Consider the following 57180-nt stretch of genomic DNA (forward strand, 5'->3'; position numbering starts at 1 on the left):
ATGAGGGCGCCCACGTCGCCGACGCCATGGTCGAGCGCGACGATCCCTGCTGGTTCTTCTTCACCTCCGGCACCACCGGGCGCTCCAAGGCGGCGGTGCTGACCCATGGCCAGATGGGCTTCGTGATCACCAACCATCTCGCCGACCTCGTGCCGGGCTCGACCGAGGTGGACGCCTCGCTCGTCGTCGCGCCGCTCTCGCATGGCGCCGGCGTGCATCAGCTCGTGCTCTCGGCACGCGGCGCGCCGAGCATCCTGCTGCCGACCGAGCGCTTCGATATCGACGAGGCCTTCCGGCTGATCGCGACGCACCGGGTGACCAACATCTTCACCGTGCCGACGATCCTGAAGATGCTGGTCGAGCATCCGGCCGTCGACCAGCATGATCACTCCTCGCTGCGCCATGTCATCTATGCCGGCGCGCCGATGTATCGCGAGGACCAGAAGACGGCGCTGAAGAAGCTCGGCAAGGTACTGGTGCAGTATTTCGGGCTCGGCGAGGTCACCGGCAACATCACCGTGCTGCCGCCCTATCTGCACGAGGCCGAGGACGGGCCGCAGGCCCGGATCGGCAGCTGCGGCGTCGAGCGCACCGGCATCCAGGTCCAGATCCAGAACGACGAGGGCAAGGAGCTTTCGCCTTTCGAGACCGGCGAGATCTGCGTGATCGGCCCGGCGGTCTTCGCCGGCTATTACGAGAACCCCGAGGCCAATGCGAAGTCGTTCCGCGACGGCTGGTTCCGCACCGGCGATCTCGGCCATATGGACGAAGAGGGCTTCGTCTATATCACTGGCCGGGCCTCGGACATGTATATCTCCGGCGGCTCGAACATCTATCCGCGCGAGATCGAGGAGAAGATCCTGACCCACCCCACGATCGCGGAAGCCGCCGTGCTCGGCGTGCCCGATGCGGTCTGGGGCGAGATTGGCATCGCCGTCTGCGTCGCCCGCGGCAAGGGCCCGAGCGAGGCGGAGCTCGCCGAATATCTCGGCGAGAAGATCCCGCGCTACAAGATGCCGAAGCGCTTCTTCTTCTTCGAGGAACTGCCGAAATCCGGCTATGGCAAGGTGCCGAAACGCCTCGTCCGCGACGAGCTGGAGAAGCGCGGCCTGCTCGATTTCGTGCGCGCGCCGGGCTCCGGCACATGAGGACGATCCGCCAGCCGGGACCGGCCAATCCTGAGCGCGTGCAATGGGCGCAGGCGCGCGGGCAGCGACTGACCCTTGAGCTAAAGCCCGGCCAGCTGCTGCTCGATGCGATCAGCGAGGCCTTCGCGGCGCAGGGTTTCGACAGCGGCGTACTGCGTCTGCCGGCCGGGCTGGCACTCTCACCCTTCGCCTATGTGATGCCGGCCCTGTCGCAGACATCCGAGCACGCCGCCTTCTATAGCGAGACCTTCCGGCCGGAAGGCGTGGCGCGGATCGAGACGGGAGCGCTGACCTTCGGCACGCGCGACGGCGCGCCCTTCTTCCACGGCCATGCGCTCTGGCGCGAGGCCGGCGGGCGCCGCAATGGCGGGCACATCCTGCCCGACCAGAGCTTTCTCGCCGAGCCGGTCACGGTCGAGGCGGTCGGGATCGACGGTGCGGGCTTCGTCGCCCGGCCTGACCCCGAGACCAATTTCAAGCTGTTCATGCCGGCGCCGCAGCCGGGCTTCGTCCCCTCCCCGCAGGACCGCTTCTTCGTCTTGCGCCTGTGTCCGAACCAGGATGTCTTCGCGGCGCTGGAAGGCTTCTGCTCCGATCGCGGCATCGCCCGCGCCAGAATCCATGGCGGCGTCGGCTCGACAATCGGCGCGCGCTTCATCGACGGCGGCGCGACCGAGCCCTTCGCCACCGAGATCGCGATCACCGCCGGCAGCGTCGCGCCGGGCCGCGATGGCAGGCCGGAAGCCGGGATCGCCATCGCGCTCGTCGACTATACCGGCGGCATGGCGCAAGGATCGCTCAGGCGCGGCGACAACCCGGTGCTGATGACGCTGGAGCTGGTGCTCGAAGCCGAATGAGAGGGGGCGCGGTTCGCGCCCCCTGCCCTTTCAGAACCTGACCTCGAAACGACCCTTGAGCGCATGGTCGCGGGTACGCTCGCCGATCGCCGCGGAATAGGCGAGGCCGACAGTCGTCACCTTGCTGACGCGCCAGTCGAGCCCGGCTTCGGCGACCAGCGCATTGCGGTCGATCTGGGTCGCGAACACCCGGGCCGGCGTGGTGCCGGCGACGAAGCCGGTCGTCGCCTGCGGCGTGAGCTCGCCGAAGCCATAGCGCCAGCCGAGCAGGCCGCGGGCGAAGAGCGGCATCGCGCCGAGCTGCGCCTCGGCCCGCAGGCCAAGCGTGGTGAAGCCGAGATTCTGCTCGCCCGAGAGCACCTGCAGCGCCGCTGGCCCGCCCCGCTCAAAGGACGAACTGCTCGAGACCCGCAGCAGTGCCAATTGTGCGAAGGGCTCGATGGCGAAACGCTCGAAGCGGAAGGCATAGCCGAGCTCGGCGAAGGCCTGGAGCAGATCCGTGTCGCGTTCCGAGCGCAGCGTGTCGCCGAAGCCGCGAATCCGGACCTGACGGGTCAGGCTGGTCTCGCCGAAGGAATAGCCGAGGCCGCCATCGAGCCGCCAGCCGCCGAAGCGCGCACCGGCATAGATCAGGGCATGGCCGCTTTCGAGCCGGCCGGAGGAGAGCCTGGCGTCGACATCGAAATCCGAGCGGGTGTAGCCGCCGGCGACGCCGACCCGCAGCGAGCTCGCGCCGCTGTCATAGAGCTTCATGTCGGCGCCGAGAATGGCACCGCCGGTCCGGCGCGACAGGCTCGCCGCATTGCCGTCCGCATCCGTATTGGCATGCGCGCCCACCGCCTCGCCCCAGATGGTGAAGCGGTCGTCGAAGCGCGGCGCCGGCATCAGCACCGGGGCCTTGGCCGTGGGCAGATCGGCGGAGAACCCGGCCGCGACCGACTCGCCGGGCAGCGTCAGCAGCGAGCCGCGCAGGCGCCCCAGCACCGCCTCGCGCACCAGCCGGCTCTCGCCGATCGCGACCGAGACGCCCTGGGCATGAGCCTCGCCCGAAAGCAGGTCGAAGCCGGCCCGTGCCTCGGCCGCCGTCGCCGAGATCAGGTTGTCATAGATCGGATTGCCGACGCCCAGACGCTCTGCCGCATTCGCAATGAAGCCCTGGTTGCGCGTCGCCGCGATATAGGGCCGGCCCGAGCCTTCCGGCCCGAAGCTCTGCTCGTTGCGGACCAGCGTCAGGGTGACGTTCTGCGCGCCATAGCTCAGCGTCGGCGTCAGGAAGGCGAGGTTCGAGGTGACGCCGGAGAACTGGCCGGTGACGCCGCCGCCGGCAGTCAGGATCGTATAGCGCGTCGCCGCCGCGTAGTTACCGTTCTCGGCCAGGACCTGGACCGTGCCGCCGGAGAGCGTCGCCATGCCGAGCACGTCGATCCTGTCGCCCTGACCGGCCGCGTTGACCTCGACCTGATAGATCGAGCCGGCGGCAAAGGAGATGTTGCCGTTGACGGTCAGCGTGCCGATCGAGTTGCCCGGCGCGATGGTGGAACCCGCGCTGGCGACGATGCCGCCGACGGTGCCCGAACCGCCGAGCGATCCGCCATTGACCGTCACCGTGCTCGCGAGCGCGCCGTTGACCACAAGCTTGCCGGCATTGACCGTGGTCGCGCCGGTATAGCTGTTGACCCCGGTCAGCGTGAAGGTACCCGCGCCGTTCTTGACGAGACTGCCGGTCCCGCCGATCGAGCCGGAGAAGCTGGTCGAGGCGCCGTTCGCCCCGGTCGTCAAGGTTCCCGTGCCGAGATCGATCGCGCCTGCGCCGGCGAGCGAGCCGATGGTCTGGTTGAACCCGCCGAGACCGAGCATTGCGCCGCCAGCAATTGTGAAGGCGGAAGTCGAGGAGAAGGCGCCGGCGTTGCCCGCCCGCAGCATGCCTTCGGCAACCGTCGTCGCGCCGGAATAGCTGCTCACCCCGGCGAGCGTGAAGGTCCCCCCTCCGGTCTTGGTCAGGCCTCCGGTTCCGCCGATCGTCCCGGAAAAGGTGGTCGAGCCGCCATTGGCCCCGGTCGTCAAGGTTCCGGCGCCCAGCGTGATCGTGCCCGCGCCCGCGAGCGAGCCGATGGTCTGGTTCAATCCGGCGAGGTCGAGCGTCGCCCCGCTCTGCACCGTGAAGGTCGAGGCCGAGGAGAAGGCGCCGGCGCTGCCGGCCCGCAGGGTCCCTCCGGCAACCGTCGTCGCGCCGGTATAGCTGTTCGCCCCAGTGACCAGCAGCGTGCCGGCTCCCAACTTCGACAGCGAGCCCGGGCCCGTGAGGGACTGCGCCACCGTGAAGGTGTTGCCGGTTGCGGCGATATCGAAACCGCCGCCATTCGCCCCGAAATTTAGGCTGCGCGCCAGCTGCGTGAGCATCGTGCCGGTCACCTGGAGCACGCCGCCATTCAGGGTCAGCGCGCCCGAGACATCGCCGAGATTGGCCTCGGCCGAGACGCTCACCGTCCCGCCCGCGATCGTGGTGCCGCCCGAATAGGTATTGCTGCCCGAGAGCGTCAGCGTTCCCGCGCCGGTCTTGACCAGGGAGCCGCCGACCCCGCTGATCACGCCGCTGACCTCGGTCGAAGCGTTGTTGCTGCCGACCGTCAGCTCGTTGCCGCCGAGCACATAGGAACCGGCGCCGGCAATCGAGCCGATGCTGAGCTTGCCGTCGCCATTCGGCCCGGTGCTGCCCGCAAAGCTGGTGGTCGCTCCGGCATTGGTCAGCAGCGTCGCGTTGCCGCCCGTGCTGTTGTGCAGGAAGGACAGGGTGTTGTTGTTGGTGATGACGGCGTTGCCGGCCGTGCTGTTGTCGCGGAACTCGGCCAGATTGGTATTGGTAATGGTCGCATTGCCCGCCGTGCTGGCGGTGAAGAAGGCGAGGTAGTGATTGTTGGTGATGGTGGCGTTGGCGGCCGAGCTCGTGCCCAGGAACTCCAGCCGGTTGCCGTTGGTGAAGGTCGCGGTCCCGGCGTTGCTGGTGTCCTGAAACAGCATCACGCCGGTGGCGGTATTGGTGATCTGCGCGTTGCCGGCCGTGCTGGAGAAATAGAAATAGGTATTGGCGTTATTGGTGATCGTCGCATTGCCCGCCGTGCTCGAACCGACGAAGACGAGATCCCTGTTGTTCGTGATCGTCGCATTCCCGGCCGTGGCCGTATCGTAGAATGCCAACTCGACATTGGCGTTGTTGGTGTTCGTGATGAACGCATTCCCAGCGGAGCTCGAACCGCGGAAATCCAACTGCCCCTGATTGATAAAGGTCTGCGTCACGCCTGAATTGTTGACGATGCCGGCACCGGTGAAGGTCAACGCATTCGGGAAAGTGGCCGTATTCGTGATGGTGTAGCTGCTGGCGCCGGCATTGAAAGTGATACCACCCAGGAAGGCATTGCCGGAATTGGTGATACCCAGAACCGTCGAAGTGTCGAAGAAGCCCGTCCCGCTCGGAACGGTATTCGTGCTCCAATTGGTTCCGGTCGAGAATTCGTTCGTGCCCGGCGCGGCGAGCCAGGTCGCGTCCTGAGCCTGGGCACTGGTCACCGCCCCCAGGCTCAACGCCGTCCCCGTCAGCAGCAGGAACCGCAGCGACGTGCGACGTAGCCGGGAATCCGAGTAACCCAAGGCCATGGCGCTCCTCCTCGGACCCATTTCTTCGACAGCCTCCCGTCTCGACGCAATCCGAAAAGCGATCATGCAGGAACTTGCTCGCCAAGTGTTGCGAATAGCACCCAGGCGGAGGAGGAAGGGGTGCCACGAGCTTGTCCGTCTTGTGAAATCAAAGCCAAACAATCTCCGAATATTCGACCATGATCTACGATAACGACCTGATTTTTCGACGAAAGCCCCTCATTGGAGGTAATCGGGCCGAAATATGCAGCTCCCGATCAGCTGCGGGCGAGCACGACGAGATTTCCTGCCCACGGCATCAACGGCGCGCAGGCAAAGGACCGCAAAATATTCCCGGTCGAACCGGCCCCGAAGAGCTGTTAAGCCGCCATTCTATTCTTCGGTGGAGCGAATGGGGTAGCCGAGGCGCCCTCGCTCGCAAGAATGGGTACTCCGGCCTGATCGGAGGCCCGCCGTGACGGTTGGATCGGCGGCAAGCGGCCGGCGCCGGTGCCGCGCCCGCCCGGCGCAAGACTGAGAACGCTTCCGATCGCGCCTCGCACCGGTCCAAGGATGGGCCTATAGCATCGGACCGAAAAGTGGAATCCACTTATCGGAAAATTCCGATGCGATAATAATGAGATAGATCACCGTGACCGCGTCCGAACGGACGCGCGGTGATCTAGGCTCGGGACTCAATCACACCAGAAGGTGATTGCAGCTGCGATGAAGACGCCTGCCATGAAGTTGGTGGCGAGCTTGTCGTAGCGGGTCGCGATGCGGCGCCAGTCTTTCAGCCTGCACCAGAGGCGTTCGACGAGGTTGCGGTTGCGATAGGCGTTACGGTCGTAAGGGATCGGGGCCTTGCGGCTGCGCGTAGCGGGGATGACAACCTCGGCACCCTGCTGCTGGATCGCGGCACGGATGGCATTGGTGTCATAGCCGCGGTCGGCGATCAGCTTGTCGAAGCGACCGCGCGCCGCTTCGATCAGAGCTGGTGCCATCGTCATGTCGGACGTGTTGCCCGGCGAAATCAACAGGATGCGCGGCCGTCCGGCGAGATCGGTCAGTCCGTGGATCTTGCTGGTACGTCCGCCGCGCGAGGTGCCGATGCCTTGTACGAAGGCCCCCCTTTTGCGCCGGCCGCCGAGCGGTGGACCTTGATGCTGGTGGAATCGATCGCGACCGCACCCCACGCGCCGCTGTGGCCGGTCAACGCCTCGAACACCGCAAACCAGACGCCCTGTCGGCTCCAGCGGTGAAAGCGATTGTAGATGGTCGTGTAGGGGCCATACTCCGGCGGGCAATCGCGCCAGCGCGCCCCGATCCGCAGCATATGCACGATCCCCGAGATTACCCGGCGATCATCCACACGCCGGGCTCCACAGCGACCGCGCGGCAGAAACGGCTCGATCCGCTCCCACTCCGCATCGCTTAACCAAGTCAGCGACTTGCCCATCCATGCCTCCACAACAGCAGAGACTTTGAATCAGCCGAGCAAACCAACCGCAACCCGATTGAGTTCAGAGCCTAGCGCGCATCCTCCCGGATCATCTGCGCGCCCTTCTCGCCGATCATCACGGTCGGCGCGGCTGTGTTGCCGGAGGTGATCGCCGGCATGACCGAGGCGTCGATCACCCGCAGGCCCGCGACGCCGCGCACACGCAGGCGCTGGTCGAGCACCGCCATCGGATCGTCGTCGCGGCCCATCTTGGCCGTCCCCGCCGGATGGAAGATCGTCGTGCCGATGCGGGCGGCTGCCTCGGCCAGCGCCTCCTCCGAGTCATGGCCGGGGCCGGGCAGGTATTCCTGCGGATTGAAGCGGGCGAGCGGTGCCTGCGCGACGATCCGGCGGGCGAGCTTCAGCGCATCGACCGCGACCTGCCGGTCTTCTTCGGTCGCGAGGTAATTCGGCGAGATCGCCGGCGCGGCGTTGGGATCCGGGCTCTTGAGATGGACGCTGCCGCGGCTGGTCGGGCGCAAATTGCAGACGCTGGCGGTGAAGGCGCCGAACGGGTGCAGACCGTCGCCCCATTTGTCGAGCGAGAGCGGCTGGAAGTGGAATTCGAGATTGGCGGTGGCGTAGCGCGGCGCCGACTTGGCGAAGGCGCCCATCTGGGATGGCGCCATGGTCAGCGGCCCGGTGCGGCGCGCCGCATATTCCAGCGCCATCAGCGGCCGGCGCCAGAGCTTGGCATAGTCGGTGTTGAGGGTGCGCACGCCGTCGACCTTGTAGATCGGCCGCAGCTGCAAATGATCCTGCAGGTTCTCGCCGACGCCCGGCGCATGCTGCACGGTCTCGATGCCGAGTTCCTGCAGACGCGCGCCATCGCCGATGCCGGAGCGCTCGAGGATGGCGGGAGAGCCGACCGCTCCGGCGCTGAGGATGACCTCGCCCGAGACTTCCGCGAGATAGCGCTCGCCGGCGCGTAGCAGGACCACGCCGGTCGCACGCCCGTTCTCGACGACGATGCGCTCGACGGTGACGCCGAGCTCGACCCGGAGATTGTCGCGGTTCAGCGCCGGCTCGAGGAAGCCGCGCGCCGCGCTCCAGCGCCGGCCGCGTTTCTGGTTGACCTGGAAATAGGAGACGCCCTCATTGTCGCCGGTGTTGAAATCGTCGATGCGGCGGATGCCGGCGGCCTCGCAGGCGTCGCGGACGGCATCGAGAATGTCCCAGCGCACGCGCGGATGCTCGACACGCCATTCGCCGCCGGCACGATGGAAGCGGCCATCGGGGGCGGCATGGTCCTCGTGCTTGAGGAAGAGCGGCAGGACATCGTCCCAGCCCCAGCCTTCGAGGCCGAGCTGGCGCCAGCCATCATAGTCCGCCGCCTGGCCGCGCATGTAGATCATCGCGTTGATCGCCGAGCAGCCGCCGACGACGCGGCCGCGCGGATAGGCGAGCGAACGGCCGCCGAGACCGGGCTGCGGCTCGGTCTGGAACAGCCAGTCGGCGCGTGGATTGCCGATGGCGTAGAGATAGCCGACGGGGATGTGAAACCAGACCCAGTCGTCCTTGCCGCCGGCTTCGACGATCAGGACATTCTTGCGGCGGTCGGCGGAGAGCCGGTTGGCCAGCACGCAGCCGGCCGAGCCCGCGCCGATGATGACATAGTCGAAGCTGCCGATGCTGGTTTCGCCCGCCATACGCTTTCCGCCCTGATCCTCACGCTTTTCCAAGGGATAGGGCGAGCCGGCCGCCGCGGCAACGCGTGGCCAGTGCGAAAAGACCTTGCTGCGCATGCGCCTTTGTCTTGGACCGCGCAGCCCCGGCAGCGCCGATAGCAGAGCCGTGACAGGCAACGGGCATGGCGCAGGACGCGGCCCCCTAGCCTGAAACCACCGGACGCTTCAGGCCCTCGCGGAGCAGGGCGAGCGCCTCGGCAAGGCTGCCTGGCGGGATAAAAATATGGCTGCCACCCTTCTGGCAGGCCCACTCCATCCGGCTGGCCTCGAAGATCGGCAGGTAGCGCTTGTTGAAGGTGATCCTCTGCAGGCGCGGCGGACAAGCCTCCAGACCGAGGGCGAACACCCATGAAGCGGGCTCGTGGGTCCGCGAAAAGCTGATATGAGAGCTGTGCCGCCCCCTTGGGTGCCCTTCCTGCCAGAGCCTGGTCAGGCCGAAGCGGACCGCCGTGTGGACCACGGCCACAACCTCCTCGGTCAGCTTCCAGCGCAAAGCGAGATAGGAGCGGCCGTGCTGACTGACACTCAGCACCCCTGCCTCCTCGACGAGGCGGATGTCGTTCTTAGCATCGTGAAAGCAACCTGACCGCAGGATTCCGCTCCTTGCCGCTCGCATTTCGCCGCATGGCCTGGCTTTCGGCCATCGGAGACGATGGTCCATCGCCGGGCCGCACGGGTTGACATAGCGCAAAGCCAATTTATATCCAACCGGTCGGTTATTATCAAAGTGAGCCATGGGCCGCCATCGCACCATCGATCGGGAAGCCGTCCTCGACGCAGCCGAAAAGGTTGTGAGCCGGGACGGCGCAGCGCGCCTAACGCTTGAAGCCGTCGCGGCCGAGGCCGGGATCAGCAAGGCGAGCGTGCTCTATGACTACAAGACCAAGCGCGCCCTGATCCGGGCCGTTATCGAACGGCGCGTCGCCGTCGAGACCGCCTATATCCAGACATTCGTCGATGCGCTCGCAGGCGAGCCGGATGCGCTGATCCGCGGCCGGATCGCCTCCGCTGCCCGGCATCGCTCCGACCTGGAACGCGCCGTGGCGTTCAACCTGTGCGCCGCACTGGCCCAGGATGCCGAGCTGCGCGAGCCGATCCAGGCGATCAACCGCGACCAAATCGCCGAGATCGCCAGCCAGTCCACCCATCCGCGCGGCGCGATGCTCGCTTTCCTCGCCGCCCAGGGGCTGATGATGATGGAATGGTTCGAGCTGCATAGCTGGTCGGCGGACGAGCGCGAGCGCATCGTCGCCGACCTCGGCTGGCTGGTCGACCAGTCCCCGGCCTTACCGGCGGCCTAGCCAGCGGATCAACCGCAGCAGACCAGATCTCCGTCCTTCTCCATTTGTACCCCCATCCGGATCCCCGCATGACCCTCCCGATCTCGCATCTTGGCCGCGGCCTCCTGCTCGGCGTGCTGCTGCTGACTGCCGCCTGCTCTGAAGAAAAGAAGCCCGCCCAGAGCGCCGCGGCACAGCGTCCGCCGGTCGCCATCGGCGTCATCACGGCCGAGCCGCAGACCTTGCCGGTGACCAACAACCTGCCGGGTCGGATCGCGCCGACGCGCATCGCCGAAGTGCGCCCGCGCGTCTCCGGCATCGTCGTCGAGCGCGTCTTCCAGCAGGGCAGCATGGTCAAGCAGGGCGACGTGCTCTACCGGATCGACCCGGCGCCGTTCCGTGTGCGGGTCGCCAGCGCCGAAGCGGCGCTGAAGCGGGCCGAGGCGAGCCAGCTTCAGGCCCGCCAGCACTCGGACCGGATCGTCGAGCTGCTCGAACGCAAAGTCGCCAGCACCCAGCAGCAGGAGACGGCGGTCGCGCAGCTGGCCCAGGCCGATGCCGACGTCGCCGCGGCCCGCGCCGGTCTCGACGCAGCGCAGCTCGACCTTGAATACTCGGAAGTCCGGGCGCCGATCAGCGGCCGGATCGGGCGTGCCCTGATCACCGAAGGCGCCCTCGTCGGCACCGGCGCCGCCGATATCCTGGCGACGATCCAGCAGCTCGACCCGGTCTATGCCGACTTCACCCAGTCGGCCGGTGAATTGCTCGCCCTGCGGCAAGCGCTCAAGCTCGGCGCGCTGACCGGGCCCAATCCGGGCGCCGCCAATGTCCAGCTGCTGTTCGACAATGGTGCCACCTACAAGCATCGCGGCCAGTTGCTGTTCTCCGAGGCCACGGTGGACGTCACCACCGGACAGGTGACACTGCGCGGCCAGTTCCCCAACCCTGAAGGCGATCTGCTGCCTGGCATGTATGTCCGTGTCGTCCTCGAGCAGGGCGCGCAGAGCAACGCCATCGCCGTGCCGCTGCAGGCGATCCAGCGCGATGGCAGCGGCCAGGCGCAGCTCTATGTCCTGAAGGCCGACGGTACGCTGGAGCTTCTTCCGGTCAGAGCAGGGCGTACGCTCGACAACCGCCAGGTGATCGAGGACGGGCTGAAGCCCGGCGATCAGGTCGTGGTCGAAGGCTTCCAGAAGATCCGCCCCGGCGCCAAGTTCACCGGCATGCCGTGGAAGCCGGCCGCCGCCGACCCTGCCGCCGCCACCGAAAAGCAGGGCTGAACGCGATGCCGAGCTTCTTCATCGACCGCCCGATCTTCGCCTGGGTTGTCGCGATCTTCATCATGCTCGCCGGCGTCATCACGATTCCGATGCTGCCGATCGCGCAGTATCCGAATGTCGCGCCTCCGCAGATCACGATCAGCACCAACTATCCCGGCGCCTCGCCCGAGGACATCTACCAGAGCGTCACGCGGCCGATCGAGGAGGAGCTCAACGGCGTCCCGGGCCTGCTCTATTTCGAGTCGACCTCGGAGGCGAACGGCCGGATCAACCTGACCGTCACCTTCGCGCCGGGGACCAAGATCGGCGAGGCGCAGGTCGAGGTGCAGAACCGGATCAGCCGGGTCGAGCCGCGCCTGCCGCAGACCGTGGTGCAGCAGGGCATGCGCGTCGAGCAGGCCGGCACCGGCTTCCTGATGCTGGTGACGCTGACCTCCGCCGACGGCAAGGTCGACGCGATCGGCCTCGGCGACTATCTCAATCGCAACGTGCTCGGCGAGATCCGGCGCATTCCCGGCGTCGGCAGCGCCACGCTCTTCGCGACCCAGCGCTCGATGCGGATCTGGATGGATTCGGAGAAGATGCTCGGGCTCAAGCTGACCTCGGCCGACGTCATCGCCGCCGTGCGGGCCCAGAACGCCCAGGTCGCGGCGGGCCGCATCGGCGCCCAGCCGAACCCGATCAACCAGCAGCTTTCCGCCACCGTGCTGGTCAAGGGGCAGCTGACCTCGCCCGAGCAGTTCGGCTCGATCGTGCTGCGCGCCAATCTCGACGGCTCGTCGGTCCGGCTGCGCGACGTCGCCCGGATCGAGGTCGGCGGCGAATCCTACAATTTCTCGACGCGCCTGAACGGCCAGCCGAGCGCCGCGATCGGCGTGCAGCTCTCGCCGACCGGCAATGCGCTCGCGACCTCGCAGGCGGTCCAGGCCAAGATGGAGGAGCTCGCGCGCTTCTTCCCGGCCGGGCTGAAATACGACATCCCCTACGACACATCGCCCTTCGTCGAGGTCTCGATCGAGAAGGTGGTTCACACCTTGCTCGAGGCCATGGCGCTGGTCTTCGTGGTGATGTTCCTGTTCCTGCAGAACTTCCGCTACACGGTGATCCCGACTCTGGTCGTGCCCGTCGCGCTGCTCGGCACCTGCGCGATCATGTTCGCCGCCGGCTTCTCGATCAACGTGCTGACCATGTTCGCGATGGTGCTGGCGATCGGCATCCTGGTCGACGACGCCATCGTCGTGGTCGAGAATGTCGAGCGCATCATGGCCGAGGAAGGGCTTTCGCCGAAAGAGGCGACCCGCAAGGCGATGACGCAGATCACCGGCGCGATCGTCGGCATCACCCTGGTGCTGACGGCGGTGTTCGTGCCGATGGCCTTCTTCCCCGGTGCGGTCGGCATCATCTACCAGCAGTTCAGCCTGACCATGGTCGTCTCGATCCTGTTCTCGGGCTTCCTGGCGCTGACCCTGACCCCGGCGCTCTGCGCCACCTTCCTGAAGCCGATCGCAAAGGGCCATCACGAGGAGAAGAAGGGCTTCTTCGGCTGGTTCAACCGCAATTTCGACCGGATGTCGCATGGCTATAGCGGCATCGTCTCGGGGATCACGCGCCGCACCGGCCGCTACATGCTGATCTACCTCGCCCTGCTCGCCGGGCTCGGCTGGTCGTTCATGCGGCTGCCCTCCGCCTTCCTGCCGAACGAGGACCAGGGCTATCTGATCGTCGACGTGCAGGCCCCGCCGGAGGCCAGTGCCAACCGGACGCTCGACGTGCTCAAGCAGATCGAGAAGATCGCGCTCGCCGAGCCCGCCGTCTCGCGCATGGTCGGCATCTCCGGCTACAGCTTCGCCGGCGCCGGCGAGAACGCGGCGCTCGCCTTCATCACGCTGAAGGACTGGAGCGAGCGCGGCCCCAGCGATTCCGCCACTGCCATCTCGGCCCGGATGAACGGCAAGATGTTCCAGATCAAGGATGCGCAGACATTCGCACTGTCGCCGCCGCCGATCCAAGGGCTGGGCAATTCGAGCGGCTTCACCTTCCGCCTGCAGGACCGTGCCGGCCTCGGCCAGGAGGCGCTTTCGGCGGCGCGCGCGCAACTGCTCGCCGCGGCGGCCCAGAGCCCGGTTCTCGTCGGCCTTCGCGTCGAGGGGCTCGCCGATGCCGCCCAGGTCAACCTGATCATCGACCGCGAGAAGGCGAACACCTTCGGCGTCGCCTTCGCCGACATCAATGCCACGATCTCGGCCAATCTCGGCTCATCCTATGTCAACGACTTCCCGAATGCCGGGCGCATGCAGCGGGTCACGGTCCAGGCCGATGAAGGCCAGCGCATGCAGACCGCCGACCTTTTGCGCCTGAACGTCCGCAATGCCCATGGCGGCATGGTGCCGTTCTCCTCCTTCGCCAGCATCGAATGGTCGAAGGGCCCTTCGCAGGTCGTCGGCTATAACGGCTATCCCGCGGTGCGCATCGCCGGCCAGGCCGCGCCGGGCTATTCGTCGGGTGCCGCCATCGCCGAGATGGAAAGGCTGGCGCGCGAACTGCCGCCGGGCTTCGGCTATGAATGGACCGGACAGTCGCTGCAGGAGATCCAGTCGGGCTCGCAGGCGCCGTTGCTGATCGGACTCAGCATCCTGCTGGTCTTCCTGCTGCTGGCGGCGCTCTATGAGAGTTGGTCGATCCCGCTCTCGGTGATGATGGTGGTGCCGCTCGGCGTGATCGGCTCGGTCGCGGCGGTGACGTTGCGCGGCATGCCCAACGACGTCTACTTCCTCGTCGGGCTGATCGCGATCATCGGGCTCTCCGCCAAGAACGCGATCCTGATCATCGAGTTCGCCAAGGACCTGCATGCCGAGGGCAAGCCGCTCATGGAAGCGACGATCGAGGCGGCACATCTGCGCTTCCGGCCGATCCTGATGACCTCGCTCGCCTTCACGCTCGGCGTGGTGCCGCTCGCCATCGCGACGGGCGCCAGCGCCGCGAGCCAGAACGCGATCGGCACCGGCGTGCTCGGCGGCATGATCTCGGCGACGGTGCTCGCGATCTTCTTCGTGCCGGCCTTCTTCGTCTTCATCATGAAGCTGTTCGCGCCCAAGGAGCCCAAGCCGGGGCTGGAGCCGAAGGCGACGCAGGTCGCGGTGGCGGCGGAGGATTGAGCCGTCCGGGCCAAGCCGTCCCCTCGCGACGGCTGGGCCCCAGCAACTTCCGCAAGGAAAGCCAAGCCGCCTTGCGGCAAGTCAAAGTACCGGCGGCCGCCGCGGGGTAGGAGATTGCGACCGCTACCCCGAGGCGCCCCTTGCAGATCGCGACCTTCCTGCTGACTTCCGCGGCGATCCTGCTGACGCCGGGGCCGACCAACACGATTTTGGCCGCCTCCGGCGCGGCTATGGGCCTGCGGCAGGCGAAGCTGCTGCCGCTGGCCGAAGCGCTGGGCTATGCGCTCGCCATCGGCTTCTTCCTCTCGGTCGCGAGCCTGCTCAGGGACGTGCCGCAGGCCTTGCCGGCGATGAAGGCGATGGCCGCCGTCTGGCTTCTGATCTCGGCCCGCAAGCTCTGGTCGCTGCCCGTCGTCCCTGAGATCCCGGCACGCTCCGGCGCCTTTGCGCGGGTGCTGGTCACCACCCTGCTGAACCCGAAGGCGATGCTGGTCGGGACGATCTCGATCCCGTCCCTGCTGCCGGACGTACCGGCGCTCGGCCTGCTGAGCTTCGTCGCGCTGTCGGCCCTGGCCGGGCTCGGCTGGACCGTACTCGGCGCAAGCCTGCCGGCACGCCTGCGGCGGCATTCCTACCGGATGGCGGCGATGATCGTCTGCGGCTTCGCCGTCGCGGCGGCCGTCAGCGCAGCGCAGTGAGAAACTGAACGGAGCCGGCCGAAAGCCGGCACCGTCCTACCCTGATGGCGCCTTAAGCATCGGACCGAAAAGTGGACTCCACTTTTCGGACAATTCCGACGCGATAACACTGAGATAGATCACCCTGACCGCGTCCGAACGGACGCGCGGCGATCTAGGCGCCTTTCGCGTCCCGCCTGGCCTGAGCGCGCTTGCCGGCCTGCGAGACGCTGCCGACCTTGGCCCGGTTGACGCTGAAGCGGCGCTTGCGGCTCTCGATCGCGATCATGCCGCCGTCCGCGGAGCGGTCGACCGGCTGAGCCTTGGCCTTGCTGCCGGCCTTGAGCGCGAGCGCCCGGCGGGCGGCATCCTTCATCTCCTCATGGGCTGCGATCGCCCGGCGACGCGCCGTCTCCCGGTTGAGCCGCTTGGCGGCCTGGGCCCAGACCTGCTTGCGGCGGGACGGACGCTCGACCTCCCCCGGAAAGCTCCCGCCGCGCGCATCGGCCTTGCCGCGAATGCTGCGGCGCATCTGCCGGACGAAGGTCCGCTCCTTCTCCTGGAGGTCGCGGATGCGCTTGCGCATCTCGGCGAGCGCCTTGTCGTCGGCCTCGACGATGGCCGGGTAATGCGTCCCGGCGACGAAGGCGATTTCGTCCTGCTTGAGCAGGGAATTCTCGGTCTTGATCGACAGCGTCATCGCTTGCGCCTCCATGCTTGTCCGGGAGGCGCAGTATTCGGCGGCCCACGCGCCCTGGCAACCGGGATGCAGGCGCGCGGATTTCCAGGCGCCGCTTCACCCGGCGATAGCACCCGGTGCGGCAATGAAGCGTCAAGCGGCTTTATGTTTGGAGGCCCGAAGGGCGAAGGCTCTCAGGGTCTCCAGACTCAGGCGGCGCGCCCCGGCATCGTCGCAGGCGGCATGCCATCCTTGATGATGCCCCTGAGCTGCCCCCTCAGTTCCGGGCTGTCCTTATGGCCATGCACGGCAACAGCATGCTGGACGGCAGCCTCCAGCAGCTCCTTTTCGGAATCGGCGCTGATCGCGATCGAGCACTTCATCTCGCTCGGGAATGCACGGCAATCGATGAACTTGCGTCCCATTGCGTCCTCCCCTTCTGGAAGGCCGAGCATTTCTCCGCCGCCTCCTGACGATGGAGACTGCCCGCTCGCAATATAGCTCATCCGGGGGAGCTTGGGAAAAGGCGCGTCGTCGCCCCGTCAGGGCAGCGGAGCCCCGGTTTCCGACAAAAAACTGCCGGCTCATCCACAGGTGGAACGGAGGTGATCAACAGCCTGAGACGGCGGATGGTGCCGCAAGAGGGATTCGAACCCCCGACCCCCTCATTACGAATGAGGTGCTCTACCAGCTGAGCTATTGCGGCGACGGACGGGGCTGTACCAGCCCACCCGGTTCTTGGCAAGCTGCGGGTGAAGCCTTCCCGCCTAAAACGGCACTGAGCAGAGCAAGCGAAACGGAGTAAGCTCTTTGCTGCCATAGGCCGCGTGGAAACGCCCCGCCCAGCCCCGGGAGCCTGTCATGTCCGAAGCAACGTTGCGGGCCTTGGTTTCGATCGTACTGTCGAGCGCAGCGGTTCCGAACATCCGCTTTCGGATCGAGGGCTATGATGTCTACGCCGAGCGCTTCACGCGGCTGAAGGCGGCCATCCGAAGGCAGGAGATCGGCTTCGAGATCGACGATGCCTATCTCGCCTCGTCCCAGGCCGACGCAGCCTACAACCCGCGCAAGGACAGCATGATCCTGCATTCGTCCATGCTGAAATCGACCGCGATCTCCCAGCGGCACCGCGGCGCCATCATCCATGAATGTCTGCACGCCGTCCTCGACATGGATTATGTCCAGGGCATCTCGCCCTATCAGGAGGAAACCGTCTGCGCGCTGACCTCGAACATCTATGTGCTGCACCATTACGGCAAGCCGCTGTTCAAGCCGAACGGCAACGCCACCCAGCTCACGCGCAAAATCGGCCGCAAGCCGGGCATGGACGTCACTTTCGACGACAGCTTCCAGGCGATGTATGAGCAGGTGGCGACGATCTACGATCAGGCCGATCCGAACTATGGCAGGCGTCCGGGCCTGCACAACGGCCTGCGCCAGCGGCTCTGACCTCCCCTTCCCGGGGCATCCTCAGCCCTTTTTGAGCTTCTCCGTCTCGGCCTTCTCCTGACCGAGCGCGACGATGCCGCGGCGGATGGCCCTCGTGCGGGTGAAGTGCTTGTGCAGCGTCTCGCCGTCACCATAGCGGATGGCGCGGGTGAGCAGCGCGAGATCCTCGTTAAAGCGGCCGAGCATCTCCAGCACCGCCTCCTTGTTGGCGAGGAAGACGTCGCGCCACATCGTCGGGTCACTGGCCGCGATGCGGGTGAAGTCGCGGAAGCCGCCGGCCGAGAACTTGATCACCTCCGACTGCGTCACCGCCGCCAGATCCTCGGCGGTGCCGACGATGTTGTAGGCGATCAGATGCGGCAGATGGCTGGTGATGGCGAGGACGAGGTCGTGGTGCTGCGAGCCCATCACCTCGACGATCGCGGCCATGCCCTCCCAGAACTGGCGGGTGCGGGCAATCGCCCCCTCATCGGTGCCGGGCGGCGGCGTCAGGATGCACCAGCGGTTGAGGAAGAGGCTGGGGAAACCGGCATCGGGGCCGGAATTCTCGGTGCCGGCGACCGGATGGGCCGGGACGAAATGCACGCCCTCGGGCAGATGCGGGCCGACCGCCTCGACGACGGCATGCTTGACCGAGCCGACATCGGACAGGATCGCGCCGGGCTTCAGCACGCCGGCGATCTGCGCCGCCACCGCGCCGCAGGCGCCGACCGGCACACAGAGCACGACATGATCGGCCTCACGCGCCGCCTCGACGGCGCTTTCGGCGACTTCGTGGCCGAGATCGAGCTCGCGGGCCCGCCGCCGGACATCCGCATTGGCGTCGCTCAGCACGATGTGGCGGGCGAGATTGAGCTCCTTCGCCGCATGCGCGATCGAGGAACCTATCAGGCCGATGCCGATGATGGCGAGCCGCCCGAAGAGCGGCTCGTCGCGGCGCGGCGCGAAGCTCTCGGGCGCGCTCACGCGGCCTTGCCCAGGAAGTCGGCGAGCGCCGCCACGACGAGGCGGTTGGCCTCCTCGCTGCCGATGGTCATGCGCAGCGCGTCGGGCAGGCCATAGGAGGCGACCGAGCGCAGGATCAGGCCGCGTTCGGACAGGAAGGCATCGGCCTCCTTGGCGGTCTTGCCGGCGAGCTTCGGGAAATGGATCAGGATGAAATTGCCGACCGAGGGCGTGACGGAGAGGCCGAGCTTCTCCAGCTCGGCCGTGACCCAGGCCAGCCATTTGTCGTTATGCGCGATCGCGGCAGCAAGATGCGCCTCGTCGGCGATTGCCGCGACGCCGGCCTCGATCGCGGCGCCGTTGACGTTGAACGGGCCGCGGGTGCGATTGAGTGCATCGATGACATCGGCCGGCCCGTAGAGCCAGCCGAGGCGCAGATTGGCGAGGCCATAGATCTTCGAGAAGGTGCGCGTCATCACGACGTTCTCGCTCTCGGCGACGAGTTCGAGGCCGGAGGCATAGTCGTTGCGGCGGACATATTCGGAATAGGCCGCATCGAGCACCAGCAGCACATGCGGCGGCAGGCCGGCATGCAGGCGCTTGACCTCGTCGAAGGGCAGATAGGTACCGGTCGGGTTGTTGGGGTTGGCGAGGAAGACGATCTTGGTCTTCGGCGTCACCGCCTTCAGGATCGCATCGACATCGGTCCTCAGATCCTTCTCGGGCACGACGACCGGCTTGCCGCCCGCGGCGAGGATGGCGATCTTGTAGACGAGGAAGCCGTGCTCGGTGAAGACACCCTCGTCCCCCTCGCCGAGATAGACCTTGGTGATCAGCTGCAGCAGCTCGTCCGAACCGGTGCCGCAGACGAGGCGGTTCGGATCGAGCCCGTAGCGGCCGGCGATCGCCTCGCGCAACTTCGTCGCCGAGCCGTCGGGATAGAGTTCGAGCTTGCCGGCGAGCGCGCCATAGGCGGCGACCGCCTTCGGGCTCGGACCCAGCGGGGTCTCGTTGGAGGAGAGCTTGTGCAGCTTGACGCCGGCCGGGGCCGACGACTTGCCGGGAACATAGGCCTCGATGTCGAGGACGCCGGGACGCGGAACGGGACGGGAGGGCGTGGTCATGGCGCGGGCTTTCGGTTTCAGGCGTTTGTTCGAACCACCGAAGTCATCCCGGGCGACCGGAGAGAGACCCGGGATCCATGCCGAGACGCTTCAGCATGGATCCCGGATCGGCGCCGCTACGCGGCTTGTCCGGGATGACGAAGAGGGTTCAGCGATGAGGGTTCATTTCAGGAGCGCGTGGACTTGAAGGCGAAGCGGGCGGCGTGGCTGCCGATCTCGGCAAGTTCCTTGAGACCGGCCGGCTCGAGCGCGGCACGGATCGCTCCGACCGGGGTCTCACCGGACGCAGCCACGAGCAGCGCCAGATGCGAGCCGTCGGCGGCACTGGCCGAAACCTCGGCGAGATGCTGGGCAAGGCCGGCGCGCAACGTCTCCGACCAGCGCTCCACACGGGCGGCATAGAGCACGATCTCGCGCATGGCGGCATCCGCCAGCGGCTTGGCGATGCAGTAGACCGGGGTCCCCGCCGGATGGTCCGGACGCTCGATGAAGGGCAGGCGGGCGATGATCTTCGGCTTGTCCTCGCCGATCAGATCGCGCCACCAGACGCCGGCGCTGGCGCCGAGATCCATGCGGAAGATGCCGAGATCACCGACCGATTCGGCCACCGCCCGGATCACGGCGCGGGCATCCTCATGCGGGACGTATGGCACGGTGAAGCCGAAATGGAAGCGGGCGCTGTCGCGCATCGGCGCGTCGCCGCCGGAGATGTCGGCATGGACCGAGTAATTAGCCTGCACGAAGGTGAAGGTCGCGATGATGATGCGCCAGATGCTCTCGACCGTGTCGAGCGGCAGCAGCCCCTGATGGCGCAGCGCCAGGCGCTTCATCATGTCGGCCTCGCGACCAGGGCGGAAGGCCGACCCCGAAACCTGCGTCTTCTTGATCGCGATCAGCGTCTCGATGATGGAGGAGCGCTCCATCAGGAGGCCGTGCATGGCAGCGTCGATGCGATCGATCTCGCTGCGCAGATCGGCAAGGGTCGTCGGAGCGGCTTCGGCCATGGGGTTCGACCAACCTCCAGAAGGAACGGCCTCCAGCCCTCGTCCCGAGGAGCCGCGAAGGACGCTCCAGAACGCGCTGGAACCGCCTTCGAGACGCGGACCAATATCCGCTCCTCAGGGTGAGGGCTGAGGTTTCACTGGTCTCATATCTGCGCCGGTCCGCCTTGGCAAAGCCGTCAGCGCGCATCCGCGCGTTGACAGGGCACGAGCGGCACGCCATCGGTTAGGTCCGCTATTTCGAACAGGCCGGGCGACAAGACAAATCGGAATGCCAAACCGGACGACCCAGGAAGACCAGGCTCTGGCCGATGCGCTGACCGAAGCCAACCGGCCTTCCAGCCTGCTCGTGCAATTCGGTCCCGAACGGGCGCTCCAGCTCGATTCCGGCGCGGTGCTCGAGCATTGGCAGATCGCCTATCAGACCTATGGGCAGCTGAATGCGGACCGCTCCAATGCCGTCCTGATCTGCCATGCGCTGACCGGCGACCAGCATGTCGCCAGCCGCAACCCGATCACCGGCAAGGGCGGCTGGTGGACGGCGATGGTCGGCCCCGGCAAGCCGGTCGATACCGACCGCTTCTTCGTGATCTGCGCCAATGTGCTCGGCGGCTGCATGGGCACCACCGGCCCGGCCTCGACCAATCCGGAGACCGGCAAGCCCTGGGGCCTGTCCTTCCCGATGGTGACGATCCGCGACATGGTGCGGGCACAGGCGCATCTCCTCGACTCGCTCGGCATCGACAGCCTGTTCAGCGTCGTCGGCGGCTCGATGGGCGGTATGCAGGTGCTGCAATGGGCGGCGAGCTACCCGCAGCGGGTGTTCTCGGCCGTGCCGCTTGCGACCGCAGCCAAGCATTCGGCCCAGAACATCGCCTTCCACGAGGTCGGACGCCAGGCGGTGATGGCCGATCCCGACTGGCGCGGCGGGCGCTATCTCGACGAGAATACGCGCCCGGCCAAGGGCCTGTCGGTAGCGCGGATGGGCGCCCACATCACCTATCTCTCGGAGCCGGCACTGCACCGCAAATTCGGCCGCCGGCTGCAGGAGCGCAGCGCGCCGACCTTCACCTTCGACGCCGATTTTCAGGTTGAAAGTTACCTCCGCCATCAAGGCGTCAGCTTCGTCGAACGCTTCGACGCCAATTCCTATCTCTACGTGACGCGGGCGATGGACTATTTCGACCTCGCCGCCGACCATGACGGCGTGCTCGCCAAGGCTTTCGCCGGCACGAAGACACGCTTCTGCGTCGCGTCCTTCACCTCCGACTGGCTGTTCCCGACCAGCGATTCGCGCGCCATCGTGCATGCGCTGAACGCGGCCGGCGCCTCGGTCTCCTTCGTCGAGCTCGAAAGCGACAAGGGCCACGACGCCTTCCTGCTGGAGGAGCCGAACCTGTTCGCGACGACACGCGGCTTCATCGGCGCGGCGGCACGGGCGCGGGGGCTGTGATGGCGACGCGGGAAAGCAACCTCAATCGTCATGGTCGGGCTTGTCCCGACCATCCACGTCTTCGCTGGTCGAATGTCGCGTTCAAGACGTGGATGCTCGCCACAAGGGCGAGCATGACGGATCGGTTCACACTCCCTACCGACATGGGGCGTCGATGACCCTCCCGGACAACCACACCAACCGCATCGACCTGCGCCTCGTCGCCGAGATGGTGACGCCCGGCTCGCGCGTGCTCGATGTCGGCTGCGGCGACGGCGAATTGCTGGCGCTGCTCGCCGAAACCCGCGGCGTCGACGCCCGCGGCATCGAATTGTCGCGCGAAGGCGTCGCCGGCTGCGTGGCGCGCGGGCTCTCGGTGATCCAGGGCGACGCCGACACCGATCTCGCCGACTATCCCGACGATTCCTTCGACTACGTCATCCTCTCGCAGACCATCCAGGCGACGCGCAATCCGCGGCTGGTGTTGGAGCAGATGCTGCGCATCGGCCGGCGCGCCATCGTCTCCTTCCCGAATTTCGGGCATTGGCGCATGCGCAGCCAGGTCTTCTTCCTCGGCCGCATGCCGGTGACCGAGGCCCTGCCCTATTCCTGGTGGGACACGCCGAACATCCATTTCTGCACGATCCGCGACTTCGTCGTGCTCTGCGACACGATCGGCGCGGTCAAGGAACGGGCGGTCGCGCTCGACGTCGCCGGCGGCAAAGTCGGCGTCAGCGCGCCCTGGTGGTTCTGGAACCTCTTTGGCGCGCAGGCGGTGTTCCTGCTGAAGCGCGGATAGCGCCGCAGTCTTTCCGGTGCTTCGCGCAGCGAAGAGCCCGGAACCCATGAACACCACGCGTCAAATCGAGGCGAGCCGCCTCGGTCATTCCGGCAACCATGGTGTTCATGGGTTCCGGGCTCAGGCCTGAGGCCTGCCCCGGAAAGACAAGGCCACGTCAGAACGCCTCTTCCCAGTTGCGGCTGAGCCGCATCGCCGAATTGATCAGTCCGACCATCGAATAGGTCTGCGGGAAATTGCCCCAGAGTTCGCCGGTCTCGAGATCGGCGTCCTCGGAGAGCAGGCCGAAGCTGTTGCGGCGCTGCAGGATGCGCCCGAACAGCTCCTTGGCCTCGTCCTTGCGGCCGATCGCGTGCAGCGCATCGACATACCAGAAGGCGCAGATCAGGAAGCCGGTGTGCATGAAGCCGAAATCGTCCTGCGTGCCGTAGCGCAGGATCAGGTCGCCGCGGCCGAGCTCGCGGCCGATCGCCTCGACAGTCGCGATATAACGGGGATCATCCGGCTTGACGAAGCCGAGCTCGGCGAAAAGCAGCAGCGTCGCGTCGAGATCGGTCCCGTCGAAGGTCGAGACGAAATGACCCTTCTCCTGGTTCCAGACCCGGTCGGCAATGATGCCTTTCAGACGCCTGGCCTCGCCGCGCCAGTACTCCTTGCGGTCGGCCCGGCCGAGCGTGCCGGCGATGCGGGCAAGCCGGTCGCAGGCGGCCCAGCACATCACGCTGGAAAAGGAGTGGACGACCTGCTTCTCGCGTAGCTCCCAGGGGCCGGCATCGGGCTTGTCGAAGAGCTCGATCGCCCGCTCGCCCATACGCTCGAGCTGGCTGAAGAGCGTTTCCTTGCCCGGCTGGATGAGCCGGCGGTCGAAGAAGGAATGGGTGGCGGCGAGCACGACCGCGCCATAGCCGTCATTCTGGATCTGCGTCGCCGCGCCATTGCCGACACGCACAGGCTGGTGACCGCGATAGCCGGCGAGATTCGGCACCTCGAATTCGCGGAGCTCGCCGCCGCGGGTGATCGGATAGAGCGGCGGCAGATGCTCGGCACCATTCTCCGAGAAAGTGTCGACGATGTTGGTGATGAAGCCGAGATAATCCTCCATCGTCCGCGTCGTGCCGAGGCGGTTCAGCGCATGCACGACGAAATAGGCGTCGCGCAGCCAGCAGAAGCGGTAGTCCCAGTTGCGCTGCGTACCCGGCGCCTCGGGGATCGAGGTGGTCAGCGCCGCGACGATGGCCCCGCTCTCCTCGAAGGAGCAGAGCTTCAGCGTGATCGCGGCACGAATGACCTCGCGCTGCCATTCGAAGGGGATGGAAAGCGAGCGGACCCAGTCGCGCCAGTAATCGGTGGTCTTGTCGAGGAACTCGCGCGAGGTCGTCTCGATCTCGGCGCGCAGCGCCTCGTCCGAGCCGATGAAGAAGGAGAACGGCTTCTCGACCGCGAAAGGGATGCTCTCCAGCACATAGGAGATCGGCGCGTCGGTGGTCAGGCGGATGGTCTGGTCGGCTCCGACGAAGCGGACATGGTTGGAGCCGCGGGTGATCTCGTCCGGCACCTCGCCGAGACCGAGGCACGGCTTCACGACGACACGTATGCGCGGGCGGCCGGAGACCCGCCTGACGCGGCGGACCAGCTGAGGCGGCCGAAAGAAGCGCTCATAGCGGACGAAGCGCGGCGCGAAATCGAGGATCTCCAACGCATTGCCGTGATCGTCGGAAAGCACCGAGGAGAGGATCGCGGTGTTGTCGAGATAGCTCTGCTCGCAGCGCGTCATGCCGACCATCTCGATGGCGAAGACGCCCTTTTCCGGCATCGCATCGCCATCCTCGATCCGATTGTCGATCAGAGAGCAGAACACCGGGTCGCGGTCGAAGCGCGGGAAGCAGCCCCAGACGATCCGGGCCTGGCGGTCGATCAGCGCGGCGATGGAGCAGTTGCCGATGACGCCGAGATCGAGCGAGGCCACGCCCGGCGGGGCGACGGTGGTGACAGTCATGCCTATCCCTGATGCAGCTGGTCTTGGTGGAAGGTTCAGTTCTGGAGAAAGGTTTCGAGCGTGAGCTCGCCGCCATCCGCAGCGCCGAGCAGGATACGGTGCAACGCAGTCGGCGAGGCGAGCCGGTGCCGGGCGCAAGTCTGCCCTTCCCCGATCCGAATCGATAGCCCTCCGGCATCGTTGACGGTGGCGAAACCGTTCTCGTCGGTGATGTCGTCGCCGATGAACACGGGCAGGCGGCCGCGATAGGCGGGCTGCTGCATCAGCCAGGCAATGGCCCCGCCCTTGCTCGCAGTGGCCGGAACCAGCTCGGCGACGGCCTTGCCGTGCTGCAGCCGCATCGAGGGGCCGATCTCGGCTGCCAGGCGTTCCATCAGCTCCATCGCCTCATCGGCCAGCGCCGGGGCCAGCCGCCAGTGCAGCGCGACGGACTGGCGCTTGTCCTCGACGATGACGCCGATATTCGCATTAGCGAAACGCACCATGGCCCGCGTCGCGGTACGGAGCGCCTCGGAGGGCGCCGCCAGGGGAGCCTCCTCGCCGCCGAGACGAATCTGCGCGCCGTGCAGGCCGGCGGCGTCGAAACGGAAAGGCGCCGTCATCCTGTCCAGAAACGCCACCGGACGGCCGGAAACCAGCGCCAGCGCGCCACCGAGGCGCTGGCTCAGCGCATCCAGCGCACCCGGCACGCGCCGGTCGAGGCGGACGTCCTCTGGCGAAGGCGCGATCTCGACCAGGGTTCCGTCGAAATCAAGAAACAATGCTATCGATGCGGTACGTGCTGCGAGCGGCGCGTGCAGCTCTGCAGCTTCTGGGCTCTGAGTTTGCGACATGGCGGCCTTGCTAAAGGACGAAACGGGCGAAAGGACGACCGTCCGTCGGCTCGCCACATTCAGGGTTCAGCTTCCCACCGTCGCCATGATCCGGTCACGGCGGCGACGCGATCCGGCCAAGAAGGCCGGCGTGCACACGAAACATTACGTCTGCCGGCGCGTTCTGTTCCCGCGCCAAAACGGCATTCGTCAACAAAAGTGAGGCATTATGCGTCTTGTGGTGGTCTCCAACCGCGTCACCATGCCAGAACGTGGCGAAAAAGTGGCAGCCGGCGGGCTCGCGGTGGCACTCCGCTCCGCTCTGGAAGCGCATGGCGGGCTCTGGTTCGGCTGGAGCGGGAGCACGAGCGCCGAACCGTCCTCCCGCGTAGAACCGGTCCGCGTCGGCAAAGTCTCCTATGCCATCGCCGATCTGACCGAGGCCGAGCGTCAGAGCTACTATCTGGGTTTCTCGAACCGGGCGCTGTGGCCGCTGATGCATTACCGGCTCGGCCTCACCGAGTTCGACCGCTCCGACTATACCGGCTATCTCGCGGTCAACCGCCGGTTCGCCAGGCTTTTGCTGCCGCTGCTGCAGCCCGACGACGTGATCTGGATCCACGACTATCACCTGATCCCGCTGGCGGCGGAGCTGCGGCGCCGCGGCGTCACCAACCGGATCGGCTATTTCCACCACATTCCCTGGCCGTCTGCCGAAGTCTTCGGGGCGCTGCCCTTCAGCGCCACCCTGATCAGCACGATGACGGCCTATGACCTCGTCGGCATGCAGACTCAAACCGACGCCGACAATCTGATCGGCGGGCTGGTCGCGCTGCGCGGCGCCCAGCGCGACGGCGAGCGGGTGAGGGCCGGGCCGCGCGAAACCATCGTCCGCGCCTTCCCGATCGGCATAGACGTCGAATCGTTTCGCAAGCTCGCCGTCGCCTCGGTGCGCGCCGCGACCCAACCGATCCGTGCGACCACCGGCCCGCTCGGCGGCCGCAAGCTGGTGATCGGCGTCGATCGGCTCGACTATTCCAAGGGAATCGTCCAGCGGCTCGAGGCTTTCGGCCAGTTCCTGCGCAGCCATCCCGAACATCGCGGCAATGTCGGCCTGCTGCAGATCGCGCCGCCCTCGCGCAGCGACGTCCCCGAATATGCCGAGCTCGACCGGCAATCGGACGAGGTCGCCGGACGTCTGAATGCCGCGCTCGGCGAATTCGACTGGACGCCGATTCGCGTCGTCAAGAAGGCCTATTCGCGCAGCGCATTGGCCGGTTTCTACCGGCGCGCCCAGGTCGGGCTGGTGACGCCGATGCGCGACGGCATGAACCTCGTCGCCAAGGAATATATCGCGGCGCAGAATCCCGAGGATCCCGGCGTGCTGGTGCTGTCGCGCTTTGCCGGCGCCGCGCATCAGATGCACGAGGCGCTGATCGTCAACCCCTACGACACGCATGAGGTCGCCGAAGCGATTCGCACCGCGCTCGCCATGCCGCAATCGGAGCGGGTGCGGCGCTTCGAGCGGCTCTACGGCACTATCGCCGCGAGCGATATCGGCTGGTGGACCTCGCGCTATCTCGCCGCGCTGACCGGCGCCGACAGCGATGACGGCCTCGTGCCGCCGGAGCCGCCGCGGCGGACGAACCGAACCCGCCAGGCAGCAGCCGGGCCAAATGCGACAAGCCGCCCGACGACAAAAAAAACGACGGCAAAACCGGCCAAAAAGCCGGCGCCGGCAGCAAATGATGCAGTAATGAGCGAAATGCGCGCCGGTTTCAGGCAAGAGGACGGCGCCAAGCTCTTGCCGAATACCGCTTCACCTCGCTAGAAGCAGGCACGGATCGCTTCTTCTTGCCACGCTGGCAGGACGAGCCAGGTCTGGAGCGACATGTCGGCCTGATAGGCTGTGGAGGCGGGCGGAGGGCATTTGATGCGAGGCGCACTCGGGGGATCGGGCGTTCTGCTACGCCGTCTCCGCGAGGTGATGGCAGCGCCGGTCAGTCCGCAGGAGCGGCTGGACCGGCTCGTCGTCCTGATCGCCGGCAATCTCGTGGCCGAGGTCTGCTCGGTCTATGTCCTGCGTGAAGACGGCTCGCTCGAGCTCTATGCCACCGAAGGCCTCAACCGCGAGGCGGTCCACCACACCACCATGCGCGCTGGCGAGGGCCTGGTCGGCCTGATCGCCAGCGAGGCCGAGCCGATCGCGCTTTCGGACGCACAATCGCACCCGGCCTTCTCCTACCGCCCCGAAACCGGCGAAGAGATCTACCGTTCCTTCCTGGGCGTGCCGATCCTGCGCGGCGGCGCGGTGATGGGCGTGCTCGTCATCCAGAACCGCGCCTCGCGCATCTACAGCGAGGACGAGACCGAATCGCTGCAGACCACGGCCATGATCATGGCCGAGATGATCGCGGCCGGCGGCCTGAAGGCCCTGTCCCGGCCCGGCGCCGCGATCGGCCTCGAGCGTCCGATCCACGGCGTCGGCACCACATTGGCCGACGGCGTCGGCCTCGGCTACGCCGTGCTGCACGAGCCTCGCGTCGCGATCACCGACCTGATCGCCGAGGACCCTGCCTTCGAGGTCTCGCGGCTGGAAGCGGCGATCGCGCAGATGCGCGTGGCGATCGACGAGCTGATCGAGCGCGGCGATGTCGCCCATACCGGCGAGCATCGCGACGTTCTCGAGACCTTCCGCATGTTCGCGCATGATCAGGGCTGGCTGCGGCGCATGCGCGAGGCGGTGATGACCGGCCTCACCGCCGAGGCGGCGGTCGAGCGCGTGCAGTCGGATACGCGCGCCAAGATGCAGCGCCAGACCGACCCCTATCTGCGCGAGCGCCTGCACGATCTCGACGACCTCGCCAACCGGCTGCTGCGCACGCTGGTCGGCAAGCCGAACGGCGTCGCCCGCGAGCAATTGCCGGAAAACGCCATCCTCATCGCCCGTTCGATGGGGCCGGCGGCCCTTCTCGACTATGACCGAGCCCATCTGCGCGGCCTCGTGCTCGAAGAGGGCGGTCCGACCAGCCATATCGCGATCGTGGCGCGCGCGCTCGGCATTCCGGCCGTGGGCGAGATCGCCAATGCGACAGCACTGATCGAGGCGGGCGACGCGGTCATCGTCGACGGCCAGGCCGGCGAGGTGCAGATCCGGCCACAGCCCGATGTCGAGAACGCCTACAAGGACAAGGCGCGCCTGCGCGCCCGCAAGCAGGAGCAGTTCCGCAAGCTCAAGACGCAGCCGGCGGTGACCAAGGACGGTGTCGGCATCAGCCTGCAGATCAATGCCGGGCTGCTCGTCGACCTGCCCAATCTGGACGAGACCAATGCCGGCGGCATCGGGCTGTTCCGCACCGAGCTGCAATTCATGGTGGCGCAGCACATGCCGACCACCGCCGAGCAGCAGACGCTCTACGGCGCGGTGCTGGCCGCGGCCAATGGCCGGCCCGTGACCTTCCGGACCCTCGATATCGGCGGCGACAAGGTGCTGCCCTATATGGAGCGCGTCGAGGAGGAGAACCCGGCGCTGGGCTGGCGGGCGATCCGCATCGGGCTCGACAAGCCACGGCTGCTGCGCGCCCAGGTCCGGGCGCTGCTGCGCGCCGGCGCGGGCTACGACATGAAGATCATGCTGCCCATGATCGCGACCGTGAACGAATTCCTCCGGGCCCGGCTGATCGTACGCCGCGAGCTCGCCGTATTGGAGCGCGACGGCCGCCCGGCCCCGTCCAGCCTCCAGCTCGGCGTCATGGTCGAGGTGCCCTCCCTGCTCTTCGAATTGCCGGAGATCGCCCGCGAGGCGGACTTCCTCTCGGTCGGCACCAATGACCTGATGCAGTTCCTGTTCGCGGCCGATCGCGAAAACCGGCGCGTCTCGGAACGCTTCGATCCGCTCTGCGCCGCCGGGCTGCGGGCCCTGCGCGCAATCGTCGACCATGCCGACAAGGCCGGCTGCCCGGTCACGGTCTGCGGCGAGATGGGCGGCAAGCCGATCGAGGCACTGGCGCTGATCGCGCTCGGTTACCGCTCGTTCTCGATGTCGGCGGCCTCGGTCGGGCCGGTCAAGGCGATGCTGCGGGCACTCGATGCCGGCAAGGCGCGCCAACGTCTCGATGCCTGGCTCGCCGCGTCGGACGGCGCCGCCAGCCTGCGCCCGCTGCTTTCGGCGCTCGCCGCCGAGATGAAGGTACCGGTCTAGCGACGCCCGCTAACCGTGCTTGCCGGCCGCGCCGGCCCCTATGTCCAGCAAGATCGCATCAGCGCCATGTCCCTCCTCCTCCCGCAAGACCGCCTCGACGGCATCGTCGCCCGCCATGCCGCGGCCAGCGACGCAATCAACCATGCGAGCGATCCGGTCCGCGTGGTCGAGCTCGCCAAGGAACTGGCCGAACTCGACCCGGTGGTCGCCGCCATCGCCGCCTGGCGCAAGGCGCAGGCCGGACTCGACGAGGCGCTCGCCATGATCGACGATCCGTCGACCGATGCCGAGATGCGCGACCTCGCCTATGAGGAGCGCGACCTGGCGCGCGCCGAGATCGAGACACGCAGCCGCGAGATCCTGATCGCGCTGCTCCCCAAGGACGCCGCAGACGAGCGCGGCGTCATCCTCGAGATCCGGGCCGGAACCGGCGGCGACGAAGCCTCGCTCTTCGCCGGCGACCTGCTGCGCATGTATCAGCGCTACGCCGCCCAGAAGGGCTGGAGCCTCGACATTCTCTCCGAGAGCGAAGGCACGGTCGGCGGCTTCAAGGAGGTCATCGCGGAGATCTCCGGCAAAGGTGTCTATGCGAGGCTGAAATTCGAATCCGGCGTCCACCGCGTGCAGCGCGTGCCCGACACCGAGGCGAGCGGGCGCATCCATACCTCGGCCGCCACCGTCGCGACCCTGCCGCTCGCCAGCGAGGTCGACGTGTCGCTCGATGAAAAGGATCTGCGCATCGACACGATGCGCGCCGGCGGCGCCGGCGGCCAGCACGTCAACAAGACCGAATCGGCGGTGCGCCTGACGCATCTTCCGTCCGGCATCGTGGTGGTGGTCCAGGACGAGCGCTCGCAGCACAAGAACAAGGCGCGCGCCTTCGAGCTGATGCGCGCCAAGCTCTACGACATGGAGCGCAGCCGCGCCGACGCGGAGCGCTCGGCCGACCGGCGCTCGCAGATCGGCTCCGGCGACCGCTCGGAGCGGATCCGGACCTACAATTTCCCGCAAGGCCGCGTCACCGAGCATCGCATCAACCTGACGCTCTACAGGCTTGACGAGATGATGCAGGGGCTGGTGCTCGACGAGATCATCGACGCCCTCACCGCTGCCCGCCAGGCCGAGCTGCTCGCAGAGCAAGGGGCAGCGTGAAACCTTCCGCCGGAACGTGCGTTACTTGGCTATCGGTAACGTCGTTAGGGGAGGATAGAGATGAAGACCCTGTTCAGCAGCATGGTCCTTGCGGCAGCGATCGCCCTGACGCCGGCCCTGGCCCAGGCCCAGACCGGTTCGCAGACCGCACGCAAGGTGTTCGGCGGCGATGCCGCGCATCTGCAGAAGGCCAAGACCGAGAAGCAGGCACGCCAGGATTGCCAGCTTCAGTTCCGCGGCGCTAAGGAGAGCAAATCCGCGCTCCGCACCAAGATGAACGCCTGCGTCCAGGAGCAGATGCAGGGCAACTGAGCCGGCCCGAAGGCCGGCGCCAAGGATCGATTTGCCGCGCACCGGCCATCCCGCCGACGGTTTTGAGCCCGCTGTCCCCGTGACGGCGGGCGCAGCCGTGTCCGAGACGCGCAAGGTGCTCGCAAGAGCGCTGCGCCAGGCAGGGGTCGCCGACTGGAGCTTCGAAGCGCGCATCCTCATCGAGGATCTCGCCGGCGCAGGCGATCGGCTGGATATTGATTCGGCCACCCGGCTTCAGGCGGCGCTGACACGACGGCTCGCCGGCGAGCCGCTCTGGCGCGTGCTCGGCGCCCGCGAATTCTGGGGGCTGAGCTTTCGCCTGTCGACCGGCACGCTCGAACCCCGGCCCGATAGCGAGACGCTGATCGAGGCGGCCCTGCAGCATCTTGGCGAGCGTCGCCGGGAGGCGCTCGCCTTTCTCGATCTCGGCACCGGCACGGGCTGCCTGCTGATCGCAGCACTGAGCGAGTTTCCGTTGGCCCGCGGCACTGGCGTCGACCTGTCCGAGGACGCGCTGGCGACCGCCGTCCGCAACGCCGTCAGCAACGGGGTCGCCGATCGGGCTGAGTTCCGCCTGGCGCGCTGGGATGCGGGGCTGAGCGGAAAATTCGACCTCATCCTGTCGAATCCGCCCTATATTTCCAGCCGCGAGATCGCCCTGCTCGAACCTGCCGTGCGCGACCATGATCCGCATCTGGCGCTGGATGGCGGGGCCGACGGGCTCGACGCCTATCGCGCCCTCGCCGGGCTGCTGCCGGCGCGCCTGGCTCCCGAGGGCCGGGCGATCCTGGAAATCGGGGCCGGGCAGGAAGGCGATGTCTGCGCGCTGATGCAGGCTGCGGGACTGCGGCATCTGCAGTCGCATCGCGATCTCGGCGGCCATGTCCGCGCGCTGGTCTTCACAGCGGAACTGTGAACTTTCACAGTCACCCGAGCGAATTTGCTTGGAAGGGCGGCAGAAACCGGTTATGCACGGGTTGTCTTGAAGACGGTGTCGTCAGCACATAGCCTTTAGCGAGGACCAGCGAAACGGTCTGGCTTTTGGATTACTGCCAGGACCGACGCTAACTGACACAGCGAGATCGAGACTTCGAGCGTGCGAGAGCGCCGCTCGGTCTGGAGCCAAAGAAGCTCCGTTGGAAAGAGCGCGTGAAGATCCATATCGGCGCAGAGCCCTTCCAGGTCGGATTGCCTCAGCGCGGCGTCGCAACCCGCCGCGCGTCACTTCGTATGTGACGCCCTTGCACGGTTGCCTCGAATGAACAGAACGCGAGATTGACGCGAATGAGACCAGGTCAGAACCGGCGCATGCGCGGCCGTAACAACAATAACAACAACAATGGCGGCAACCGCAAAGCTCCAAATCCGTTGCAGCGGAGCTACGAATCCAACGGTCCCGACGTCAAGGTCAGGGGCACCGCCCAGCATGTCGCGGAAAAGTATCTTCAGCTAGCCAGGGATGCCCAGTCTTCGGGTGACCCGGTTGCCGCAGAGAACTATTTCCAGCACGCCGAACACTACTATCGCATCCTGCTCGCCGCCCAGGAGCAGATGGCGCAGCAATTCGGCCACAGCTTCCCGCCCAACCGCGCCTTCAACGAGGACCCGGACGAGGCCGAGGAAGAGAGCGAGGACGAGAACGCCGGCTTCCAGCCCGGTGGCCAGCCGGCCGAGCGCCAGAGCTACAACGGCAATGGCGGCGTCAACGGCCATGCCGCGCCGCGCCAGGAGGGCGAGCAAGGCGAGGGCCAGCGCTTCGACCGGCCGAACCGTGGCGAGCGCAATTTCGACCGCAACCCGGAGCGCAACGGCCGCCGCTTCGACCGCAATGACCGCCAGGAGCGCGGTGAGCGCGGCGAACGCCGCTTCGAGCGCCAGGACGGTCAGCCGGCGGCCCATGCACCGCGACCGGAAGCGCAGCCCGGTGCCGAGCAGCCCGACTATGTCGCGGAACCGATCCAGGCCGAGCGCCCGCCCCGCCCCGAGCGTCAGCCGCGTGGCGAGCGCCAGCGCCGGACCGAAGTCGCGGCCGTGACGGAGGAGCAGGAGGTCGCGACCGCCCTGCCGGCCTTCCTGACGACGCCGACGCGCCTGCCGATCGCGATCACCTCCAGCGAGGGCGAGACCGCCCCCCCGGAGGCCGCCGCCGAGCCGGTTTCCGCCGAAACGGCCGAGGCCGCAGAGCAGGAGAAGCCCAAGCGCACGCGCCGGCGCCGCTCGCCGCGGGAAGTGATGGATGCGCTCGGCTCCGAGAGCGACGGCGCCGCCGAATGAGCCGGGCCGCCGCGGCGGTCTGCGCAGAAAGCTGAGGAAAAGGGCCCGGAAGGGCTCTTTTTCATGTCAGGGAATGCCGGCCGGCGCGACCTGCGCCGCAGCCGCGATTTCGAGCCGTGCGCCCTTCGCGATCACGCCCCCTGCGAGCACGCGGCAGTAGATCCCGCAATCGACATGGCCATAGCCCTGCAGCAGCGCCTTCGGGATCTGCAGGTCACGGGCGCCGGTCGTCGGATCGACATTGGTGGCGGCGCAGCGCTCGATCCGCTTGATCACTGAGAGGCGCAAGCCCCCCGGCCCCTCCAGTTCGCGTCCGACCAGGTCGTTCTCGGCCCAGGCCGGCAGATCCTCGACCATGACATTGCCGCGAAAGCGCAACGGGTCGATCGCCGCGCCCATCCGCGCCGCGAGATCGGCAACACTCGCCAGATTGATGATCGAGACGAAGCCCGAGCGCGAATCGGTGAAGCGATAGCCCTCGGGCGCCGCGAGCAGACGCGGTCGGCCACGCAGCTCCTCCGGCATGAAGCCCTCGAAGAAGGCCGAGAGCCGGTCCTGCCCCTCCGGGCGATGCGGCAAGATCCGCAGCACCTCACGGCCCTCCTGCGAGATCGTGAGTTCGCCGCCGGCATCGTCATGGCGTGTCCTGAGCCGCGCCAGCGACTCGTTGCGCATCAGCATCAGATATTTGATCTTGGGCTGGTGCACCGGCTCGGCCGGATCGAAACCCGAGGGCCCGTTCTCGATGGCGAAGAGCCGGTCGCCCGGGAAGTAGCCGCCGGCCGAGAGCGCCGCGCTCGTCAATGGCTCCGGCGAGAGCCCCTTGACTGGATAACGGTAGAGCGATGCGACGCGCATGATCTTGTCCTCGGTGGTGCGGCGAGGCCGGACCTTGGCATAGCCGGGGGCCCGCGATCCAGCACGCGACCGGCAGGGATCGACGAAATCCCCGGATCGGACGGTCAGGACGCGTTGCCCTCGCCGCCATCCTCGTCGCCATCGGCGACGGAGCGCTGGCAGCCCCAGCCCGAGAGCACGTCGTCGGTCTGGTCGATGACGAAGAAGCGGGCCGCATCGCGCTCATAGCCTTCGGCGAGCAACCGGTCGTAATCGGTGTGGCTGTGGCGGACATGGCTGCCGAGCGCCAGCCAGAGCGCCGTCGACGGCGGCAGGGCCTTCATCTGATTGCGGCCGGCGAGCGCCAGTACCGCCTCGGCATCGCTCAGGGGGATACCCGGCGCCAGCGCCCGGAGCGCCTTGCGAATCGCCTGTTGCCGCCGGGTTCCAACCATGGCCCAAGGCTGGGCGGGGGCGGCGTCGATCGTCAATCCCAAAGCGGACACGCCCCCCTTACGTTGCCCCGATGCAACACCTATCTGTCTGGACGAGGGGTCGCCCGACAGGGGGCTCCATCCTGACGAAAGGCAGCCGGCTCCGCCGCCACGGGGCGCGACCGGCGGGCGGAGGTTTATTGATGAACATTGAGAAATACACGGATCGGGCGAAGGGTTTCCTACAGGCCGCGCAGACCATCGCGATGCGCGAGGGTCATCCCCAGTTCACGCCCGAGCATGTGCTGAAGGCATTGCTCGACGACAATGAAGGCATGGCCGCGGGCCTGATCGACCGCAGCGGCGGCCAGTCGCGCCTGGCCAAGCAGATGGTCGACGCGGCGCTGGCCAAGCTGCCCAAGGTCAGCGGCTCCGGCGCCGGCGCGCCGCAGCTGACGCCTGCCCTGGCGCGCGTCTTCGGCACGGCCGAGACGGCCGCCGACAAGGCCGGCGACTCGTTCGTCACGGTCGAGCGGCTGCTGCTCGCGCTCGCGATCGAGAAGGAGACCGAGGCGGGCAAGGTGCTTGCCAAGGCCGGCGTCACGCCGCAGGGCCTGAATGCCGCGATCGAGGCGATCCGCAAGGGCCGCACCGCCGATTCCGCTTCGGCCGAGCAGAGCTATGACGCGCTGAAGAAGTATGCGCGCGACCTGACGGCCGCGGCACGCGAGGGCAAGCTCGACCCGGTCATCGGCCGCGACGAGGAGATCCGCCGCACCATCCAGGTGCTGTCGCGCCGGACCAAGAACAATCCGGTGCTGATCGGCGAGCCCGGCGTCGGCAAGACCGCGATCGCCGAAGGCTTGGCGCTGCGCATCGTCAATGGCGACGTGCCCGAGAGCCTGAAGGACAAGGAGCTGCTCGCTCTCGACATGGGCGCGCTGATCGCCGGCGCGAAATATCGCGGCGAGTTCGAGGAGCGGCTGAAGGCCGTGCTCTCCGAGGTCTCGGCCGCGGCGGGCGGCGTCATCCTGTTCATCGACGAGATGCACACCCTCGTCGGCGCCGGCAAGACCGACGGCGCGATGGATGCTTCCAACCTGCTGAAGCCGGCTCTGGCGCGCGGCGAGCTGCATTGCATCGGCGCGACCACGCTCGACGAGTACCGCAAATATGTCGAGAAGGATGCGGCGCTGGCGCGGCGCTTCCAGCCCGTCTTCATCGACGAGCCGACGGTCGAGGACACGATCTCGATCCTGCGCGGGTTGAAGGAGAAGTACGAGCAGCACCATCGCGTCCGGATCACCGACTCGGCGCTGGTCGCGGCGACGACGCTGTCTAACCGCTACATCACCGACCGCTTCCTGCCCGACAAGGCAATCGACCTCGTCGACGAGGCTTCGGCGCGCCTGCGCATGCAAGTCGACTCCAAGCCCGAGGAGCTCGATTCGATCGATCGCGAGATCGTCCGCCTGCGCATCGAGCAGGAGGCGCTGAAGAAGGAGAGCGATGCCGGCTCGCAGGAGCGGCTGCGGCGGCTCGAGGCCGAGCTCGCCGAGCTCGAGGCCCGCTCCGCCACGATCACCGCGCGCTGGAAGGCCGAGAAGGACAAGCTCGGCCAGGCCGCCGAGATCAAGACCAAGCTCGACAACGCCCGCAACGAGCTGGCGCAGGCGCAGCGCAAGGGCGAGTACCAGCGCGCCGGCGAGCTCGCCTATGGCGAGATCCCGCAGCTCGAAAAGGCGCTCGCCGAGATCGAGGCCAATGGCGATCAGTCCGGCATGGTCGAGGAGGCCGTGACGCCCGATCACGTCGCGCAGGTGGTCAGCCGCTGGACCGGCGTGCCCGTCGACAAGATGCTGGAAGGCGAGAAGGACAAGCTGCTGCGCATGGAGGAGAGCCTCGCCAAGCGCGTCGTCGGCCAGGAGGAAGCGGTCGAGGCCGTCTCCAAGGCGGTCAGGCGCGCCCGCGCCGGGCTGCAGGACCCGAACCGGCCGATCGGCTCTTTCATGTTCCTGGGGCCCACCGGCGTCGGCAAGACCGAGCTGACCAAGGCACTCGCCGCCTTCCTGTTCGACGACGAGACCGCGATGGTCCGGATCGACATGTCGGAATACATGGAGAAGCACTCGGTCAGCCGGCTGATCGGCGCCCCTCCGGGCTATGTCGGCTATGAGGAAGGCGGCGCGCTGACCGAGGCCGTCAGGCGCCGGCCCTATCAGGTCGTGCTGTTCGACGAGGTCGAGAAGGCGCATCCGGACGTGTTCAACGTCCTCTTGCAGGTGCTCGACGACGGACGCCTGACCGATGGCCAGGGCCGCACGGTCGATTTTCGCAACGTCCTGATCATCATGACCTCGAATCTCGGTTCGGAGTTCCTGGTGAACCAGCCCGAGGGCGAGGACAGCGACGCCGTCCGCGACGAGGTGATGGGCGTGGTGCGCCATGCCTTCCGCCCGGAGTTCCTGAACCGGATCGACGACATCATCCTGTTCCACCGCCTGCGGCGGTCGGATATGGGCGCGATCGTCGACATCCAGATGGGCCGCCTCGGCAAGCTCCTGACCGATCGCAAGATCGCCCTCGAGCTCTCCGACGAGGCGCGCGACTGGCTGGCCGACAAGGGCTATGACCCGGCCTATGGCGCGCGTCCGCTGAAGCGGGTGATCCAGAAGTCGGTGCAGGACCCTCTGGCCGAACTGCTGCTCGCCGGCACGGTCCGGGACGGCGAAAGCGTGCCGCTGACCGTGGGGCCCGCCGGGCTGATGCTCGGCGAGTTCCCCGCGGCGAGCGAAGCCCGTCCGGCAGGGGTTGCGCTGAACTAAGTTGCGGCCGCATCAACACGAAGGGCGCCGCGAAAGCGGCGCCCTTTTTCGTTTCGTCACTCTCGGCCGGGGCGACGTGGCCTATTTTCTGGTCACTGTTATCATGGTCCGGCTCGTCCCGACCATCCACGTCTTCCTGCGGGCAGCGCGGTGTTCGAGACGTGGATGCTCGCCACAAGGGCGAGCATGACGGACTGCAAGGGCCTCATGCCTATGGCCGCCGGGTCACCACCCCGAACTGGCGGCGGGCCTCACTCCATCCTGGCCGCAGTCCGCATCACCGCGAGCGCCAGCGTCTGCGCCGCCGGAACGATACTCTCGACCTCCAAGAACTCGTCCGGCGTGTGCGCCATGCCGCCGACCGGGCCGACGCTGCACAGGGTCGGGCAGCCCTGGGCGGCGGTGAAGCCGGAATCGGCGCAGCCGCCGGTGTATTCGGCGGTGACGGCGATGCCGAAACCGGCGGCCGCATCGCGATAGGCCTCGTAGAGCTCGGCCGACTCAGCCGTCGTCTCCAGCGGCAGGAACTCGCCCTTGATGATGAGCTGCGCCGAGGAGCCCTCGACCACCGGCGTCTCGACGATGGCGCGGATCGCGTCGACCAGCGCGTCGCGCTGCGCCTTGGTGCGGTAGCGCAGGTCGATCTCGCACCAGGCGTGCGGGGCGACGGTGTTGACGGTCTGGCCGCCGCCGATCAGCCCGACATTGACGGTGACGCCGGCTTCGAGATCGGTCAGCCCCTGGATCTTCGGGATCTTGTGGCCGAGATCGACGATGGCCGAGACGCCCTTCTCGTAATTCGCGCCGGAATGGGCGGCCCTGCCCTGGAAATCGGCGCGCATGAAGACGCCGCCCTTGCGGCCGGAGGTGACCGACTGCCGGCGGTCACGGACGAACTCGGTGCCAGCCGGCAGGCGGCTCGGCTCGGCATTGAAGACGCAGCGCGACTCGCGCGCCGCCGCCTCGATCACCGGGCGCGAGGATGGCGAGGCGATCTCCTCGTCGCTGGTGGTCAGCATCATCAGCGGCGCCTTCAGGCCACCGCAGGCCGAAAAGGCGGCAGCGACGAAGGCCTCGATGACCAGCCCCGCCTTCATGTCGGCGACACCCGGTCCATAGGCGCGGCCGTCACGGATGGTGAAGGGCCGGCGCGTCGGCTCACCCTCGGGGAAGACGGTGTCGCGATGGCCGAGCAGCAGCACCGGGCGCTGGTCGTTGGCGCCGGGATTGGCCAGGCGCGCCTTGACCGCGTCGCCATAGCGAGCATCGGGCATGACCTCGACGGCAAGCCCGTTCTTCTCGTGGAAGCGGGCCAGAACCTGGCCGGCCCGGTCGACCCCCGCCTTGTCATAGGAGCCGGAATCGGTGTCGACCATCTCGCGCAGCAGGTCGATCATCGCCTGCTTGCGCTCGCCGAGCCAGGCAGCGACCTTGGTTTCCTCGGGCGTCATGTCGGTCATGGTCGGGGGCTCTCTGTGGTTCCGGATGCGTGGGAAGCCGAAGCTAGTGCATCGGCGCAAGCGCAGGGAACCGGCATTCGCGCCGGACAGCCCCCGCCTTTCCGGCAGGACGCCCGGCCCGCTTCGCCTTCCCATGGCCGTCTTCGCTCCCGATCATGCGCCATGAGCGGCATTCCACAGCGAAGGATGCAGGGATGACGGCGCTTCGCATCATCGTTTCGGGCGTGGTCCAGGGGGTCGGCTACCGGCAATGGCTGCGCGAGCGGGCGCTCCTCGCCGGGGTGGCCGGCTGGGTGCGCAACCGCAGCGACGGCACGGTGGAGGCCTTGCTGGCCGGAGCGCCGGATACGCTGGAGGCGCTCGTCGCCGAGGCGCGGAAGGGACCGCGCGGCGCCAGGGTCACGGATATCGAGCGCCGCGAGGCCTCGGCCGCCGACCATGCGGACCCGGATTTTTCGATCGCGCCCAGCCTGTGACGGTCGAGACCCAGTGCAGGAATCTCGTGACATCAGCCTAGAACGCGATATCGCAGCTCCCGCAAACGGCGCGACAGCAAAAAGAGGATTCGGCGGGGCAGTCAGCTCACGACCCGTTACGGGCGTTGAAGCTCGACCGAACCCGGTCGATCTGCGATCATTTCTCGTATGACCAGCGCAACGCAGCGTATTGTCTCGGCAGGCTATGACCTTGTCGCAGATGCCTATCTCGAACGGTTCGGCATCTCGACTGTTCGCCAGAAATGGCTGGAGCGCCTGGTCGATGGCTTGCCCGCAACGGGCGGTCGTGTCCTCGACCTCGGGTGCGGAGCTGGAGTTCCTGTTGCCCTGGAATTAGCGGCGTCGGGGCACATCGTGGTTGGTGTTGACGGTTCGCCCCAACAGATTGCCAGGGCTCGCCAAAACGTTCCCCAAGCTACGTTCATCGAAGCGGATATGTGCAATGTGGGCTTTGAAGCAGCCTCGTTCGACGCCGTGGCGGCCTTCTATTCAATCACGCATGTTCCGCCAGCGCAGCAGACGGCGTTGATTGCCAGCATCGCCAGGTGGATCAAGCCCGGTGGAACGTTCGTCGCAAGCTTTGGAGCTGGCGCGGCCGGAGAATGGACGGGTGAGTGGCTGGGAACAACAATGTTCTTCGGGCATGCCGGAGAGGCGGAAACACGAAGGGCTCTGATCGATGCAAGTATGTGCGTTCGTCATTCCTCGGTCGAGAAACAGGACAACGAGGAAGCTGCGTTCATGTGGATCGAAGCGACCAAGGGCCGCTGACGACCCATCCACGAGATCCCCAACGCCGGCTGCCTGACACCCCTGGCCCAATAGAAAAGGCCCGCCGGACAGCCGGCGGGCCCTGGATGTGACGAGGCGCCTTAGCGGCGCCTCGAAGCCGGCCGGCCTTACTCGGCAGCGCGCTGCGGCGTGTCGGGGGTCACCGAGATCGCCGGGCGCTCGCGCCCATCGGCCTTGGCGAGCGCGCGGCGCACGCCATTGCCGTAGTCCGGATGGATCTTGTCGAAATGCGCCAGCTGGCGCTCCTCGATCGCCTGCGGAATGCCGCCCATCGCCGCGGCGATGTTGGCGAAGAGCCGGTCCTTCTGGCCCTGGTCGAACAGGTTGAACAGGGCGCGCGGCTGGACATAGTCGTCATTGCCGATGCGGTGGTTGTAGCGATCGGCACTGCCGTCGATGCGCAGCGGCGGCTCCTTGGCCGACGGCTCCTCGACCGGGCCGCCGAAGGAGTTCGGCTCGTAATAGGCGTCGGGATTGCCGGTCTTGATGCCACCGTAAGTGTTCATCTGGCCATCGCGATGATAGTGGTGCACCGGGATTTTCGGCTGGTTGACCGGGATGTTCTCGTAATGCGTCCCGAGCCGGTGGCGATGCGCGTCGGCATAGGAGAAGATGCGGGCCTGCAGCATCTTGTCAGGCGAGAAGCCGATGCCCGGCACGATGTTCGAGGGCGAGAAGGCGGCGTTCTCGATCTCCGCGAAATAGTTCTCCGGATTGCGATTGAGCTCCATCACGCCGATGTCGATCACCGGGTACTCGGCATGCGGCCAGACCTTGGTCAGGTCGAACGGGTTGTAGGAGGTCTTCTCGGCATCGAGCTCGGGCATGATCTGGACCTGCACCTTCCAGCGCGGATGCTCACCACGCTCGAGGGCGTTGAACAGGTCCTCCTGCGTCGACTCGCGGGTCTTGCCGACGACGGTCTCCGCCTCCGCATTGGTCCAGTGCTTGTGGCCCTGCATGGTCTTGAAGTGGAACTTGACCCAGTAGCGCTCGCCGCTGTCGTTCCAGAACGAATAGGTATGCGAGCCATAGCCGTTGATATGGCGCACATCGGTCGGCAGGCCGCGATCGGACATCAGGATGGTGACCTGATGCAGGCTCTCCGGCGAAAGCGACCAGAAATCCCACATGGCGGTCGGCGAGCGCATATTGGTCTTCGGATGGCGCTTCTGGGTGTGGATGAAGTCGGGGAACTTCACGGGGTCGCGCACGAAGAAGACCGGCGTGTTGTTGCCGACCAGATCCCAGTTGCCGTCCTGGGTGTAGAATTTCAGCGCGAAGCCGCGCACATCGCGCTCGGCGTCGGCGGCGCCGAGCTCACCGGCGACCGTGGAGAAGCGCGCCAGCATCGGCGTGACGGTGCCGGGCTGAAGGACCTTGGCCTTGGTGTACTTGGAAATATCGCCGGTGATGGTGAGTGTGCCGTAGGCGCCCCAGCCCTTGGCGTGGACGGCGCGCTCGGGAATCCGCTCGCGGTTCTGGTGGGCGAGCTTCTCGATCAGCTGGTAGTCCTGCATCAGGACCGGGCCGCGCTCACCGGCCGTGATCGAGTTCTGGTTATCCGGGATCGGCGCGCCGGCGCTCGTGCGCATGATCGGGTTCTTCGACATCTTGTCCTCCACCTGCAGCCATCATGAACCAGCAGGCCGGCCGGAAGGGCGGGCACGCTGGAATTGGAGGAAGTAACAGGACATTGCGACGATGATGTCCAATACCGTTTGCGGCAAGCCACGATAGGTTTATCCTATCGTCATGTTCACCTTGAAACAGCTCCGCTATTTCGCAGCGGTGGCGCGCCACCGCCATTTCGGCCGGGCCGCTGCCGAATGCCATGTCAGCCAGCCGGCGCTTTCCCTGCAGATCCAGGAGCTCGAGCGCTTCCTCGGCACGCAGCTGATCGAACGTCGCCGCAACGCCATCGCCCTCACCGAGGCCGGCCACGACATCGCCGAGCGGGCCAACCGCATCCTGATCGAAGCGACCGACCTGATCGACCATGCCCGGCACCGGCCGAAGCTGCTGACCGGGCGCCTCGAACTCGGCGTCATCCCGTCGATCGCACCTTATCTGCTGCCGGCGACGCTGCCGCGCCTGCAGGAGAGCTATCCCGCGCTCGATATCGGCCTGCGCGAGACCCAGACCGCGACCCTGCTCGACGATCTCGTCGACGGGCGGCTCGACGTCGCCCTGCTCTCGCTGCCGATCGAGCGGCCCGGTCTGGAGACCCTGCATCTGTTCGACGATGCCTTCCTGCTGGCGCTGCCCGCCCTCCCCGGCGGCGATGGCTTGGCGCTGACGCCGGAAGCGGCGCTGGCCGGCGAGAATCTGCTGCTACTGGAGGAGGGCCATTGCCTGCGCGACCAGGCACTGAGCTTCTGCGGGCCGGCAAGGCCGGGCTCGCGCCGACAATATGGCGCCTCCAGCCTGTCGACGATCATGCAGATGGTGGCGAACGGTTTTGGCACGACGCTTCTGCCGGCCATGGCGCTGCCGATCGAGTTCCGGCCGGACATGCCGGTCAGGCTCTACCGCTTCGCGCCGCCCGGGCCGAGCCGCTCGATCGGCCTGGCCTGGCGCAGAACCTCGGCGCGCAAGGGCGATTTCCAGGCGCTCGGACGCATGCTCACCGAGATCGGCCGCTCTCTGACGGAGGCCCGCGAAAACGGTCCGCCGATCGAAAACGAGACGCTGCGGCTGACCTCGCCTCAGCGCCTCGCTTCATAGGCCATCCGCAGGGCAAAGCCTGCCAGCACCGTGCCCATCAGCCAGCGCTGCGCCAGCGACCAGAGCGGCCGCGTGCGCAAGAAGACGGCAATGCCGCCGGCTGCGAAGGTGATCAGCGTGTTGACGCTGACGCTGACCACGATCTGGATCAGCCCGAGAAGGATAGACTGACCAAGCACACTGCCCGCGGCCGGATCGATGAACTGCGGCAGCAAAGCGAGATAGAGCATCGCGATCTTCGGATTGAGCAGGCTGGTCAGCAAACCCATCATGAAGAGCTTGCGCGGCCCGTCATGCGGTAGCTCGCGCACCTGGAAGGGCGAGCGTCCGCCCGGGCGGACGGCCTGCCAGGCCAGCCAGAGCAGATAGGCGGCACCCAGCAGCCGCAGCGCGTCATAGGCATAGGGCACCGCGAAGACGAGCGCAGTGATGCCGAAGGCGGCGCAGAAGACATAAAACAGGAAGCCGAGCGCGATGCCGCCGAGCGAGACCATGCCCGCCATCGGCCCCTGCGCGATCGAGCGCGAGATCAGGTAGATCATGTTCGGGCCGGGCGTCAGCACCATGCCCAGCGCCACCAAAGCGAAGGCCAGCAGGGTCGAGATGTCCGGCATGAAAGTATCCCCGGATTGGATGGCAAATCCTGCGCAAACCGCCCGGCCCTGCGCAAGATCACCCGAACGCAAGCCCGATATGACGATCAGACACCCAGCTGCCGCCGAACGGCCTTGCTCAACCGCGCATGTCGACCAGCACGAGGTCGGTATCGCCGGGCTTGGCGCCAGAAGCTGTCAGCATGGCGTGGACCTGGCCGCGATGGTGGGTCTGGTGGTTGAAGAAGTGGACGACGAGCTGGGATCTCGGCCGGGTCAGCTCGCGGCCGGAGATACCGGACACCCAGGTCAGGTCGCCGGCCAGCCATTCCGCAGAGAGCCCGGCCGCCCAGTCGCCGATCAGGGCATCGGTCGCCTGCCGCTCGGCGACGAGTTCGTCCCAATCCGCGATCATGCGGGCGGATTCGCTGCCCGGAACGGCCGGCTTCGGCGTGCCGGCGAAACGCGAGAGCCACATCCGGTCGCCCCAGAGCAGATGGCAGAAAGTGCCGTGGATCGAGCCGAAGAAGGCGCCGCGATCCTGTCTGCGCGTCGCATCGCTCAGCGTCGCCGCCGCGCCGTAGAGATTCTCGTTCTGCCAGGCGTTGTAGCGCGCCATGGTGACGGCATAGGCGGCATCGATCACCGCGGAACTCCTCAGATGATGTTGGCCTCGCGCAAGGGCCGGCCGGTGACGATGCGCTCATGGCCGAGATCGGCAAGGTCGAGGCTGAGATAGCGGCCATGCGCGATGTGCTCGGCAAGACCGCGCCCGACCGCCGGCGATTGCTGCAGGCCGTGACCGGAAAAGCCGTTGGCGAGGTAGAGATTGGGCAGGCCGGCCGCAGGTCCGACGATGGCGTTGCCGTCGAGCCCGTTCATATCATAGGGGCCGGCCCAGGCGCGGCCAGGCCGGATCGCCTCGAAGGCCGGGATGCGATGGGCCAGCGCCGGCCAGACCGTCTCCTCGAAGAAGGACCAGTCGACATCCTCGACATCGGCGGCCTTCTCGTCCCAATCAGGATCATGCTGCCCGTCCACCGGCGAGGCACCGCAGATGAACATCTGCCCTTCGCCGCCGCGCTTGCCCTCCGGCCGGCAATAGGCACCGGAGGTGTCGATCAGCAGCGGGCAGTTGTCGACCTCGCCCTTGCAGGTGAAGGTGAAGACATAGCGCTTCTTCGGCGCGACCGGGATCGCGACGCCGGCCGTCTCCGCCAGTCTCGCGCCATGCGAGCCGGCGGCGTTGACCACCGTTCCGCAGGCGATGCGGCTGCCATCGGCGAGCGCGACGCCGGTGACCCGCCCGCCCTCGACGACATAGCGGGCGACCTCGCCCTGGCGGTATTCGACACCGAGCGAGCGCGCCTTCCTGCGGAAGGCCTGGAGCAGGGCCCAGCCGTCGAACCAGCCCTCGCCGCTGACGCCATAGGTGCCGCAGGCGAGATCCGAGGTATTGAGCCAGCCGAACTTGGCTCCGAGCGCTTCGGCCGAAAGCAGGGCGATGTCGGCGCCCTCGACCTGCTGCAGTCGCTGATTGGCCTCGAGCACCGGAGCGCCCTCACCGCTGGCGACATAGAGATAGCCGCCCTCGTGCAGATCGATGGCGGGCACCTCGCCATCGACGGCGAGACGGGCGCCGATATCCCGCAGGAAGCCGATGCCGAAGAGCGAGATGCGGATGTTGACCGCGCTCGAGAACTGCTGGCGGATCGAGGCTGCGGACAGAGCCGAAGCCGAATAGCGATAGGTCGGGTCCTTCTCGATCACCACGACCTTGCCCTTGAAGCCGGGATCGGCGGCGAGATGATAGGCGACGGAGGAGCCGATGGCGGCGCCACCGACAATCACGACATCGGCGGTTTCAGGAGCGGAGGGCATTCGAGGACCTGCGACGAAAGAGGAAAGGTTCGTGACCTTTTCGCATGATTGGCTCGGCCCTCGGCGCTTGTCGAGAGGCGCTAGCCCGTCCCCTCGCATTCTCCGAGCAGCCAGTCGCGGAAGGCGATCACGGTCGGCAGGCTCGCCTTGGCCTCGGGATAGACGAGGTAATAGCCCTCGGGACCGCGCACCGGCCGGTCCACGGGAATGACGAGGACACCGGAGCGCAACTCGTCCTCGACCAGGAGCCGCGGCACGATGGCGATGCCGAGCCCGGCGACAGCGGCCTGCGCGACCATGGCGAACTGCTCGAAGCGCGGCCCCATCAGCGCCCGCTCCGGCGGCAGGCCCTGTGTCTCCAGCCAATCCGCCCAGGCGCGCGGCCGCGTCGACTGCTGCAGCAAGGGCTGGCGCAGCAGGTCGGCCGCCTCGGTCAGCCCCGCCCGCGCCACCAGCGCCGGCGCCGCCACCGGCACGACCTCCTCGCCCATCAGCCGGTGCAGGCGCGCGCCCGGCCAGACCGGATGCCCGAAATGTATCGCCGCATCGGCGGGGTCATGGGCGAAGTCGAAAGGCACGATCCGCGTCGAGAAATTGATGGTCACGCCGGGATGCGCCTCGGTGAAGCGCGGCAGCCGCGGAATCAGCCAGCGCGTGCCGAAAGTCGGCAGAATGGCGAGATGCAGCAGGCCGGCCGCGCCGCGAAAGGCCATGGCCGACAAGGTCGCGGCGGCCAGCCGGGACAAGCCATCTCGGACCTCGGCCGCATAGGCCGCCCCGGCCGGCGTCAGGCTGACGCGCTGTTTGACGCGCTCGAACAGACTCAGGCCGAGGCTCTGCTCGAGCAGGGCGACCTGGCGGCTGACCGCCCCTTGCGTCAGGTTCAACTCCTCGGCGGCGCGGGTGAAGCTGCCATGACGCGCCGCCGCCTCGAAGGCAGCGAGCGCCGAGAGGGAGGGCACCGAAAGGCGTCCGGGCACGATCTCAGACATCATGAGAAAACCTCATCAAGATATGAGAACATATCGGTTGCCCCGCGCCGCCGAAAGAGGGCATTCTCCGCCGGAACCGACAGGCTTTTCGACGATCGCCTTCCGCCGCGGCCGACGCGGACCGGGACGGCGGTCCGTTTCATGCGCTTCTCCCCGCGCCGGGCAGGAGCGCCAGGCACAGGTACGAGATGACCACTTCCCTTCCCAAAGACGCTCTCGCCCTCCTCCAGCGGCTCGGCGTGCCCGATTCCGCCTATGCCGGAGCCGGCCTCTCGGCCCGTTCGCCGATCACCGGCGAGACCGTCGCGACCTTGCGCGAGACCTCTCCGGCCGAGGCCGAGGCCGCGATCGGCCGGGCCCAGGCCGCCTATCTTTCCTGGCGCAAGGTGCCGGCGCCGCGCCGCGGCGAGTTCGTCCGCCTGCTCGGCGAGGAACTGCGTGCCGCCAAGACCGATCTCGGCCTGCTGGTGACGCTGGAAGCCGGCAAGGTCACCTCGGAAGGCCTCGGCGAGGTCCAGGAGATGATCGACATCTGCGACTTCGCCGTGGGCCTGTCGCGCCAGCTCTACGGCCTGACCATCGCCACCGAGCGTCCGAACCATCGCATGATGGAGACCTGGCACCCGCTCGGCGTCTGCGGCGTGATCTCGGCCTTCAACTTCCCGGTCGCGGTCTGGTCGTGGAATGCGGCGCTCGCCTTCGTCTGCGGCGACAGCGTCGTCTGGAAGCCCTCCGAGAAGACCCCGCTGACGGCGCTCGCCGTGCAGGCGATCGTCGAGAAGACGATGAAGCGCTTCGGCCCCGAGGCTCCCGCCGGCCTCTCCGAGGTGCTGATCGGCGGCCGCGAGATCGGCGACATCCTGGTCCAGGATCATCGCGTCCCGGTCGTCTCGGCCACGGGCTCGACCCGGATGGGCAAGGAAGTCGGCCAGAAGCTGGCGGCGCGCTTCGCCCGCGCCATCCTTGAGCTCGGCGGCAACAATGCCGCGATCGTCGCCCCCTCGGCCGATCTCGACATCGCGCTGCGCGGCATCGCCTTCGCGGCGATGGGCACCGCCGGCCAGCGCTGCACCACGCTGCGCCGCCTGATCGTGCATGAGAGCGTCTATGACGCGCTGATCCCGAAGCTGATCAAGGTCTATGGCTCGGTGAAGATCGGCGATCCGCGCGAGGCCGGCGTGCTGGTTGGCCCGCTGGTCGACGAGGCCGCCTATCAGGGTATGCAGAAGGCGCTGTCCGAGGCCAAGGCCGCCGGCGGCAAGGTCCATGGCGGCGAGAAGGTCGATGTCGGCTCCGGCGGCTTCTATGTCCGTCCGGCGCTGGTCGAGATGCCCACGCAGACCGGCCCGGTCGAGCGCGAGACCTTCGCCCCGATCCTCTATGTCATGAAGTACAGCAGCCTCGACCAGGCGATCGCCATGCAGAACGCGGTCGGCGCCGGCCTGTCCTCCTCGATCTTCACGCTGAACATGCGCGAGGCCGAGATCTTCGTCTCCGATGAGGGCTCGGATTGCGGCATTGCCAACGTCAATATCGGCCCGTCCGGCGCCGAGATCGGCGGCGCCTTCGGTGGCGAGAAGGAGACCGGCGGTGGCCGCGAGGCCGGCTCGGACGCCTGGAAGGCCTATATGCGCCGCGCCACCAACACGCTGAACTACGGCACCACGCTGCCGCTGGCGCAGGGCGTCAGCTTCGACGTGGACGCGTGAGGACTAGACGTCATTTCCGGGCGAAGCCAAGCGCAGACCCGGGAATCTCGTGACCAGGAACTGGTTTCCGAGATGGCCGGGTCAAGCCCGGCCATGACGATCGTATGAACAGGACGGGGAAGGAAGAAAGACATGGCAAGCCACAAGCTCGCACAATTCAGCTGGGAAGACCCCTTCCTGCTCGACGAGCAGCTCAGCGAGGATGAGCGCCTGATCCGCGACACGGCCCGCCAATACGCGCAGGAGAAGCTGCAGCCGCGCGTCGCCGAGGCCTATCTCGAGGAGAAGACGGAGCGCGGCATCTTCAACGAGATGGGCGAGCTCGGCCTGCTCGGCGTCACCGTTCCCGAGGAATATGGCTGCGCCGGCGCCAACTACGTCTCCTATGGCCTCGTCGCCCGCGAGGTCGAGCGCGTCGACTCCGGCTACCGCTCGATGATGTCGGTGCAGTCCTCGCTGGTGATGTACCCGATCTACGCCTATGGCGACGAGAACCAGCGCAAGAAGTACCTGCCCAAGCTCGGCTCCGGCGAATGGGTCGGCTGCTTCGGCCTGACCGAGCCCGATGCCGGCTCCGACCCGGCCGGCATGAAGACCCGCGCCGAGAAGGTCGCCGACGGCTACAAGCTGACCGGCTCCAAGATGTGGATCTCGAACTCGCCGATCGCCGATGTCTTCGTCATCTGGGCGAAGTCGGCCGCGCATGACAATCAGATCCGCGGCTTCATCCTCGAAAAGGGCATGAAGGGCCTTTCGGCCCCGAAGGTCGGCGGCAAGCTTTCCTTGCGCGCCTCGATCACCGGCGAAGTCGTCATGGACGGCGTGATCGTGCCGGAAGAGAACCTGCTGCCGAACGTCTCGGGGCTGAAGGGGCCGTTCGGCTGCCTCAACCGCGCCCGCTACGGCATCTCCTGGGGCGCGATGGGCGCCGCCGAAGACTGCTTCCAGCGCGCCCGCCAATACGGGCTCGACCGCAAGCAGTTCAACAAGCCGCTCGCCCAGACGCAGCTCTACCAGAAGAAGCTCGCCGACATGGTCACCGAGATCACGCTCGGCCTGCAGGGCAGCTTGCGCGTCGGCCGCCTGCTCGACGAGGGCAAGATGGCGCCGGAGATGATCTCCCTGGTGAAGCGCAATAATTGCGGCAAGGCGCTCGACATCGCCCGTCAGGCCCGCGACATGCACGGCGGCAACGGCATCTCGATCGAGTACCATGTCATGCGCCATGCGGCGAACCTCGAGACGGTCAACACCTATGAGGGCACGCATGACGTCCATGCGCTGATCCTCGGCCGGGCCGTCACCGGTCTGCAGGCGTTCTTCTGATCCACACGCTCCCCCGTCATCCCGGACGGAGCGAAGTGCAGCTCCGGGATCCATCGTAGAGCGCAACGCCCTTCGATGGATCCCGGGACGACCTTCGGCCGCCCGGGATGACGGCGTTCAGGATGGCAGCGATGTCCAACACCCCTCCCCTCGCCGGCCTGCGCGTCCTCGAGCTCGCGCGCATCCTCGCCGGCCCCTGGATCGGCCAGCTGCTCGCCGATCTCGGCGCCGACGTCGTCAAGGTCGAGAGCCCGGAAGGCGACGACACCCGCAGCTGGGGCCCGCCCTTCGTCGAGGGCGTCGGCGATGAACATCTCTCGGCCGCCTATTTCCATTCCTGCAATCGCGGCAAGCGCTCGATCACCGCGGATTTCCGCAGCGAGGAAGGCCGGGCCCTGGTGCGCCAGCTCGCCGGTCACGCCGATATCGTGATCGAGAACTTCAAGGTCGGCGGGCTCGCCAAATACGGGCTCGATGCCGAAAGCCTGCGCAAGCTCCATCCCAGCCTGATCTATTGCTCGATCACCGGCTTCGGCCAGGACGGACCCTATGCCGAGCGCGCCGGCTACGACTTCCTGATCCAGGGCATGGCCGGCTCGATGTCGATCACCGGCCAGCCCGACGGCCAGCCGACAAAGGCCGGCTACGCCAAGACCGATATCTTCACCGGGCTCTACGCCACGGTCGGCATCCTCGCCGCGCTGCGCCGGCGCGACCAGAACGGCGAAGGTGCGACGATCGATCTTGCCCTGATGGACACGCAGGTCGCGGTGCTCGGCAACCAGGCGCTGAACTATCTGGTCTCGGGCAAGCCGCCGGCCCGGCTCGGCAACGCCCATCCCAATATCGTGCCTTACGAGGTCTTCCCCGTCGCGGATGGGCACATCATCATCGCCACCGGCAATGACGGGCAATATCGCCGGCTCTGCGAGGTGTTGGGGCAGGCCGATCTCGGCACTGATCCCGCCTATGCCGACAATAAGGGCCGCGTCACCGGCCGCGCCGTGCTGATCCCGCTCCTGGCCTCGCTCACCGCCCGGCGGCAGAAAAGCGAGCTGCTCACGGCGCTGGAAGCCGCCGGCGTCCCGGCCGGGCCGATCAACGATATCGGCGAGGTCTTCGCCGATCCGCAGGTGATCGCACGCGGCATCAAGGCCGAGCTGCCGAGCGCCGCCGCCAAGGCCGGTGCGATCCCGACCGTCGCCTCGCCGATCGTGATCGACGGCGTGCGACAGGTCGCCGGCCGGCCGAGCCCGCGGCTCGGCGAGCACAAGGACGAAATCCTCAACGACCCCACCTGGAGTGGACGACATGGCTGAACGGAGCGGCGGGCAGATCCTCGTCGATCAATTGCTGATTCATGGCGCGACGGACGCATTCTGTGTGCCGGGCGAGAGCTATCTCGCCGTGCTCGACGCGCTGCACGACGCCAATCTCAAGGTCACGATCTGCCGAGCCGAGGGCGGCGCGGCGATGATGGCGGAAGCCGCCGGCAAGCTGACCGGCAAGCCCGGCATCTGCTTCGTGACGCGCGGGCCGGGCGCCACCAACGCCTCGCCCGGCATCCATATCGCCGACCAGGACTCGACGCCGATGATCCTGTTCGTCGGCCAGATCGAGCGCGGCATGCGCGAGCGCGAGGCCTTCCAGGAGCTCGATTACCGCGCCGTCTTCGGCACGATGACGAAATGGGCGACCGAGATCGACGATGCCGCGCGCATCCCCGAGATCATCAGCCGCGCCTTCCATGTCGCGACCTCCGGACGGCCCGGCCCGGTGGTGATCGCGCTGCCCGAGGACGTGCTGACCGACCTCGCCGACGTCGCCGATGCCGAGCCTTATCAGGTCACCGAGACGCATCCCTCCCTGCTGCAGACGATCGACCTGCAGAAGCGGCTCTGGGCGGCGAAGAAGCCGGTCGCGATCCTCGGCGGCTCGCGCTGGAACCCGCAGGCGATCGAGCGCTTCCAGCGCTTCGCCGAGCGCTTCGACCTGCCAGTCTTCGTCTCCTTCCGCCGGCAGATGCTGTTCCCGGCCGACCATCCGAATTTCGGCGGCGATCTCGGTATCGGCCCCAATCCGAAGCTGTTGAAGCGCATCCAGGAGAGCGACCTCGTCCTGCTGGTGGGCGGACGCCTCTCGGAAATGCCGAGCCAGTCCTACACCCTGTTCGGCATCCCCAATCCGGGCCGGCCGCTGGTCCATGTCCATCCAGATCCGGAAGAGCTCGGCCGGGTCTACCGCCCGTCGCTCGCGATCAATGCGACGCCGACCGCCTTCTGCGCCGCGCTCGAGACGGTGCACCCGCCGCAGGAGATTCCGTGGGCCGGTGCTGCCGCCGAAGCGCATGAGGCCTATCTCGCCTGGAGCGAGCAGCCGGCGCCGGTGCCGGGCAAGTTCCATCCCGGAGAGATGGTGACCTGGCTGCGCCGCAACCTCCCGGCCGATGCGATCATGTGCAATGGCGCCGGCAATTACGCGACCTGGGTGCACCGCTTCCACCGCTTCACCAAATTCGCGACGCAGCTCGCCCCCACCTCCGGCTCGATGGGCTATGGCGTGCCGGCCGCGATCGGCGCCAAGCGATTGTTCCCTGAAAGAACAGTGGTCGCCTTCGCCGGCGATGGCTGCTTCCTGATGAACGGCCAGGATTTTGCGACCGCGGTACAGTACGAGCTGCCGGTGATCGTCATCGTCGTCGACAACGGCATGTACGGCACGATCCGTATGCACCAGGAAAAGCACTATCCCGGCCGCATCTCGGCGACGACGCTGAAGAACCCGGACTTCGCCGCCTATGCCAAGGCCTTCGGCGGCCATGGCGAGCGCGTCGAGACGACCGAGCAGTTCGCGCCGGCCTTCGAGCGGGCAGTGAGCTCGGGCAAGCCGGCGATCATCCATTGCCTGCTCGACCCCGAGGCGATCACGCCGGCGAAGACGCTGTCGACGATCCGGGCCGAGGCGATCGCGGCGCAAGGCTCAGGGCAGGCCTGAGCCGGCCCGGCCGAACCACATCCGGCGCAGCAGCCGGTCCCGCCAGGCGAACTGGTGGACCAGCGCTGCGCCGAGATGGATCAGCCCGAGCACGACGAGGCTGTCGAAAACCAGCCCGTGCAGGCTGCGCATCAGCTCATAGGTCGCCTTGTCCGGGCCGATGGGATGCGGGATCGCGAACCAGCCGAAATACAGGGTCGGGATCTGGATCGGCGCAGCTGCGACCATCAGCAGACCGGTGACAGGCAGCGCCAGCAGGCACAGATAGAGTCCGGCATGCACGACCAGCGCCGCCCGGCGCAGCCAGGCGCTGGCCGGCAACGGCTCCGGATCCGGGATGACGAGCCGCAGGCTCAGCCGCATCACGACGAACAGGGCGACAGTCAACCCGATCGATTTATGCCACTGATACAGGACGAACCGGCCGAGCAGATCGCGCGTCTCGTCGCCCATCAGGCGGGCGAGGCTATACTGGGCCACGATGAGCGCCAGCGTCAGCCAGTGCAGGACAACGAGAACCGGATGCCAGCGAGGCGGCCTCGCGACCGCCGCGGTCATTGCCCGAGCCGCCCCTTGATCGCGATCTCGACCTGATCGTCGACGACATTGACCTCGCGGCCGATGCCGAAGGCCGAGCGCGAGAAGGCAGCGCTGGCCCGAAACTGCAGGCGCCCGCTGCGCTCGGCCATCCCGACATCGTCCTCGGCGACGGCGGTCGCCGCGACCGGATGGGTGACTGCGCGGATGGTCAACCGCCCCTGGATCGTCAGGCTGCGCTCGCCTGTCCGGGTCACGCTGTCCGAGGTGAAGCTGGCGAGCGGGTGATGGGCGGCGTCGAGCATGCTGTCGCCCTTGATGAAATCGTCGACGAGGGCCGTGCCTGTGTGCAGCGACGCGGTCTCGATGGTGATGCGGATGCGGCTGCGCTCCGGCCGCGCGAAATCGAGCGCCACGACGCCGTCATAATGCTCGAACTGGCCCGAGGCGGTCGGCACGCCGAAACGGCGCGCGACGAAGCCGACCTCGCTTGCTCCCGGCCGTAGCGACAGGGAGGTCTGGGCGACCACCGCACCGGCCGCCAAGAGCGCGAGCATGGACACAGCAAGTCGGGTCATCGCGCGACGGACTGCCCGAAACATGGCGTGGCGGTGGCGGACGCCACCTCACACGAAGAGTTGAAATCGACCGCTCCGGGAGATCAGCCGTATCGTCAGCCACCGGACAGGCGGATACCGGGCCGCCAGCGAGCAGCAGCGGCGTTCCATCCGGCTTCTGCATCTCCAGACAGAAGCGCCGCGGCGAAAACGCGACTGCCGGTGCCATTGAACCTTTCGGCTCGCACTTCGTTTCAAGGAGCAGGCAGGGAGTAACGACAATGTCACGGCGGATGGTACTGGCGATGGGAATGGCGGGGGCCATGGGCCTTGCCATGGTGCCCCAGGCACAGGCTGCCGGCTTCTTCGACGATCTGGCGCGCATTTTCGGCGCGCGCCCGACACCGCCGGCCATGATCGGCGGCGGCGATCCCTTCGAGATGACGGTGAAACCGAAACGGCAGAAGCCGCGTGCGGCCGCGGCGTCGACCAAGCCGGCGGAACCCGCGGTCAAGCTCGATCCGGCGACCGATCCCTACTGGTATCTGCACGACCCGACGCTGCGCAAAGGCGACATCATCGTGACGCGTGCGGGCGTCGTCGTCTTCGACGGGCGCAGCGGATCGCAGCATTCGCCGGAAGCCTTCACGGCGCTTGGCGACACCAAGCGGCTGCCGAAGGCCCAGCAGCAGGTGCTGCAGGCGGCAGCGGCCGGCGGGCGGGCGTATTTCCGCCATGACGGCCCGGCCAGCCCCGCCGCGCTGGTGCAGAAGGTCAATGTCGAGAACGCGATCTCGCAGGCTCAGTAGGTCGCGCGGCCGCCCGACAGATCGAAGACCGCACCGGTCGAGAAGCTGCATTTCTCGCTGGCAAGCCAGGCGACGAGCTCGGCCAGTTCCTCGACCGTGCCGAGCCGCCGGAGCGGGCTCTTGCCGATCATGGCCGCGACCGTCTCTTCGCTCATCTGCTGCAGCAGCTCGGTCTCGATCGCCGCCGGCGCGACCGCATTGACCAGCACGCCACTGCCGGCGAGCTCCTTGCCCTGCGCCTTGGTCAGGGCGATCACCCCGGCCTTGGCGGCGCTGTAGGCGGACAGCGTCGGGGTGCCCTCCTTGCCGGCGAGCGAAGCGATGTTGACGATGCGGCCGTAACCGCGCGGCGCCATCGCGGCCGCAACCGCCCGCGAACACAGAAAGGTGCCGGTCAGGTTGACCGCCTGGACCTTCTGCCATTGCGCCAGTGGCGTCTGCGCCACCGTGGTCGAGGGGCCGGTCAGCCCGGCATTGTTGACGAGCACGGCGACCGGCCCATGCTCGCTTTCCGTCCGTGCCAGAGCGGCAGCGACCTGCGCCTCGTCGGCGACGTCGCAGGCGACGAAGCCATGGCCGCCCTCGCCTTCCGCCAGATCCCACACGACCGGCAGAAGGCCGTCATCGGCGAGCCGCTCGCAGACCGCGCGGCCGATGCCCTTGGCGCCGCCGGTGACGACGGCGACCTTGGCGAGAGCTTCTGCGCTCACGCCGCCTTGGCCTGTTCGAGCTTGGCCGCGACGAGCTTGCGCAGGCCACGCAGGTCCTTGACGAAGCCGCGAATGCCCTCGGCCAGTTTCTCGGTCGCCATCGCGTCCTCGTTCAGGGCGAAGCGGAAGGCCTTCTCGTCGAGGACGAGGCGTTCCGGCGCCTTGCCGACGGTTTCGGGCGAGAGCTTGCGCGGCAATTCGCCGGTCGCGGCCTGGAGCTCGTCGAGCAGACCGGGGCCGATGGTCAGCCGATCGCAGCCGGCCAGCGCCTCGATCTCGCCGGTGTTGCGGAAGGAGGCGCCCATCACCACCGTGTCGATGCCATGGGCTTTGTAGTAGCTGTAGATGCTGCGGACGGAGACGACGCCCGGATCGGTCTCGGCCGTGTAGGGGCCGCCGCCGGCCTTGACGTGCCAGTCGAGGATCCGGCCGACGAAGGGCGAGATCAGGAAGGCCTTGGCATCGGCGCAGGCGACCGCCTGCGACAAGGCGAAGAGCAGGGTCAGGTTGCAGTCGATGCCCTCGGCCTGCAGCACGCGGGCCGCCTGGATGCCCTCCCAGGTCGAGGCGATCTTGATCAGGATGCGCTCGCGGCCGACGCCGCGCTCCTGATAAGCGGCGATGATGGCGCGCGCCTTCTCGATCGTCGCCTTGGTGTCGAAGGAGAGGTCGGCATCGACCTCGGTCGAGACGCGACCGGGGACGATCTTTGCCAGCTCGGCGCCGAAGGTGACGGCGAGCCGGTCGCAGACCGCCTCGACCGCGCCGGCGCCACCCTGCCGCTTGCCCCAGGCGATCGCCTCGTCGACGAGGCCGGCATAGGCCGGGGTCTCGACCGCCTTCAGGATCAGCGTCGGATTGGTGGTGCAATCCACCGGCTTCAGCCGCCGCACCGCCTCGATGTCGCCGGTGTCGGCGACGACGGTGGTCATGGCGCGGAGCTGTTCGAGCTTGGAAGCGGTCATCTCTCTACCCTCGGGATATGCGGCCGGATTCCCCGCCAATATGGCGCCTGCCGCGCGTCATTGCGAGCACAAGGAAGCAATCCAGCCCTGCGTCAGGTCCGCTGGATCGCTCCGCAGGTCTCGTCGGCCCGCACTGAGCGGACAAGGCTCAGCTCTTCACCGCCCCGGCGGTCAACCCAGAGACCATGTTGTTGCGGAAGCCGTAATAGATCACCGCCGGTGGGATGGCGTAGATCAGGCCGGCCGTCATCAGGAGATTCCAGGGCGCGTCGTCGGCCGAGAGGAACAGGCCGAGGCCGACGGCGAGCGGCAGCTCCTTCTCGCTGGAAAGCAGCAGGAAGGCGTAGAGATACTCGTTCCAGGCGAGCAGCAGCGCATAAATGCCGATCACCACCATGGATGGCTTCATCAGCGGCAGGTAGACCATGCGGAAGAGCTGGAGCGAGGTCGCGCCGTCCATGATCGCGGCTTCGTCGAGTTCCTTCGGCAGCTTGTCGGAAGCCTGCTTCAGCACCCAGATAGCATAGGGCGAAGCCAGCGCCACCATGGCGAGGATCAGGGCCGTGCGCGTGTTCAGCAGACCGAAGGTCCCCATCGCCTTGTACATGGGGATGGCGAGGAAGGCGGCCGGGATCAGATAGGTCGCGAGCGCGAAATTCATGATCGAGCGGCCGCCCGGCGCCTTCAGCCGCGAGATCGCGAAGGCGGCGCAGGTCGCGATGAACAGCGTGAGCAATCCGGTCGTGATCGCGATCAGGAAGCTGTTGAACAGCTGCAGCCAGAAATTGGTCAGGTAGTAGTGCTGCTGCTTGAAGACGATCTGGAAGTTCTGCAGCGTCGGCTGGTCGGGCCAGAGCTTGCCGGCCAGCATCGATTCCTGGTTGGAGATCGACAGCACGAAGAGATGGTAGATCGGCAGCAGCGTCCAGATCAGCACGGGAATCGCGATCAGGATCAGCTTGCCCTCGTCGAGGAGCCTTTTCATCATTCGGCTCCCTTCGAGAGACGCTTCACCATGAACCAGACCATGGGCAGGATCAGCGGCATGGCGACGATGATCGAGGCGATGCCGAGGTCGAGATTATTGTTGCGCATATAGCGGATGCCGAGCGTCGCCAGGACGTGGTTGAGGTCGCCGGGCCC

The 57180-nt window shown here is 67.2% G+C and carries 50 protein-coding genes and 1 tRNA gene (2 of these 51 only partly in view); 25 read left to right on the forward strand and 26 right to left on the reverse strand.

What is annotated here, in order from left to right:
* Both AC3RCC_RS22860 and AC3RCC_RS22865 read left to right on the forward strand, forming a co-directional pair.
* A protein-coding gene (locus AC3RCC_RS22860) for an acyl-CoA synthetase (protein ID WP_492256688.1) crosses the window boundary here: on the forward strand, positions 1–1148 show its 3' portion. Its footprint begins 496 nt before the window's first position; the window shows 1148 of its 1644 coding nt (coding positions 497–1644); the start codon falls outside the window, past its left edge; it ends in the stop codon at positions 1146–1148.
* On the forward strand, positions 1145–2005 hold the full coding sequence (locus AC3RCC_RS22865) for a PCC domain-containing protein (RefSeq protein ID WP_492256689.1): 861 nt from the start codon (positions 1145–1147) through the stop codon (positions 2003–2005). The genes AC3RCC_RS22860 and AC3RCC_RS22865 overlap by 4 nt, the downstream gene beginning before the upstream one ends.
* 30 nt (positions 2006–2035) lie before the next feature.
* Here the strand turns inward: AC3RCC_RS22865 and AC3RCC_RS22870 are convergent, their stop codons facing one another.
* From AC3RCC_RS22870 to AC3RCC_RS22885, 4 genes are all read right to left on the reverse strand, one after another.
* A complete protein-coding gene (locus tag AC3RCC_RS22870) occupies positions 2036–5656 on the reverse strand; it encodes an autotransporter domain-containing protein (RefSeq protein ID WP_492256690.1) in 3621 nt (1206 codons plus the stop codon).
* Positions 5657–6330: 674 nt separating this feature from the next.
* Positions 6331–7094, reverse strand: a protein-coding gene (locus tag AC3RCC_RS22875) for an IS5 family transposase (RefSeq protein ID WP_492256049.1) whose coding sequence is annotated in 2 segments (ribosomal slippage) — positions 6331–6758 and positions 6758–7094 — 765 coding nt in all. Because the reading frame shifts where the segments join, the coding sequence is not laid out codon by codon here.
* Between the two features lie 71 nt (positions 7095–7165).
* Entirely contained in the window at positions 7166–8785 is a 1620-nt protein-coding gene (locus AC3RCC_RS22880) for a GMC family oxidoreductase (RefSeq protein ID WP_291635369.1), read from the reverse strand.
* A 181-nt stretch (positions 8786–8966) separates the two neighbouring features.
* On the reverse strand, positions 8967–9356 hold the full coding sequence (locus AC3RCC_RS22885; RefSeq protein ID WP_492256691.1) for a hypothetical protein: 390 nt from the start codon (positions 9354–9356) through the stop codon (positions 8967–8969).
* A gap of 202 nt (positions 9357–9558) precedes the next feature.
* On the opposite strand from AC3RCC_RS22885, the gene AC3RCC_RS22890 reads away from it, so the two are divergent.
* The 4 genes from AC3RCC_RS22890 to AC3RCC_RS22905 all read left to right on the forward strand — a co-directional run bounded on the left by AC3RCC_RS22890 (position 9559) and on the right by AC3RCC_RS22905 (position 15237).
* Positions 9559–10125: a TetR/AcrR family transcriptional regulator gene (locus AC3RCC_RS22890; RefSeq protein ID WP_291635318.1), complete on the forward strand. Its 567-nt coding sequence runs from the start codon at positions 9559–9561 to the stop codon at positions 10123–10125.
* 68 nt (positions 10126–10193) lie between these two features.
* Entirely contained in the window at positions 10194–11384 is a 1191-nt protein-coding gene (locus AC3RCC_RS22895) for an efflux RND transporter periplasmic adaptor subunit (RefSeq protein WP_492256692.1), read from the forward strand.
* A gap of 5 nt (positions 11385–11389) precedes the next feature.
* Complete coding sequence (locus AC3RCC_RS22900; RefSeq protein WP_492256693.1) at positions 11390–14539, forward strand: multidrug efflux RND transporter permease subunit; 3150 nt, start codon at positions 11390–11392, stop codon at positions 14537–14539.
* A 140-nt stretch (positions 14540–14679) separates the two neighbouring features.
* On the forward strand, positions 14680–15237 hold the full coding sequence (locus AC3RCC_RS22905) for a LysE family translocator (RefSeq protein ID WP_492256694.1): 558 nt from the start codon (positions 14680–14682) through the stop codon (positions 15235–15237).
* Between the two features lie 154 nt (positions 15238–15391).
* Here AC3RCC_RS22905 and AC3RCC_RS22910 read toward each other — a convergent pair whose 3' ends face one another.
* The 3 genes from AC3RCC_RS22910 to AC3RCC_RS22920 all read right to left on the reverse strand — a co-directional run bounded on the left by AC3RCC_RS22910 (position 15392) and on the right by AC3RCC_RS22920 (position 16601).
* Positions 15392–15916: a hypothetical protein gene (locus tag AC3RCC_RS22910; RefSeq protein WP_452116768.1), complete on the reverse strand. Its 525-nt coding sequence runs from the start codon at positions 15914–15916 to the stop codon at positions 15392–15394.
* A 188-nt stretch (positions 15917–16104) separates the two neighbouring features.
* Positions 16105–16401, reverse strand: a complete 297-nt coding sequence (locus tag AC3RCC_RS22915; RefSeq protein WP_492256695.1) for a DUF1059 domain-containing protein — start codon at positions 16399–16401, stop codon at positions 16105–16107.
* Between the two features lie 124 nt (positions 16402–16525).
* Positions 16526–16601 (reverse strand) — tRNA-Thr (locus AC3RCC_RS22920).
* 155 nt (positions 16602–16756) lie between these two features.
* Here AC3RCC_RS22920 and AC3RCC_RS22925 point away from each other — a divergent pair.
* The gene (locus AC3RCC_RS22925) at positions 16757–17344 is read left to right on the forward strand and encodes a hypothetical protein (RefSeq protein WP_291635305.1); all 588 of its coding nucleotides are present in this window, start codon (positions 16757–16759) and stop codon (positions 17342–17344) included.
* 21 nt (positions 17345–17365) lie between these two features.
* Here the strand turns inward: AC3RCC_RS22925 and AC3RCC_RS22930 are convergent, their stop codons facing one another.
* The 3 genes from AC3RCC_RS22930 to AC3RCC_RS22940 form a co-directional block, all read right to left on the reverse strand.
* Entirely contained in the window at positions 17366–18310 is a 945-nt protein-coding gene (locus AC3RCC_RS22930; protein ID WP_291635303.1) for a prephenate/arogenate dehydrogenase family protein, read from the reverse strand.
* Positions 18307–19413, reverse strand: coding sequence for a histidinol-phosphate transaminase (hisC, locus tag AC3RCC_RS22935; RefSeq protein ID WP_291635301.1), 1107 nt, complete (start codon positions 19411–19413; stop codon positions 18307–18309). Before hisC ends, AC3RCC_RS22930 begins: the two co-directional genes overlap by 4 nt.
* A 167-nt stretch (positions 19414–19580) precedes the next feature.
* Entirely contained in the window at positions 19581–20417 is an 837-nt protein-coding gene (locus AC3RCC_RS22940) for a chorismate mutase (protein ID WP_492256696.1), read from the reverse strand.
* Positions 20418–20685: 268 nt separating this feature from the next.
* Between AC3RCC_RS22940 and metX the strand changes: the two genes are divergently transcribed.
* Both metX and metW read left to right on the forward strand, forming a co-directional pair.
* Positions 20686–21867, forward strand: coding sequence for a homoserine O-acetyltransferase MetX (gene metX, locus AC3RCC_RS22945; protein WP_492256697.1), 1182 nt, complete (start codon positions 20686–20688; stop codon positions 21865–21867).
* Between the two features lie 154 nt (positions 21868–22021).
* On the forward strand, positions 22022–22645 hold the full coding sequence (gene metW / locus AC3RCC_RS22950; protein WP_492256698.1) for a methionine biosynthesis protein MetW: 624 nt from the start codon (positions 22022–22024) through the stop codon (positions 22643–22645).
* 157 nt (positions 22646–22802) lie between these two features.
* Here metW and AC3RCC_RS22955 read toward each other — a convergent pair whose 3' ends face one another.
* Positions 22803–24641 (reverse strand): glycoside hydrolase family 15 protein, encoded by a 1839-nt coding sequence (locus tag AC3RCC_RS22955; RefSeq protein WP_492256699.1) that lies wholly within the window; start codon positions 24639–24641, stop codon positions 22803–22805.
* 35 nt (positions 24642–24676) lie between these two features.
* Complete coding sequence (otsB, locus tag AC3RCC_RS22960) at positions 24677–25402, reverse strand: trehalose-phosphatase (RefSeq protein WP_492256700.1); 726 nt, start codon at positions 25400–25402, stop codon at positions 24677–24679.
* A gap of 70 nt (positions 25403–25472) precedes the next feature.
* Between otsB and AC3RCC_RS22965 the strand changes: the two genes are divergently transcribed.
* The 7 genes from AC3RCC_RS22965 to AC3RCC_RS22995 all read left to right on the forward strand — a co-directional run bounded on the left by AC3RCC_RS22965 (position 25473) and on the right by AC3RCC_RS22995 (position 33392).
* Positions 25473–25676 carry a hypothetical protein gene (locus AC3RCC_RS22965; protein WP_492256701.1) on the forward strand — a complete coding sequence of 68 codons (204 nt, stop codon included), beginning with the start codon at positions 25473–25475 and terminating at the stop codon, positions 25674–25676.
* A gap of 3 nt (positions 25677–25679) precedes the next feature.
* On the forward strand, positions 25680–27284 hold the full coding sequence (locus tag AC3RCC_RS22970; protein WP_492258820.1) for an alpha,alpha-trehalose-phosphate synthase (UDP-forming): 1605 nt from the start codon (positions 25680–25682) through the stop codon (positions 27282–27284).
* A gap of 102 nt (positions 27285–27386) precedes the next feature.
* Complete coding sequence (gene ptsP / locus AC3RCC_RS22975) at positions 27387–29654, forward strand: phosphoenolpyruvate--protein phosphotransferase (protein ID WP_291635288.1); 2268 nt, start codon at positions 27387–27389, stop codon at positions 29652–29654.
* A 66-nt stretch (positions 29655–29720) separates the two neighbouring features.
* Positions 29721–30806 carry a peptide chain release factor 1 gene (prfA, locus tag AC3RCC_RS22980; protein ID WP_492256702.1) on the forward strand — a complete coding sequence of 362 codons (1086 nt, stop codon included), beginning with the start codon at positions 29721–29723 and terminating at the stop codon, positions 30804–30806.
* A 60-nt stretch (positions 30807–30866) separates the two neighbouring features.
* Positions 30867–31118, forward strand: a complete 252-nt coding sequence (locus AC3RCC_RS22985; protein WP_291635284.1) for a hypothetical protein — start codon at positions 30867–30869, stop codon at positions 31116–31118.
* A 97-nt stretch (positions 31119–31215) separates the two neighbouring features.
* Positions 31216–32034, forward strand: coding sequence for a peptide chain release factor N(5)-glutamine methyltransferase (prmC, locus tag AC3RCC_RS22990; RefSeq protein WP_291635282.1), 819 nt, complete (start codon positions 31216–31218; stop codon positions 32032–32034).
* A gap of 392 nt (positions 32035–32426) precedes the next feature.
* The gene (locus tag AC3RCC_RS22995) at positions 32427–33392 is read left to right on the forward strand and encodes a DUF4167 domain-containing protein (RefSeq protein ID WP_291635280.1); all 966 of its coding nucleotides are present in this window, start codon (positions 32427–32429) and stop codon (positions 33390–33392) included.
* A 66-nt stretch (positions 33393–33458) separates the two neighbouring features.
* Here AC3RCC_RS22995 and AC3RCC_RS23000 read toward each other — a convergent pair whose 3' ends face one another.
* Entirely contained in the window at positions 33459–34250 is a 792-nt protein-coding gene (locus tag AC3RCC_RS23000) for an MOSC domain-containing protein (RefSeq protein ID WP_492256703.1), read from the reverse strand.
* Between the two features lie 104 nt (positions 34251–34354).
* Positions 34355–34684, reverse strand: coding sequence for a DUF2293 domain-containing protein (locus tag AC3RCC_RS23005; protein ID WP_291645257.1), 330 nt, complete (start codon positions 34682–34684; stop codon positions 34355–34357).
* Between the two features lie 182 nt (positions 34685–34866).
* Here AC3RCC_RS23005 and clpB point away from each other — a divergent pair, with 182 nt between their 5' ends.
* Positions 34867–37488, forward strand: coding sequence for an ATP-dependent chaperone ClpB (gene clpB, locus AC3RCC_RS23010; RefSeq protein ID WP_492256704.1), 2622 nt, complete (start codon positions 34867–34869; stop codon positions 37486–37488).
* Positions 37489–37739: 251 nt separating this feature from the next.
* Here the strand turns inward: clpB and AC3RCC_RS23015 are convergent, their stop codons facing one another.
* Positions 37740–38939: a M20 family metallopeptidase gene (locus tag AC3RCC_RS23015; protein WP_492258821.1), complete on the reverse strand. Its 1200-nt coding sequence runs from the start codon at positions 38937–38939 to the stop codon at positions 37740–37742.
* Positions 38940–39142: 203 nt separating this feature from the next.
* Here AC3RCC_RS23015 and AC3RCC_RS23020 point away from each other — a divergent pair, with 203 nt between their 5' ends.
* Both AC3RCC_RS23020 and AC3RCC_RS23025 read left to right on the forward strand, forming a co-directional pair.
* Positions 39143–39424 (forward strand): acylphosphatase, encoded by a 282-nt coding sequence (locus AC3RCC_RS23020; RefSeq protein ID WP_452116783.1) that lies wholly within the window; start codon positions 39143–39145, stop codon positions 39422–39424.
* 168 nt (positions 39425–39592) lie between these two features.
* On the forward strand, positions 39593–40216 hold the full coding sequence (locus AC3RCC_RS23025) for a class I SAM-dependent methyltransferase (RefSeq protein WP_492256705.1): 624 nt from the start codon (positions 39593–39595) through the stop codon (positions 40214–40216).
* 128 nt (positions 40217–40344) lie between these two features.
* On the opposite strand, the gene AC3RCC_RS23030 is transcribed toward AC3RCC_RS23025, so the two are convergent.
* Positions 40345–41850, reverse strand: a complete 1506-nt coding sequence (locus tag AC3RCC_RS23030) for a catalase (RefSeq protein ID WP_452116784.1) — start codon at positions 41848–41850, stop codon at positions 40345–40347.
* A 142-nt stretch (positions 41851–41992) separates the two neighbouring features.
* On the opposite strand from AC3RCC_RS23030, the gene AC3RCC_RS23035 reads away from it, so the two are divergent.
* A complete protein-coding gene (locus AC3RCC_RS23035; RefSeq protein WP_492256706.1) occupies positions 41993–42964 on the forward strand; it encodes a hydrogen peroxide-inducible genes activator in 972 nt (323 codons plus the stop codon).
* On the opposite strand, the gene AC3RCC_RS23040 is transcribed toward AC3RCC_RS23035, so the two are convergent.
* The 4 genes from AC3RCC_RS23040 to AC3RCC_RS23055 all read right to left on the reverse strand — a co-directional run bounded on the left by AC3RCC_RS23040 (position 42946) and on the right by AC3RCC_RS23055 (position 46433).
* Complete coding sequence (locus AC3RCC_RS23040; RefSeq protein WP_291635266.1) at positions 42946–43578, reverse strand: LysE family translocator; 633 nt, start codon at positions 43576–43578, stop codon at positions 42946–42948. The two genes, AC3RCC_RS23035 and AC3RCC_RS23040, sit on opposite strands and share 19 nt — an antisense overlap.
* Before the next feature lie 118 nt (positions 43579–43696).
* Entirely contained in the window at positions 43697–44203 is a 507-nt protein-coding gene (locus AC3RCC_RS23045) for a DinB family protein (protein WP_492256707.1), read from the reverse strand.
* An 11-nt stretch (positions 44204–44214) separates the two neighbouring features.
* Positions 44215–45438: an NAD(P)/FAD-dependent oxidoreductase gene (locus tag AC3RCC_RS23050; RefSeq protein ID WP_492256708.1), complete on the reverse strand. Its 1224-nt coding sequence runs from the start codon at positions 45436–45438 to the stop codon at positions 44215–44217.
* 80 nt (positions 45439–45518) lie between these two features.
* A complete protein-coding gene (locus AC3RCC_RS23055) occupies positions 45519–46433 on the reverse strand; it encodes a LysR family transcriptional regulator (protein WP_492256709.1) in 915 nt (304 codons plus the stop codon).
* A 185-nt stretch (positions 46434–46618) separates the two neighbouring features.
* On the opposite strand from AC3RCC_RS23055, the gene amaB reads away from it, so the two are divergent.
* From amaB to AC3RCC_RS23075, 4 genes are all read left to right on the forward strand, one after another.
* Positions 46619–48139 (forward strand): L-piperidine-6-carboxylate dehydrogenase, encoded by a 1521-nt coding sequence (gene amaB / locus AC3RCC_RS23060; protein WP_492256710.1) that lies wholly within the window; start codon positions 46619–46621, stop codon positions 48137–48139.
* A gap of 132 nt (positions 48140–48271) precedes the next feature.
* Positions 48272–49465: an acyl-CoA dehydrogenase gene (locus tag AC3RCC_RS23065; RefSeq protein ID WP_291635255.1), complete on the forward strand. Its 1194-nt coding sequence runs from the start codon at positions 48272–48274 to the stop codon at positions 49463–49465.
* 131 nt (positions 49466–49596) lie between these two features.
* Positions 49597–50784, forward strand: coding sequence for a CaiB/BaiF CoA transferase family protein (locus AC3RCC_RS23070; RefSeq protein ID WP_291635253.1), 1188 nt, complete (start codon positions 49597–49599; stop codon positions 50782–50784).
* Complete coding sequence (locus tag AC3RCC_RS23075; RefSeq protein ID WP_452116792.1) at positions 50777–52459, forward strand: thiamine pyrophosphate-binding protein; 1683 nt, start codon at positions 50777–50779, stop codon at positions 52457–52459. Before AC3RCC_RS23070 ends, AC3RCC_RS23075 begins: the two co-directional genes overlap by 8 nt.
* On the opposite strand, the gene AC3RCC_RS23080 is transcribed toward AC3RCC_RS23075, so the two are convergent.
* On the reverse strand, positions 52445–53017 hold the full coding sequence (locus AC3RCC_RS23080; RefSeq protein WP_492256711.1) for a cytochrome b: 573 nt from the start codon (positions 53015–53017) through the stop codon (positions 52445–52447). The two genes, AC3RCC_RS23075 and AC3RCC_RS23080, sit on opposite strands and share 15 nt — an antisense overlap.
* Positions 53014–53574: a YceI family protein gene (locus tag AC3RCC_RS23085; RefSeq protein ID WP_291644636.1), complete on the reverse strand. Its 561-nt coding sequence runs from the start codon at positions 53572–53574 to the stop codon at positions 53014–53016. Before AC3RCC_RS23085 ends, AC3RCC_RS23080 begins: the two co-directional genes overlap by 4 nt.
* Before the next feature lie 260 nt (positions 53575–53834).
* Between AC3RCC_RS23085 and AC3RCC_RS23090 the strand changes: the two genes are divergently transcribed.
* Positions 53835–54362 (forward strand): hypothetical protein, encoded by a 528-nt coding sequence (locus AC3RCC_RS23090; RefSeq protein WP_492256712.1) that lies wholly within the window; start codon positions 53835–53837, stop codon positions 54360–54362.
* Here AC3RCC_RS23090 and AC3RCC_RS23095 read toward each other — a convergent pair.
* The 4 genes from AC3RCC_RS23095 to AC3RCC_RS23110 form a co-directional block, all read right to left on the reverse strand.
* Entirely contained in the window at positions 54356–55072 is a 717-nt protein-coding gene (locus AC3RCC_RS23095; RefSeq protein WP_492256713.1) for an SDR family NAD(P)-dependent oxidoreductase, read from the reverse strand. The genes AC3RCC_RS23090 and AC3RCC_RS23095 overlap by 7 nt on opposite strands.
* Positions 55069–56037, reverse strand: a complete 969-nt coding sequence (gene tal, locus AC3RCC_RS23100) for a transaldolase (RefSeq protein WP_492256714.1) — start codon at positions 56035–56037, stop codon at positions 55069–55071. The genes AC3RCC_RS23095 and tal overlap by 4 nt, the downstream gene beginning before the upstream one ends.
* 148 nt (positions 56038–56185) lie before the next feature.
* A complete protein-coding gene (locus tag AC3RCC_RS23105) occupies positions 56186–57022 on the reverse strand; it encodes a carbohydrate ABC transporter permease (protein ID WP_291635240.1) in 837 nt (278 codons plus the stop codon).
* On the reverse strand, positions 57022–57180 hold the final stretch of the coding sequence (locus tag AC3RCC_RS23110) for a carbohydrate ABC transporter permease (protein WP_291635238.1). The gene runs 729 nt beyond the window's last position; the window shows 159 of its 888 coding nt (coding positions 730–888); the start codon falls outside the window, past its right edge; the stop codon is at positions 57022–57024. Before AC3RCC_RS23110 ends, AC3RCC_RS23105 begins: the two co-directional genes overlap by 1 nt.

This window comes from Allobosea sp. GW823-FHT01F03 (assembly GCF_058798075.1).

Coding starts and splice junctions, on each gene's coding strand:
- prfA (WP_492256702.1), top strand. CDS start 29,721: ATGTCCCTCCTCCTCCCGCAAGACCGCCTCGACGGCATCGTCGCCCGC.
- AC3RCC_RS23020 (WP_452116783.1), top strand. CDS start 39,143: ATGACGGCGCTTCGCATCATCGTTTCGGGCGTGGTCCAGGGGGTCGGC.
- AC3RCC_RS22870 (WP_492256690.1), bottom strand. CDS start 5,656: ATGGCCTTGGGTTACTCGGATTCCCGGCTACGTCGCACGTCGCTGCGG.
- AC3RCC_RS22995 (WP_291635280.1), top strand. CDS start 32,427: ATGCGCGGCCGTAACAACAATAACAACAACAATGGCGGCAACCGCAAA.
- AC3RCC_RS23085 (WP_291644636.1), bottom strand. CDS start 53,574: ATGACCCGACTTGCTGTGTCCATGCTCGCGCTCTTGGCGGCCGGTGCG.
- AC3RCC_RS22940 (WP_492256696.1), bottom strand. CDS start 20,417: ATGGCCGAAGCCGCTCCGACGACCCTTGCCGATCTGCGCAGCGAGATC.
- AC3RCC_RS22895 (WP_492256692.1), top strand. CDS start 10,194: ATGACCCTCCCGATCTCGCATCTTGGCCGCGGCCTCCTGCTCGGCGTG.
- AC3RCC_RS22915 (WP_492256695.1), bottom strand. CDS start 16,401: ATGAGCTATATTGCGAGCGGGCAGTCTCCATCGTCAGGAGGCGGCGGA.
- AC3RCC_RS22985 (WP_291635284.1), top strand. CDS start 30,867: ATGAAGACCCTGTTCAGCAGCATGGTCCTTGCGGCAGCGATCGCCCTG.
- AC3RCC_RS22880 (WP_291635369.1), bottom strand. CDS start 8,785: ATGGCGGGCGAAACCAGCATCGGCAGCTTCGACTATGTCATCATCGGC.
- AC3RCC_RS23105 (WP_291635240.1), bottom strand. CDS start 57,022: ATGAAAAGGCTCCTCGACGAGGGCAAGCTGATCCTGATCGCGATTCCC.
- AC3RCC_RS23030 (WP_452116784.1), bottom strand. CDS start 41,850: ATGTCGAAGAACCCGATCATGCGCACGAGCGCCGGCGCGCCGATCCCG.
- AC3RCC_RS23000 (WP_492256703.1), bottom strand. CDS start 34,250: ATGCGCGTCGCATCGCTCTACCGTTATCCAGTCAAGGGGCTCTCGCCG.
- AC3RCC_RS23075 (WP_452116792.1), top strand. CDS start 50,777: ATGGCTGAACGGAGCGGCGGGCAGATCCTCGTCGATCAATTGCTGATT.
- hisC (WP_291635301.1), bottom strand. CDS start 19,413: ATGACCACGCCCTCCCGTCCCGTTCCGCGTCCCGGCGTCCTCGACATC.
- ptsP (WP_291635288.1), top strand. CDS start 27,387: ATGCGAGGCGCACTCGGGGGATCGGGCGTTCTGCTACGCCGTCTCCGC.
- AC3RCC_RS23050 (WP_492256708.1), bottom strand. CDS start 45,438: ATGCCCTCCGCTCCTGAAACCGCCGATGTCGTGATTGTCGGTGGCGCC.
- metX (WP_492256697.1), top strand. CDS start 20,686: ATGCCAAACCGGACGACCCAGGAAGACCAGGCTCTGGCCGATGCGCTG.
- AC3RCC_RS22910 (WP_452116768.1), bottom strand. CDS start 15,916: ATGACGCTGTCGATCAAGACCGAGAATTCCCTGCTCAAGCAGGACGAA.
- AC3RCC_RS22955 (WP_492256699.1), bottom strand. CDS start 24,641: ATGACTGTCACCACCGTCGCCCCGCCGGGCGTGGCCTCGCTCGATCTC.
- AC3RCC_RS23070 (WP_291635253.1), top strand. CDS start 49,597: ATGTCCAACACCCCTCCCCTCGCCGGCCTGCGCGTCCTCGAGCTCGCG.
- AC3RCC_RS23065 (WP_291635255.1), top strand. CDS start 48,272: ATGGCAAGCCACAAGCTCGCACAATTCAGCTGGGAAGACCCCTTCCTG.
- AC3RCC_RS22865 (WP_492256689.1), top strand. CDS start 1,145: ATGAGGACGATCCGCCAGCCGGGACCGGCCAATCCTGAGCGCGTGCAA.
- AC3RCC_RS23025 (WP_492256705.1), top strand. CDS start 39,593: ATGACCAGCGCAACGCAGCGTATTGTCTCGGCAGGCTATGACCTTGTC.
- AC3RCC_RS22890 (WP_291635318.1), top strand. CDS start 9,559: ATGGGCCGCCATCGCACCATCGATCGGGAAGCCGTCCTCGACGCAGCC.
- tal (WP_492256714.1), bottom strand. CDS start 56,037: ATGACCGCTTCCAAGCTCGAACAGCTCCGCGCCATGACCACCGTCGTC.
- clpB (WP_492256704.1), top strand. CDS start 34,867: ATGAACATTGAGAAATACACGGATCGGGCGAAGGGTTTCCTACAGGCC.
- AC3RCC_RS23005 (WP_291645257.1), bottom strand. CDS start 34,684: ATGGTTGGAACCCGGCGGCAACAGGCGATTCGCAAGGCGCTCCGGGCG.
- AC3RCC_RS23055 (WP_492256709.1), bottom strand. CDS start 46,433: ATGATGTCTGAGATCGTGCCCGGACGCCTTTCGGTGCCCTCCCTCTCG.
- AC3RCC_RS23035 (WP_492256706.1), top strand. CDS start 41,993: ATGTTCACCTTGAAACAGCTCCGCTATTTCGCAGCGGTGGCGCGCCAC.
- AC3RCC_RS23080 (WP_492256711.1), bottom strand. CDS start 53,017: ATGACCGCGGCGGTCGCGAGGCCGCCTCGCTGGCATCCGGTTCTCGTT.
- metW (WP_492256698.1), top strand. CDS start 22,022: ATGACCCTCCCGGACAACCACACCAACCGCATCGACCTGCGCCTCGTC.
- AC3RCC_RS23015 (WP_492258821.1), bottom strand. CDS start 38,939: ATGACGCCCGAGGAAACCAAGGTCGCTGCCTGGCTCGGCGAGCGCAAG.
- AC3RCC_RS23090 (WP_492256712.1), top strand. CDS start 53,835: ATGTCACGGCGGATGGTACTGGCGATGGGAATGGCGGGGGCCATGGGC.
- AC3RCC_RS22965 (WP_492256701.1), top strand. CDS start 25,473: ATGGCGGCCTTGCTAAAGGACGAAACGGGCGAAAGGACGACCGTCCGT.
- amaB (WP_492256710.1), top strand. CDS start 46,619: ATGACCACTTCCCTTCCCAAAGACGCTCTCGCCCTCCTCCAGCGGCTC.
- AC3RCC_RS22900 (WP_492256693.1), top strand. CDS start 11,390: ATGCCGAGCTTCTTCATCGACCGCCCGATCTTCGCCTGGGTTGTCGCG.
- AC3RCC_RS23040 (WP_291635266.1), bottom strand. CDS start 43,578: ATGCCGGACATCTCGACCCTGCTGGCCTTCGCTTTGGTGGCGCTGGGC.
- AC3RCC_RS22925 (WP_291635305.1), top strand. CDS start 16,757: ATGTCCGAAGCAACGTTGCGGGCCTTGGTTTCGATCGTACTGTCGAGC.